Annotated in this window: 44 protein-coding genes (1 of these 44 running past the window's edge); 16 read left to right on the top strand and 28 right to left on the bottom strand. The window is 39.3% G+C overall.

Translation table 11 applies throughout. The features are described 5' to 3' along the window. Window positions 1-258 carry the 3' portion of a hypothetical protein gene (locus ACRD64_RS20530; protein WP_430935566.1) on the top strand. It extends 255 nt beyond the left edge of the window, so only the last 258 of its 513 coding nucleotides appear in the window; the start codon falls outside the window, past its left edge; its stop codon occupies window positions 256-258. Window positions 259-318: 60 nt separating this feature from the next. Here ACRD64_RS20530 and ACRD64_RS20525 read toward each other — a convergent pair whose 3' ends face one another. Continuing rightward, a complete protein-coding gene (locus tag ACRD64_RS20525) occupies window positions 319-1,335 on the bottom strand; it encodes a 2-oxoacid:ferredoxin oxidoreductase subunit beta (protein WP_430935564.1) in 1,017 nt (338 codons plus the stop codon). A gap of 4 nt (window positions 1,336-1,339) precedes the next feature. Then, window positions 1,340-3,190 carry a 2-oxoacid:acceptor oxidoreductase subunit alpha gene (locus ACRD64_RS20520; RefSeq protein ID WP_430935562.1) on the bottom strand — a complete coding sequence of 617 codons (1,851 nt, stop codon included), beginning with the start codon at window positions 3,188-3,190 and terminating at the stop codon, window positions 1,340-1,342. 409 nt (window positions 3,191-3,599) lie between these two features. Between ACRD64_RS20520 and ACRD64_RS20515 the strand changes: the two genes are divergently transcribed. Further along, window positions 3,600-4,118 carry a gamma carbonic anhydrase family protein gene (locus ACRD64_RS20515; protein WP_430935560.1) on the top strand — a complete coding sequence of 173 codons (519 nt, stop codon included), beginning with the start codon at window positions 3,600-3,602 and terminating at the stop codon, window positions 4,116-4,118. Between the two features lie 148 nt (window positions 4,119-4,266). Here ACRD64_RS20515 and murI read toward each other — a convergent pair whose 3' ends face one another. The 7 genes from murI to ACRD64_RS20480 form a co-directional block, all read right to left on the bottom strand. Beyond that, entirely contained in the window at window positions 4,267-5,094 is an 828-nt protein-coding gene (gene murI / locus ACRD64_RS20510) for a glutamate racemase (protein WP_430935558.1), read from the bottom strand. Window positions 5,095-5,239: 145 nt separating this feature from the next. Continuing rightward, a complete protein-coding gene (locus ACRD64_RS20505) occupies window positions 5,240-5,758 on the bottom strand; it encodes an OmpH family outer membrane protein (protein ID WP_430935556.1) in 519 nt (172 codons plus the stop codon). Between the two features lie 48 nt (window positions 5,759-5,806). Continuing rightward, window positions 5,807-6,328, bottom strand: coding sequence for an OmpH family outer membrane protein (locus ACRD64_RS20500; RefSeq protein ID WP_430935554.1), 522 nt, complete (start codon window positions 6,326-6,328; stop codon window positions 5,807-5,809). Between the two features lie 47 nt (window positions 6,329-6,375). Then, window positions 6,376-6,888, bottom strand: coding sequence for an OmpH family outer membrane protein (locus ACRD64_RS20495; protein WP_430935552.1), 513 nt, complete (start codon window positions 6,886-6,888; stop codon window positions 6,376-6,378). A 60-nt stretch (window positions 6,889-6,948) separates the two neighbouring features. Beyond that, window positions 6,949-9,558 carry a BamA/OMP85 family outer membrane protein gene (locus ACRD64_RS20490; RefSeq protein ID WP_430935550.1) on the bottom strand — a complete coding sequence of 870 codons (2,610 nt, stop codon included), beginning with the start codon at window positions 9,556-9,558 and terminating at the stop codon, window positions 6,949-6,951. 22 nt (window positions 9,559-9,580) lie between these two features. Beyond that, window positions 9,581-10,324, bottom strand: coding sequence for an isoprenyl transferase (locus tag ACRD64_RS20485; protein WP_430935548.1), 744 nt, complete (start codon window positions 10,322-10,324; stop codon window positions 9,581-9,583). Window positions 10,325-10,348: 24 nt separating this feature from the next. Continuing rightward, window positions 10,349-11,095, bottom strand: coding sequence for a DUF6089 family protein (locus ACRD64_RS20480; protein ID WP_430935546.1), 747 nt, complete (start codon window positions 11,093-11,095; stop codon window positions 10,349-10,351). 472 nt (window positions 11,096-11,567) lie between these two features. Here ACRD64_RS20480 and ACRD64_RS20475 point away from each other — a divergent pair, with 472 nt between their 5' ends. Together ACRD64_RS20475 and kbl are read left to right on the top strand one after the other, a co-directional pair. Beyond that, complete coding sequence (locus ACRD64_RS20475; protein ID WP_430935544.1) at window positions 11,568-11,990, top strand: hypothetical protein; 423 nt, start codon at window positions 11,568-11,570, stop codon at window positions 11,988-11,990. 225 nt (window positions 11,991-12,215) lie between these two features. Next, window positions 12,216-13,403, top strand: coding sequence for a glycine C-acetyltransferase (gene kbl, locus ACRD64_RS20470; RefSeq protein ID WP_430935542.1), 1,188 nt, complete (start codon window positions 12,216-12,218; stop codon window positions 13,401-13,403). A 561-nt stretch (window positions 13,404-13,964) separates the two neighbouring features. On the opposite strand, the gene dnaJ is transcribed toward kbl, so the two are convergent. From dnaJ to ACRD64_RS20435, 7 genes are all read right to left on the bottom strand, one after another. Then, the gene (gene dnaJ, locus ACRD64_RS20465; RefSeq protein WP_430935540.1) at window positions 13,965-15,119 is read right to left on the bottom strand and encodes a molecular chaperone DnaJ; all 1,155 of its coding nucleotides are present in this window, start codon (window positions 15,117-15,119) and stop codon (window positions 13,965-13,967) included. A gap of 21 nt (window positions 15,120-15,140) precedes the next feature. Continuing rightward, window positions 15,141-15,752, bottom strand: a complete 612-nt coding sequence (locus tag ACRD64_RS20460) for a nucleotide exchange factor GrpE (protein WP_430935538.1) — start codon at window positions 15,750-15,752, stop codon at window positions 15,141-15,143. Between the two features lie 281 nt (window positions 15,753-16,033). Beyond that, a complete protein-coding gene (locus ACRD64_RS20455; protein WP_430935536.1) occupies window positions 16,034-16,570 on the bottom strand; it encodes a peroxiredoxin family protein in 537 nt (178 codons plus the stop codon). Window positions 16,571-16,789: 219 nt separating this feature from the next. Continuing rightward, window positions 16,790-17,320, bottom strand: coding sequence for a TlpA disulfide reductase family protein (locus tag ACRD64_RS20450; RefSeq protein WP_430935534.1), 531 nt, complete (start codon window positions 17,318-17,320; stop codon window positions 16,790-16,792). A 530-nt stretch (window positions 17,321-17,850) separates the two neighbouring features. After that, window positions 17,851-19,155 carry a UDP-N-acetylglucosamine 1-carboxyvinyltransferase gene (gene murA, locus ACRD64_RS20445; protein WP_430935532.1) on the bottom strand — a complete coding sequence of 435 codons (1,305 nt, stop codon included), beginning with the start codon at window positions 19,153-19,155 and terminating at the stop codon, window positions 17,851-17,853. 75 nt (window positions 19,156-19,230) lie between these two features. Further along, on the bottom strand, window positions 19,231-19,848 hold the full coding sequence (locus tag ACRD64_RS20440) for a DUF4290 domain-containing protein (RefSeq protein WP_430935530.1): 618 nt from the start codon (window positions 19,846-19,848) through the stop codon (window positions 19,231-19,233). Between the two features lie 164 nt (window positions 19,849-20,012). Next, window positions 20,013-22,304 (bottom strand): ATP-dependent helicase, encoded by a 2,292-nt coding sequence (locus ACRD64_RS20435; RefSeq protein WP_430935528.1) that lies wholly within the window; start codon window positions 22,302-22,304, stop codon window positions 20,013-20,015. Between the two features lie 421 nt (window positions 22,305-22,725). Between ACRD64_RS20435 and ACRD64_RS20430 the strand changes: the two genes are divergently transcribed. The 3 genes from ACRD64_RS20430 to ACRD64_RS20420 all read left to right on the top strand — a co-directional run bounded on the left by ACRD64_RS20430 (window position 22,726) and on the right by ACRD64_RS20420 (window position 25,927). Then, on the top strand, window positions 22,726-23,451 hold the full coding sequence (locus ACRD64_RS20430) for an energy transducer TonB (protein WP_430935526.1): 726 nt from the start codon (window positions 22,726-22,728) through the stop codon (window positions 23,449-23,451). A gap of 230 nt (window positions 23,452-23,681) precedes the next feature. Next, complete coding sequence (locus ACRD64_RS20425) at window positions 23,682-24,434, top strand: response regulator transcription factor (protein ID WP_430935524.1); 753 nt, start codon at window positions 23,682-23,684, stop codon at window positions 24,432-24,434. Window positions 24,435-24,667: 233 nt separating this feature from the next. Continuing rightward, the gene (locus ACRD64_RS20420) at window positions 24,668-25,927 is read left to right on the top strand and encodes a gliding motility-associated C-terminal domain-containing protein (protein WP_430935522.1); all 1,260 of its coding nucleotides are present in this window, start codon (window positions 24,668-24,670) and stop codon (window positions 25,925-25,927) included. Between the two features lie 191 nt (window positions 25,928-26,118). Here ACRD64_RS20420 and ACRD64_RS20415 read toward each other — a convergent pair whose 3' ends face one another. Next, entirely contained in the window at window positions 26,119-28,275 is a 2,157-nt protein-coding gene (locus ACRD64_RS20415) for an elongation factor G (RefSeq protein WP_430935520.1), read from the bottom strand. Window positions 28,276-28,942: 667 nt separating this feature from the next. On the opposite strand from ACRD64_RS20415, the gene ACRD64_RS20410 reads away from it, so the two are divergent. Both ACRD64_RS20410 and ACRD64_RS20405 read left to right on the top strand, forming a co-directional pair. Next, complete coding sequence (locus tag ACRD64_RS20410) at window positions 28,943-29,311, top strand: DUF190 domain-containing protein (RefSeq protein ID WP_430935518.1); 369 nt, start codon at window positions 28,943-28,945, stop codon at window positions 29,309-29,311. Between the two features lie 406 nt (window positions 29,312-29,717). Continuing rightward, a complete protein-coding gene (locus tag ACRD64_RS20405; protein WP_430935516.1) occupies window positions 29,718-31,310 on the top strand; it encodes an alkaline phosphatase family protein in 1,593 nt (530 codons plus the stop codon). 357 nt (window positions 31,311-31,667) lie between these two features. On the opposite strand, the gene ACRD64_RS20400 is transcribed toward ACRD64_RS20405, so the two are convergent. Next, a complete protein-coding gene (locus ACRD64_RS20400) occupies window positions 31,668-32,378 on the bottom strand; it encodes a hypothetical protein (RefSeq protein ID WP_430935514.1) in 711 nt (236 codons plus the stop codon). 240 nt (window positions 32,379-32,618) lie between these two features. Here ACRD64_RS20400 and ACRD64_RS20395 point away from each other — a divergent pair, with 240 nt between their 5' ends. From ACRD64_RS20395 to ACRD64_RS20380, 4 genes are all read left to right on the top strand, one after another. After that, a complete protein-coding gene (locus ACRD64_RS20395) occupies window positions 32,619-33,104 on the top strand; it encodes an RNA polymerase sigma factor (RefSeq protein WP_430935512.1) in 486 nt (161 codons plus the stop codon). Between the two features lie 2 nt (window positions 33,105-33,106). Beyond that, window positions 33,107-34,147 carry a hypothetical protein gene (locus tag ACRD64_RS20390; protein ID WP_430935510.1) on the top strand — a complete coding sequence of 347 codons (1,041 nt, stop codon included), beginning with the start codon at window positions 33,107-33,109 and terminating at the stop codon, window positions 34,145-34,147. An 83-nt stretch (window positions 34,148-34,230) separates the two neighbouring features. Further along, the gene (locus ACRD64_RS20385; protein WP_430935508.1) at window positions 34,231-35,112 is read left to right on the top strand and encodes a porin family protein; all 882 of its coding nucleotides are present in this window, start codon (window positions 34,231-34,233) and stop codon (window positions 35,110-35,112) included. A gap of 52 nt (window positions 35,113-35,164) precedes the next feature. After that, window positions 35,165-36,718 carry a WG repeat-containing protein gene (locus ACRD64_RS20380; protein ID WP_430935506.1) on the top strand — a complete coding sequence of 518 codons (1,554 nt, stop codon included), beginning with the start codon at window positions 35,165-35,167 and terminating at the stop codon, window positions 36,716-36,718. Window positions 36,719-37,221: 503 nt separating this feature from the next. On the opposite strand, the gene ACRD64_RS20375 is transcribed toward ACRD64_RS20380, so the two are convergent. Further along, window positions 37,222-38,511 (bottom strand): MFS transporter, encoded by a 1,290-nt coding sequence (locus tag ACRD64_RS20375; protein WP_430935504.1) that lies wholly within the window; start codon window positions 38,509-38,511, stop codon window positions 37,222-37,224. Between the two features lie 146 nt (window positions 38,512-38,657). On the opposite strand from ACRD64_RS20375, the gene ACRD64_RS20370 reads away from it, so the two are divergent. After that, entirely contained in the window at window positions 38,658-39,098 is a 441-nt protein-coding gene (locus ACRD64_RS20370; RefSeq protein ID WP_430935502.1) for a hypothetical protein, read from the top strand. A gap of 66 nt (window positions 39,099-39,164) precedes the next feature. Here ACRD64_RS20370 and ACRD64_RS20365 read toward each other — a convergent pair whose 3' ends face one another. After that, a complete protein-coding gene (locus tag ACRD64_RS20365; protein ID WP_430935500.1) occupies window positions 39,165-40,583 on the bottom strand; it encodes a glutamate synthase-related protein in 1,419 nt (472 codons plus the stop codon). A gap of 305 nt (window positions 40,584-40,888) precedes the next feature. On the opposite strand from ACRD64_RS20365, the gene ACRD64_RS20360 reads away from it, so the two are divergent. Together ACRD64_RS20360 and polA are read left to right on the top strand one after the other, a co-directional pair. Further along, window positions 40,889-41,863: a polyprenyl synthetase family protein gene (locus ACRD64_RS20360; RefSeq protein ID WP_430935498.1), complete on the top strand. Its 975-nt coding sequence runs from the start codon at window positions 40,889-40,891 to the stop codon at window positions 41,861-41,863. A gap of 87 nt (window positions 41,864-41,950) precedes the next feature. Continuing rightward, window positions 41,951-44,728 (top strand): DNA polymerase I, encoded by a 2,778-nt coding sequence (polA, locus tag ACRD64_RS20355; protein WP_430935496.1) that lies wholly within the window; start codon window positions 41,951-41,953, stop codon window positions 44,726-44,728. A 1,777-nt stretch (window positions 44,729-46,505) separates the two neighbouring features. On the opposite strand, the gene ACRD64_RS20350 is transcribed toward polA, so the two are convergent. From ACRD64_RS20350 to ACRD64_RS20315, 8 genes are all read right to left on the bottom strand, one after another. Then, window positions 46,506-48,518 (bottom strand): PAS domain S-box protein, encoded by a 2,013-nt coding sequence (locus ACRD64_RS20350; RefSeq protein ID WP_430935494.1) that lies wholly within the window; start codon window positions 48,516-48,518, stop codon window positions 46,506-46,508. A 92-nt stretch (window positions 48,519-48,610) separates the two neighbouring features. Continuing rightward, a complete protein-coding gene (locus ACRD64_RS20345; RefSeq protein WP_430935492.1) occupies window positions 48,611-49,486 on the bottom strand; it encodes an SDR family oxidoreductase in 876 nt (291 codons plus the stop codon). A gap of 11 nt (window positions 49,487-49,497) precedes the next feature. After that, window positions 49,498-50,634: a serine hydrolase domain-containing protein gene (locus ACRD64_RS20340; RefSeq protein ID WP_430935490.1), complete on the bottom strand. Its 1,137-nt coding sequence runs from the start codon at window positions 50,632-50,634 to the stop codon at window positions 49,498-49,500. Between the two features lie 12 nt (window positions 50,635-50,646). After that, window positions 50,647-51,264 carry a DUF3575 domain-containing protein gene (locus tag ACRD64_RS20335; protein ID WP_430935488.1) on the bottom strand — a complete coding sequence of 206 codons (618 nt, stop codon included), beginning with the start codon at window positions 51,262-51,264 and terminating at the stop codon, window positions 50,647-50,649. A gap of 132 nt (window positions 51,265-51,396) precedes the next feature. Continuing rightward, window positions 51,397-53,193 (bottom strand): helix-turn-helix domain-containing protein, encoded by a 1,797-nt coding sequence (locus ACRD64_RS20330; RefSeq protein WP_430935486.1) that lies wholly within the window; start codon window positions 53,191-53,193, stop codon window positions 51,397-51,399. Between the two features lie 319 nt (window positions 53,194-53,512). Beyond that, window positions 53,513-54,880: a TlpA family protein disulfide reductase gene (locus ACRD64_RS20325; protein ID WP_430935484.1), complete on the bottom strand. Its 1,368-nt coding sequence runs from the start codon at window positions 54,878-54,880 to the stop codon at window positions 53,513-53,515. A gap of 12 nt (window positions 54,881-54,892) precedes the next feature. Beyond that, a complete protein-coding gene (locus ACRD64_RS20320; RefSeq protein WP_430935482.1) occupies window positions 54,893-56,221 on the bottom strand; it encodes a TlpA family protein disulfide reductase in 1,329 nt (442 codons plus the stop codon). Window positions 56,222-56,291: 70 nt separating this feature from the next. Beyond that, window positions 56,292-57,446: a redoxin family protein gene (locus ACRD64_RS20315; RefSeq protein ID WP_430935480.1), complete on the bottom strand. Its 1,155-nt coding sequence runs from the start codon at window positions 57,444-57,446 to the stop codon at window positions 56,292-56,294. Between the last annotated feature and the right edge of the window lie 225 nt (window positions 57,447-57,671).

The following is a 57,671-nucleotide window of genomic DNA, read 5'->3' as shown; positions in this document are numbered from 1 at the left end:
GATGGTGTACTTTATAGTAAATTCTTTTATTTTATTGTTGGCGAAACAAAATATGTTGTTGAGGGAACACCTCTTATTGATCCGTCACTAACTTCTAATTATGAAGACGGCCCCATTTATCGAGTTGTAAAGCTTGACAAAAATGGTGGAGTCTCCCATATCGAAGATATTTCTGCCGACGAGTATTTAGCGTTAAAAAACAAAACCATCAAAGGCAATAACAAGGTTAAATTTGAAAACTCAACTACCCTAAGGTAAAATATATAAAAAGGATTGCTTTTTTGAGCAATCCTTTTTCATAGAATATAAGATTTGTATTTATTCTACCTCCCAAACTTCTCCCGAATTAACCAATTCTTCGAATGTATGTACCCTGGTATTTTTCTGAACCTCATCTAATTGCTTTTCAACACATTCATCGTAACTAAGTCCGTCCGCCGAACGGATAACCCCTAAGGCAACCGGTAGTTCCGGATAATCCATATTGGCTAACTTACGATGCATCGAAACATGATGGGTTTCGGCATCATGTACCAAAATATCATCCATGGTATACCCATCTTCACCAAGGGTAACCGCTTTAATGTTCATACCGTCCATCACCAAACCTTTGTCCCTGTTGGTGCCGAAAATCATTTTTTCGCCATGTTTTAAAACAATGGTCCTGTCCAATTTATGTTCTTTGTCTGTGATGGCCTCATGTGTTTTATCGTTGTAGATCACACAATTTTGCAGCACTTCCACTATGGATGTTCCTTTGTGTTTTGCAGCCTCCTCCAATACTTCCACGGAAAGTTTCAATTCTTTATCCACTGTTCTGGCAAAAAACTGGCTTCGTGCACCTAACGCCAATTCCCCGGGTCGAAAAGGATCTTCCACCGTACCAAATGGTGAAGTTTTAGAAATAAACCCTCGCTTTGAAGTCGGCGAATATTGTCCTTTCGTCAATCCGTAAATTTGGTTATTAAAAAGAATCACGTTGATATCAATATTCCTTCGGATAAGATGAATAAAGTGGTTTCCTCCAATCGCCAAGGCATCTCCATCGCCTGTAATCTCCCATACATGCAAATGGGGATTGGCCACCTTAACACCCGAAGCAACCGCTGCGGCCCTTCCATGAATAGTATGAAAACCATAGGTATTCATATAATATGGGAATCGCGAAGAACAACCGATTCCGGAAATGACGGCCACATTGTGCTGTTCCACGTTTAAGTTGGCCATGGCCTTTTGTACCGAATTAAGAATCGCATGGTCACCACATCCCGGACACCATCTTACACTTAAATCACTTTTAAAGTCGGTATATTTTAATTCACATTGTTCACTCATGACATTACTCCTCCAGTAATTTTTTAAACTGCTCCTTTAATTCCAAAACCGTAAATGGTAAGCCCTGCACTTTGTTGTACTGACGATACTGAATATCAGGAAAATTCATACGCAGGCAATTGGCAAACTGACCTAAATTTAATTCACAAACCAATATTTTTTTGTATTGCTTTAACACGTCATGTGCATTTTTGGGCAACGGATTTATATAGTTAAAATGTGCCAAAGCAATTCCTACACCCTCATCCTGAAGTTCCTCCACTGCGGTATACAAGTGCCCAAAGGTACCGCCCCAGCCAACCACAAGTACTTCACTATCCGGATCTCCTAAAATGTCTTGTTCCGGAATATAGTTTTCTATTTTTTTCACTTTGGCCTCCCGATAGTACACCATCTTCTCGTGACTTTCGGCATCATATGAAACACCGCCTGTATTTTCATCTTTTTCCAAACCGCCAATACGATGCATTAGACCAGGTGTACCAACGGGTGCCCAACAACGAACCAATGATTCGGGATCCCGTTTGTATGGCATCCAACCCTCTTTTTCTTCATCGGGAACACGCTTGGCAACAATCTCGGGATAGTCTGCCAAATCAGGAATCCTCCATGGCTGCGTACCATTGGCCAAAAAACCATCCGTTAACAAAATTACGGGTGTCATGTGTTCAATGGCAATTTTAGCCGCATAAAAAGCATATTCGAAACAGTTGATAGGCGAAGAAGCTGCCATCACCACACACGGGCTTTCTCCGTTTCTGCCATATAAGGCCTGCATCAAGTCGCTCTGTTCTGTTTTGGTCGGCAGTCCTGTTGACGGGCCTCCGCGCTGTACATTTACAATCACCAGTGGCAATTCCGAAATAACCGCCAAACCAATGGCTTCGCCTTTTAAGGCCAATCCGGGACCGGAGGTGGATGTTACAGCCAAATCACCTGCAAAACTGGCTCCAATAGCGGTACATATCCCTGCAATCTCATCCTCGGCCTGAAATACTTTTACACCTAAATCTTTACGGGCAGAGAGTTCTTGAAGAATCTCTGTTGCCGGGGTAATAGGATACGATCCTAAAAACAATTCAAGGTTTGCTTTCTGGGCAGCTGCAATCAAGCCCCATGCAACAGCAGTATTACCATTTAAGTTACGGTACTTCCCCTTTTTAATGGATGCCGGGTTAATATGGTACGAAGGCGTTACCGCTTGGATAATCACACCGTAATCATAACCTTCCTTCAGCACTTTTAAGTTGGCCTCCACAACCAATGGGTTTTTGGCAAACTTTTTCTTAATAAACTCACGTGTATGCTCAAGCGATCGGTCAAACAACCAATACACCAGACCAAGCGCATACATGTTTTTACTTCGCAAAATACTTTTATTATCCAATCCCATATCCTTCAGACTCTCTTTGGTAAGGGTTGTGATAGGGGCTTTAATAATATTATAATCGCCAAGTTTATCCTCGGTAATTGGATCATTTGTGGTATAACCCGCCTTCTCCAAATGTTTGTCATCAAAACTGTCCACATCCATAACGATGGTCCCGCCCGGTTTTACCCATTTAGAATTAGCCTTTAGTGCCGCCGGATTCATGGCCACCAGCACATCGGCATAATCGCCCGGTGTGTATACCTCCGTGTGGCCAAAATGAACTTGAAAACCGGAAACCCCACCAATGGTTCCTTGTGGGGCCCTGATCTCAGCCGGATAATCTGGAAATGTAGAAATATCGTTTCCAAAAACCGCCGAAGTATTTGAAAACAAGGTTCCGGTCAATTGCATTCCGTCACCCGAGTCGCCCGAAAACCTCACAACGACCTCGTCCCGCTCGATTACTTTTGAACTTCTGCCCATAATTATTTTAAAACTTTATATCAGGATTCTTTATAGATTCTTTCATCATAATTACATAAAATAAAATCCTGCAATAAGGGTCATTGAGGATTCATGTTCTAGTAATTTCCTTAAAAGAATCTGTTAGCGTTAATTGAACAGTAAAGGTAATCGGTATGGAATAACAAAAGCTTGACAGACGTCAGTATTTAAGCGTGAAAACCAATATTTTATGTTCTTTTTCTCCTCAACAAATACCAATCCAAAACTGTTTGTTTAAAGATAACTAAACTGATAAGACAATACAACGGATTTTCGAATAAATCAAAGTCATGCTCACGAACATATTATTTGCTAGTAAAAAGCGTAAATTTGCACGAAATGTTGGTTTAAGAATCAATAATAAATTTAAACAAATACTACTAAATTAATGGCACTAATAAAAGAAGTAAGGGGATTTACTCCCAAAATTGGAGAAAATGTATATTTAGCCGAAAATGCCACCATTGTTGGCGATGTTGAAATGGGAAACGATTGCAGCGTTTGGTTTAATGCAGTGCTCAGGGGGGATGTAAACTCAATTCGTATCGGCAATAAAGTTAATATTCAGGATGGATCTGTTTTGCACACGCTTTATGAGAAATCGACCATCGAAATTGGCGATAACGTTTCTATTGGACACAATGTTACCATTCATGGCGCAAAAATAGAGAACAATGTTTTGGTAGGTATAGGAGCTACTGTTCTGGACCATGCCGTTATTGGAGAAAACTCTATCATAGCAGCTAATTCATTAGTCTTAACCGGGACTAAAGTTGAGCCGAACAGTGTATATGCCGGAGTTCCCGCTAAAAAGGTAAAAGATATTGAACCGCAGCAAACCAAGGAAATGATTAATAAAATTGCGAATAACTATCTGATGTACTCTAGTTGGTACAAGGAGGAGTAATTAGGCATTGCTTAGTGAAGCAATGGTCTGTGCTGGTCCGGTTAACTTTTCCAAAGTTAAAAACTTTGGAAAAGTTTGATTGTTCATATGCTGATTATGAACATTTTCTGAAATCAAACCCATGATTTACAAGATTTACCAATGACATTTACAGATGAATATGTTTTACCTCGATGTCCTCTTTAAAAAAATAACCTGCTGTCTGCTTGAATTTATCGGCGTTTTCGGTAGTATAAAATGACACCTGACCATTTTTAGAGCACTTAGCCTCCATTTCGGGGTGACGTTTAAGGTAATCGGCCAAACTATCGGCAACAATATCACCTTGCGCCAAAATGGTACATGAACCTGGTAAAAACTGTTTTATTTTATCCAGAAGCAACGGATAATGGGTACAGCCCAAAATCACCGTATCAATATCCGCATCCTGTTTTAACAGGTTATTCACGTTTTTCCGGATAAAGTAATCTGCCCCGGCCGATTCTGCCTCACCGTTCTCCACCAATGGCACCCACATGGGACATGCCTCTTGAAAGACCTCCAGTTTTTTCGATTGTTTTTTTAATTCTATTGAATACGAATCCGATTGGACCGTTCCAACCGTTCCTAATACACCAATTTTATGGGTCAAGGTATATTGGGATACCACTTCAACACTGGGGCGAATAACGCCTAATACACGCCTGGTTGGGTCTATTTTGGGCAAGTCGTTTTGCTGGATAGTCCTAAGCGCTTTGGCCGACGCAGTATTACATGCCAAAATAATGAGGTGCACGCCCATTGAGAACAGTTTTTTGACCGCTTCCAGGGTATATTCATACACCACATCAAACGATCGGGTGCCGTATGGTGTTCGGGCATTGTCGCCCAAATACAGAAAGTCGTATTGCGGCAAACGTTTCCGTAGCTTATCTAATACGGTAAGCCCCCCGTACCCCGAATCAAAAACCGCTATGGGCCCTAACTTATTTTCCATTTATTACTTTCCATTTACTTAATAAAAGATAAGCCACAAATAATCTTGCCTCTTTACTAAAGTTGAAAACTTCGGAAAAGATTAAACCAAAAAAGGATGGCTATTTACATAACCATCCTTCAAATATATATTTTTTATATAGTTTCTAGTTAACCGAAGCCGTTAATTTAGCTTTCACCAACTCTTCCACATCCGTACTTTTTTCTGAATGATAGATAACAACCCTGGAACTAACATCAAAAATGTATATAAAACCATTTTCGGCACCTACTTCGTCAATTGCTTTCTGAATTTTTTGGATGATAGGTTGAAGCATTTGTTGCTCCTGGGTTTGTATGTTCTGTTGCGCCAACATCTTAAAGTTTTGCAATCGTTGTTGCAGTTCCTGGATTTCTTTTTCTTTAGTGGCCACAATTAACTCAGGTAAAGAATCCCTTTTATCCATATAATCGGTATACTTGGATTCCAACTCTTCATTCATCACCTTTAGGTTTTCCTCCAATTTTTGAGCTTCTTCTTGTAATTTTTTATCGGCGGCCAGCTTTTCAGGTAGTTCAGATACCAGCTTTTGAATATTAACGTGTCCGAATTTTAACTCTTGAGCAAATGTGCTTGAGCTAAACACAATCACCCCAACAACTAGTAGTAATTTAATCGATTTCATATGTTTATTTTTTTTATTCTTAGATTATTATTTTAATGGTAATTGATATTATTGAATTCCGAGTTTTGCTTTTACCAAGTTGGATACATCAATGCTTTTTTCCGACTTATATACCGCCAGGCCTCCTACTTCTTCAAAAATATATAGGAAACCATTTTCGGCACCTACTTCTTGAATGGCGTTACTCACTTTGTCGAAAATTGGCTTTTTAAGCTCCTGTTCTTTCTGTTGCAAGGTTTGCTGAGAAGTTTGAAAAAAGTTTTGAACCTTGAGATTGCTTTCTTGCAACTCGGTTTCGATGATATTTCTTTCATCGGGCGACATGTTACCTGCCTGCATTTTAGTGAGATAATCTGTCTGAAGCTTTTTTAAATCTTCCTGCATGGTTGTTAGCTGTGCCTCCAGAGTTTCGTATTGCCCCTTCAGTTGCTCGTCAATTGTTTTCAATTCGGGCATTGCGGATAATATCGCCTGCGTATTAACATGACCGAATTTAAGATTGGATTGTGCCGACACCATCGTAGAACCTATCAAGGCCAATCCAACAAAAAGTTGTTTAATTAGTTTCATAAATCAAGTATTAACATTACACATACCTTCTAGGTATATGCGACTATCTATTTTTTATATCCCAGTTTTTCTAAAACATCGTCGCTAATATCGTATTTTGCGTCGGAAAATAAAACTACACCGCCCGATGCTTTATCAAATATGGCCGCATATCCTTCGTCCTCCACCATTTCGCGTATGGCGTTGTATATGTCGTCCTGAATAGGCTTAATCAGCGCCTCCCTTTTTTTGCCTAATTCACCTTGCGGCCCAAAATATTTTGCTTGTAACTGTCGCGCTTCTTTTTCTTTGGCCACAATCTCCTCTTCTTTCTTTATTTTCATCTCGTTAGATAAAAACACGCTCTCGGTCTGGTAATTCTGATACATGGTTTCCACCTCGGCATATACGGCTTCAATTTCTTTTTGCCAACCTTGTGAGGTTTGATTCAATTGGTCGTTTGCTGCCTCAAACGCAGGTATATTCTTTAAGATATACTCCGTATCGACAAAAGCATACTTTTGAGCTTGTATAGTTAAGCCAAACGCCATTATCATCGCAATAAAAACTATTTTTTTCATGTCTTTAATTTTGGTTAAACACTACACTTGGTTTCATGTATCTCAAAAATCAAACCACAATTAAAATTGTTGCCCAATCACAAAGTGGAACTGGCTTCCATTGGCACCTTCAACCTGAGCTTCATCAAATCCATATCCCCAATCAATTCCCATCAATCCAAAAATTGGCAGGTAGATACGGACACCGATTCCGGCAGAACGTTTTAAATCGAATGGGCTATAATCCTGAAAATCGCTCCATGCATTACCTGCTTCTAAAAATGCCAACGCATAAACCTGGGCCGATGGCTGCAATGTTAACGGATATCGCATTTCAAAGGTGAGCTTATTATAGATGTTACCATCGTAACTCCCATATCTGTTTCTTGGCGTTAACGATGAGTTTTCATATCCTCTAAGTCCAACCGTTTGACTACCATACATACTATAACCTGACATTCCGTCTCCTCCCAGCATAAATTTCTCGTACGGGGAACGAACGTTTTCGTTATAATATCCCAGGAATCCCATCTCATATTTACCCATGAGTACGAGTTTCTCGGCTTTATCAAGCGGCGTAAATATCGATCCTTGTGTGGTCCATTTATGGTATTCGATATAATCGTATAATTGTTCCTGTGCTTCTGCTCTTTCGTCGGTATCTCCGTTAATCGTTAGGTCATAAAGGTTCGCATAGTTTTTGTCCATCCAGGCTGAATAAGGTGGTGTAAATTCCACCCCGAAAGAAAAGTTAGAGCCCCTACGTGTATACAACGGGTTATCGATGGAGTTGCGCGACAACATAAACTTGAAGTGTAAGTTCTGCGACACCCCGTTTTGCATAATAAAATATTGCCAATCCATGAGGTCGTAGTGTTGGTAGCTCACTTCGGCATATAACGAGAACCAGTCATCCGGCCATGTTAAACGCTTTCCGAAACCAACGGACACACCGAAAATTTTCATATGCTGATCGATCTCCGAAGCATCGTATTGGGAATAGCCGTAATTACTTCCATAACCTCCATAATAGCTACTGTTAAAATAGCTGTTATAATTATTGTAATAACTATCGGAAACACTTGATTGAATAGAACGGTATGCCGATACGGTTAACGAATTCGGCCTTTTGCCACCCAGCCACGGCTCGGTAAACGAGAAGCTGTACGACTGATAATACTTACCGTTGGTTTGTGCTCTCAACGACAACGTTTGTCCGTCACCCGTAGGCAACGGCCGCCATGCCTCTTTATTAAATATATTACGTACCGAGAAGTTTGAGAATTTAAGCCCCAATGAACCCACAAACATGCCGGCACCCCAACCGCCGGAGAGCTCAATCTGGTCATTGGCTTTTTCTTCCAGGTTATATACCAGGTCAACGGTCCCGTCCTCGGGGTTTGGCTGCACATCGGGTTGAATATTTTCGGGGTTAAAGTGCCCCAGCTGGGACAGCTCTCGTACCGTACGAATCAATTCCGATTTGCTAAACAGCTGTCCCGGTTTAGTACGAACTTCACGGCGAACCACATGTTCATGCGTTTTAGTGTTTCCATTGATGACAATATTATTAATAGAAGCTTGCTTACCCTCGTACACACGCATCTCCAAGTCAATGGTATCTCCATAAACATTTACTTCTACCGGCTGGATATTAGAGAACAAGTAACCGTTGTTCATATAAAGGTTATGCACCGCGTCATCATCCTGAAACAAACGCTCGTCCAATAGCTTTTGGTTAAAAACATCCCCTTTCTCCAGTCGCAACATGGCACTCAGATACTCACCGGGGTATATGCTATTCCCAATCCAGGAGATATCACCCAAGAAATATTTAGACCCTTCTTCAATATTTATCTTAATATCTACGGTATTGTCGTCGTTCCTGGATATGGAGTCGTAATCGATGATCATATCCCGGTATCCAAACTCATTATATTTATCAATTACGGCGACAAGATCCTCCTGATAGGTTTCGTCGATAAATTTTTTGGTACGGAAGAAATTTTTGATTTTACCTTTGGCATTGGTCTTCTTCATGGTACGGTTTAACTTACTGTCGCTAAACACTGTATTACCTGTAAAATCCAGTGCCCTAACTTTTACTTTCTCCTTTTTATCAACGGTAATGTCCAGGTAAACATGGTTCATTTTGGTAGTATCGTCCTTTTGCACTACACGAACCTCTGTATTATAGAATCCCTTGCCCACAAAATAATCCGTTATATATTTCTCGGAACGTGTAATCAGATAAGGCGTAACCTGACTTCCTTTCATCATGGCCACTTTTTCAGCTACGGTCTCTATCTCCGATTTCTTCAACCCATAGTAGTTGATATCCGACAAGCGAGGACGTTCCTGCAGTTGAATTTCGAGCCATATTTTCCCGGATTCAATTTTAGATGCCTTTATCTTCACATCGGAAAATAGTCCGTGCTCCCAATATTTCTTGATGGCCTCCGAAATTTTCTCGCCGGGAACATTGAGTTTTTGACCGACTTTTAGTCCGGAAAGGTTTACCAGGATCTTAGGATCGTAGTTTTGGATACCTGTTACAGTAATTTCAGCTATTTCGTATTTACGGGGAGAACCGGAATAGCTAATGAGAGGTACACTCTCTTGATTCTGAGCAAACGATAATGTGGGGAGTATGGTGAGAATGATAAAGAAAAGTGTAAAATGTTTCAGCATTATATATTGAATCTAAATTTTTCTATTTTGTTAATTGTTCGCTTGTTTTACCGAACCTTCTTTCCCTGCCTTGGTAATCGTTCAAAGCTTCGTAAAAATCTTCCTTTTGGAAGTCGGGCCAGAGCGTGTCGCAAAAATAAAGTTCGGCATAAGCCAATTGCCAGAGCAAAAAGTTACTTATGCGTAATTCACCGCTCGTCCTAATCATCAACTCGGGATCGGGTATATTCGCTGTGGTTAAATTATTTGAGATTATTTCGGCATTAATGTCATCAGGTTCTAATTCATTATCTTTTACTTTACGGGCTATCTTGCGGATTGCATCCGTGATTTCCCATCTTGAACTATAGCTTAACGCCAAATTTAAGGTAAGACCAGTATTTTGTGAGGTTTTTTCCATGCACTCCATCAACTTGCGGTGCACGTCTTTTGGCAGGGTATCAACACTACCAATAACTCCCAATCTAACATTGTTTTCCATCAAGGTTTTCGTTTCGGAGCTAATTGTCGAAACCAATAACGACATCAAAGCATCGACTTCCAGCTTGGGACGGTTCCAGTTTTCGGTAGAGAAGGCATATAATGTAACATACCCTATTCCCAACTCCGCTGCCGCTTCCGTTACAGCACGAACAGCTTTAACTCCATTCTTATGCCCAAAAACTCTCGAATTCCCGCGCTTTTTTGCCCATCGCCCGTTTCCATCCATGATGATGGCCACATGTTTGGGCAATAATTCTTTTATCAGTTTATCCTTTACTGACATATTTTATCTGTCTTTGCCTTTTTTTTAATAACCACTATTACATTGTGCCTTTCTTGTAAATAAACTAAACGTCATATGCACACTGGCCACAGAGTACATATCTGTATTATGGATTTTACTTTCGCTGTTAAACCCGTATGCATCCTCTGCATTTACAGGAAGGTTTGAACCTACCACATCCAAATCGTCAACAAAAGTCTTCCTGAAACTCCACTCCGCTCCCACCCTTATCCACTTGTTTATTTTATACTTGGCTCCAATACCGAATGGCAAAGATAATATAAAAACCGTTTGTTGAGAATTATTTCCAATTTCTGTCGAAAATCTTTTATAAACACTTGTGCCCAAGCCCAATGAAATATATGGCGTAAAATTCGTCGTGCTTACGAAAGGATGATCGTACGATTTAAAATTAAACTCCATTTGTAGCGTTCCATCCGCTACTTTCCTACTAAACGAATAGGGCACATCACCTTCCGGGAACAACACGTTGTTGTCCGGGTAACTTCCTTTTAAACTTGCCACTCCAAGGGTTCCTTTCAAGGCGTACCTGTCGTCAAGCACATATCGTGCCACACCTCCAAATGATAAACCCGGCTGATAAAATTGGTTTTGAGGATTAAGGTCGCCCAAATAATAAGATGTTCCTACATAGCCTCCAAGCTCAACTTTGTCCTGAGCAGCACCAAAACTAATGGTAACAAACAGTCCTACAAAAACATAAATGGCCTTTAACCTAAGTTTAACTTTATATCTAGTTCTTGAATACATGCTAACAACACGCTTTTTTGTTTTTCTATAATCCCCAGAATCGCAAATGTAATATATAAATACTAAAAACTCCGCAGTAAAATAAATTCAATCCAGACATTTGCAACCTATTATTATAACCTCTAATTTTCTTTTTTATTGTAGCGAGAAGATCGGTTAAACCGACAAGTACTTGAAACCATCATTAATTCATTTTTTCAATAATCGTCTGAAAGTGCCTAACACAAAGACAAATCAGAAACAAAGAGCTAAATATACACAAGAATCGTAACCCTGCACAGGCTGGCATACCTCTCTTAAAACTACCAAAAGATCACAACATTACACCCTTTATTCTTCATACCAACCAGTTTAGTCCTCTCAGAATATCCGATTAAAAATAGGCCGTTTATGTATTGTGCCCGAGGGCTTTATTTCGTAACTTGTATATTCTTGTAAACTCCAGATATTAATTAATTAAAAATCTTTAATTATGAAAGCTAAAATTTTAGTAGTTGGACTATTGATTTCCTTTTTTGCAATTACTTCAACACAGGCGCAATCTGTTAGGGAAGTGATAGGAGGATTCTGGGAAAGAGTAATGTATGAGTGTGACGGAGATAATCTTTATGGTACGTTTACAGGTAGTCAGGTGACACATTTCAACAAGGATGGACATGTAGATTGGGTTAAGGCGTCCGTAAAAGCTGTGGTTGTTTCTGCCTCGACCGGTGAGATATTTAAAGTATCTCAATATAGCCGACATGTAATAAACGAACCAGGCGAAACTAGTTATTTTACATTCCATCAGAACTTTGTAGGAAACATGGGTACACATTATCAAATTGCCGTAACCTTTGAGATTGATCCGGCAGGAACCTGGAAACCCATTAGAGAAAAAGCTCATTGCTTCTAATAAAGGATAAAATTTTAAACACGCTCTGAGGTGAGCAATACAATAAACATATCTCCTCATTCATCTTCAGTTGGACTTTATTGAATTTGCGGGAGGAGATTTTTTATGCCAATTTTCCTTGCATTATAATTTACATTTAACCAAAATGTAAAACAATACATTGCGTATGTCATTTTTTTAGTTGGTTTAGCTTTATAATTTTGGATAAAATTTAATTGTAAAAATATGTACGGAGACTTCAAAAACCACTTGATTACCGAGCTTGAACAGATAAAAGAGTCGGGATTATATAAAAACGAGAGGATTATAACCACGGCACAAGGGGCTGACATTAAGGTTAGCACCGGCAAAAACGTATTGAATTTTTGTGCCAACAATTACCTGGGCCTTTCTTCGCATCCGCGGGTGGTTAAAGCTGCTCAGGAAATTATGGATACCCACGGTTACGGCATGTCTTCGGTTCGTTTTATTTGCGGAACCCAAGATATCCATAAAACACTGGAGCAAAAAATCGCCAGTTTTCTTGGGACCGAGGACACTATATTATATGCCGCATGTTTCGATGCCAACGGCGGCGTTTTTGAACCTCTGCTGAACGCGGAAGATGCTATTATCTCAGACGAATTAAACCATGCTTCCATCATTGATGGTGTTCGTTTATGCAAGGCTGCACGATACCGTTACAAGCATGCCGACATGTCCGACTTAGAAGAACAATTGAAGAAAGCACAAGCACAGCGCTATAGAATAATTGTTACCGATGGGGTTTTTTCTATGGACGGTGACATTGCCAAATTAAATGAAATTTGCGACCTAGCGGAAAAATACAATAGTATGGTAATGGTGGACGATAGCCATGCCTCCGGATTTATCGGAAAAACCGGTCGTGGAACGCACGAATACCATCACGTAATGGAAAGGGTGGATATTATTACCAGCACACTCGGCAAAGCGTTAGGTGGCGCACTGGGCGGGTTTACCTCCGGCAAAAAAGAAATTATCGACATGCTTCGTCAGCGCTCCCGTCCTTATTTATTCTCCAACTCTTTGGCTCCAGCCATCGTTGGTGCAGCAAGCGAGGTGTTTGATATGTTGACGGAATCGACAGTGTACAGGGATAAGGTTGTTGAGAACGCCGCATATTTCAAGGAGAAAATTCAAGCCGCAGGATTCGATATCAAACCAACCGATTCTGCCATAATTGCCCTAATGCTTTATGACGCCAAACTTTCGCAGGAGTTTGCCAACAAGTTACTGGATGAAGGTATTTATGTGATTGGATTCTATTACCCGGTTGTGCCAAAAGGGCAAGCCCGAATCAGAATTCAGATTTCAGCAGCTCACGAAAAAGAGCATCTCGACCGGGCTATTAATGCTTTTGTGAAAATAGGAAAAGAGCTAAAGGTGATTTAGCAAGTGGCGACTTACTTGTGGTTATTCTGATAATTGATCATTTACCCCTGTACCCACATCTTCCCGAAGGAATTAAACTTCTGGTATCATGATGTCTCTTTGCTCCATCGATGTGGGACATAACAATATCGGATCTTTAAACCGGATATGTATTTGAGATACGTAATGCGCATTTAAAACACCATAAAACAAGTAATTGCTGAAAAGATGCATAGCAACGCTCTGTTGTGTTGAAGCAACTCAGTGAAACGCCATGTTTTGAAGCAGTTTAACCCGGATTATGCATTAGCACTTCGTCGTGAACATTGAAAGTGCAATAAAACAAGGCTTTACTGAAACGAGGCATCACTTGTCCCGATTACTTTCGGGAGCATCGTTATGGTGAGTTGAAGTGAAGCAGCGGAGTGTCTTGTTTTGAAACAATTTCAATGTGCAATAGGATTTCCAATGCAGATTGCGGGTTTAACTTCACAGAAAGATATAGCTTAGCTTGTTTTTAGGTGGGATCTAAAAAGTTTAGAAAAAAAGCCCCGATTTTTGCAAAAATCGGGGCTTTTTTTTTTAGAACATATCCTTCATTCTACTGAAAAAACTCTTTTCATGGGAAGATGGTTTTGGGGTAAAACTCTCTGATTCTGCCATTTTCTCCATTGCTTTTTTCTCTTCGCGAGAAATATCCTTGGGTATCCATACATTGATCTTCACCAACAAGTCACCTCTTCCGTAGGCGTTTACTTCCGGCAGTCCCTTACCTCTCAAACGTAATACTTTTCCTGGTTGGGTTCCCGCTTCGATTTTCACTTTTACACGACCTTCCAAAGTTGGGATTTCAACCGGAGCACCTAACGTAGCTTCAGGAATACTCACAAATAAATTATACAACAAGTCTCTTCCGTCACGAACCAGCTCGCTATGCTCTTCTTCGTGAATAAGGACCAACAAGTCACCGTTAATACCTCCACGGCGGGCGGCATTGCCTTTTCCAGAAACGGACAACTGCATGCCTTCTTCAACACCGGCAGGAATATTGATAGAGATTACTTCCTCATCCTTTTCAATTCCCTCGCCTGCACAATACTTACATTTGTTGGTAATTATTTTTCCTTCCCCACCACAGGTAGGACAAGTAGATGCGGTCTGCATCTGACCTAATATGGTATTGGAAATCCGGGTAACCTGACCTGAACCGTTACATGTTGAACAAGTGCTGTGAGAAGCTCCTCCATCTGCTCCCGAACCTTTACAGTGACTACATGGAACGTATTTTTTTACTTTAATTTTCTTTTCAACACCATTGAGAATCTCATCCAGAGTAAGGGTAACTTTTACGCGAAGGTTTGAGCCTTTATTTACGCGCTGACGGCCACCGCCGCCAAACCCGCCAAATCCGCTGAAACCACCGAATCCGCCACCTCCGAATATATCTCCGAAGTGTGAGAAGATATCGTCCATGGACATACCTCCGCCACCAAAACCTCCGCCGGCCGCTCCGCCAACGCCTGCATGGCCAAACTGGTCGTAGCGCGATTTCTTTTGGGCGTCGCTCAGCACCTCATAAGCCTCGGCAGCTTCTTTAAATTTTTCTTCAGCCGCCTTATCACCGGGGTTTTTATCGGGGTGAAATTGAATCGCCTTTTTTCGGTAGGCTTTTTTAATTTCCTCCGGCGAGGCATTTTTCGATACCTCCAGTATTTCGTAATAATCTCTTTTCGACATAACTTATATATCAGGTGCTATTTATTCTCCGACAACAACTTTTGAAAAACGCATTACTTTATCATTCAGCATATACCCTTTTTCAACACAATCAATCACTTTTCCCTTCATTTCATCAGTTGGGGCCTGTATTTTTGTAATAGCCTCATGCAAATCCGTGTCAAAATCTTTTTCCTTTGCTTCAATTTCAACCACTCCATTCTGCTTCAGAAACTCTTGAAACTTGTTATAAATCAAATCAATCCCTTCCTTCACGGCCTTCAGGTCCTTCGCCTCGTCGATATGTGAAATTGCCCTGTCAAAATCGTCAACCACCGGCAAAATACCATTCAACACAGATTCCCCGGCACTTTTCATTAATTCCATCCGCTCTTTCAAAGTACGTTTCCTGTAATTATCATACTCTGCTGTCAAACGCAAATACCTATCGTTTAATTCAGAAACCTTCAATGATAGCTCTTCGATTTTTGCTTCTTCTTCACTTTGAGACGGAACATCTTCAGTGCTTTCCTCCTTCACTTCATCCCCAACAGTCTCCCCTGCTTTATCCTTCTTATTTTCGGTAGCATTAACGGTTACCTGTTCTTCAACCACTTCCTCCTTTTTTTGTTTTTTTGATTCTTTACTTGCCATTATATTATTTTATTTTTATTTCATTACGTACGCTTTGCCTTCACAATTATTTTGCCATCGGCATGGTTTTGGACAAATTGACAGCGTTTTTGAGGATTATCCCCAAAATGTCATATTGCAAAACTAACAATGGCAGTACATACACTCGATGCACTGCCATATATTTGTTGAAATACCGTTTATTGTTCTGCCGATTATTATTTATACTGAGCCATGATTTTCACTTCAATTTTTTAGGCTGCTGAATATACTCCAATATCCAATAATAATCTACAATAGTTTCACTTGACATACTTTTTAAGAGCTGCCTCTAAATAAGGCCCCCTCAATCTTTTGGCAACGATTATGCCATCACCATCAATTAAAAAGTTGTCGGGGATGCCCCTAACACCATAAATCTGGGCTGCTTTAGAACTCCACCCCAATAGGTCACTCACATGGCTCGACCAGGTCAGCTTATCATCCTCTATCGCTTTAATCCACCTCTGTTTCGACTTATCAAGCGAAACACTATAAATTGTAAATCCTTTCCCATTGTCAAACCTCTTGTCTTTAAACTCGTTATAAGCTTCTACCACATGAGGGTTTTCCCTACGGCATGGCCCACACCACGAAGCCCAGAAATCAATTAACACCATCTTGCCTTTTAAAGAAGATAAAGCTATCACTTCCCCATTGGGGGACAAGAGCTTAATCTCAGGTGCCTTATTGCCGATTTCCAGACCTGTTTTAACATTATCACTGGCACTTAAATTAAGCGTCAACAAAAACAATATCCCCAGTACGATACCAAACTTTCCTAAATTTATTTTCTCCATATCTCACCTTAATTAATCCTAAATAAAAATATACATCAAACAACGGTTTGTCTCAAATGTTTAATTCATTGGTCCTAAACCCCGCCAAATCCTAACAAGAATCCTGCCTAAATTTTTTAAAGGAAATGAATTAGGACACAAAAATATCCTAATCCAAATCCAATAACAAACTTAGTTATTTGTAGATATTTTTAATCGAAAAATGTAAAAAGAAGAAAATTAATTTCTGTGAAGGTACTCCAGTGACGCTGCCACTTTGTTAATACTTGAGCCACGTGCCACCAAACGACCGTCTCCATCAATAAGATAATTGACTGGCTCCTTTGCCTGAAAGCTTTTTGCGATGGACGATTCTGCTCCTTGATAGTCGCAGATGTGCAGGGCATTGACAAGTCCATCCTCTTTAATAGCTTTTGCTAAAGGCGATTTAAATCTGTCAAGAGAGATTGATACAACAACAAAACCCTCTCCATTGTGAAATTTGCTGTTCGCAAACTTCTTTTGAAGCATCATCTTTTGATGATTCTCTACGCGAGATTCTCCATCGAACGAGGCCCAGAAATCAATTAAAACCATTTTTCCTTGCAATGATTCTAAATCAAAATCGGATCCGTTCAGTAAAGTAGTTCTTAACTCAGGTACTCTATCTCCTATCCCCATACCGACCGAAGGTTCCGGTATTCCATTGATAAACGATAAGAATCCTGGCCCTGCTAAAACAACCAATAGTAATAGTTTTAGCTTTCTCATACATACATATTTTGGTTTATACTCACGCTGCAAAGTTTAAAAAAATTGCAGTGCAGTTAATCTTAAATTAGATTAACGTACCCGTTTTCATGACAAATGTTAGTAAAACGATCGTCAAAAGTATATTCAAAAACATTAAAAACCAAAACAATTTATTTGCAATTAATATTTTATTCATTATCTTTATGGGTTTACCCTACAAAAGTTAATGCAATACCACAAAATCATATTTATATACTGCACTGTATATCATTCACTTACATATATAAGTCTGGGCTAATAGCATCCCTGAAATCACATCGTGTTAAACATTGTTAAGGTATGTAACCTTTTCAACACTCCCCTTTTAAAAGATTTTAATCACTCAATTTTGTAACCAAATGTCTTGAAAAATTTTCATGATAAAAAGAACCCTATCCACCTTACATCATCCTTTTTAAGGCTTAAATATTTTGGGAAAGTTTGAGAAGCACAAAAAAAGGGTTTCACACAACGATGAAACCCTTGAATACCATGTATAAATATTGCTCTTAAATTCTTTTAATCTTAGCGCCTAACTTTTGAAGCCTTTCATCAATATTCTGATATCCCCTGTCTATTTGATTGATATTTTGGATAACACTCTTACCCTTAGCCGATAAAGCAGCTATTAACAATGCCACTCCTGCCCTGATATCAGGTGAAGTTAAAGTGGTACCCCTCAACGATGTTTCTTTGTTTAGTCCGATGACTGTGGCTCTGTGTGGATCGCATAAAATAATACGTGCGCCCATATCAATCAGTTTGTCCACAAAAAACAATCGACTCTCAAACATTTTTTGGTGTATCAGTACGCTTCCTTTGGCTTGGGTAGCTATTACCAGAAAAACGCTCAGCAAATCAGGTGTCAGTCCCGGCCAAGGAGCATCGGCAATAGTCATAATGGAGCCATCGATAAAAGTTTCTATTTCATACTCCTTTTGTTCTGGAATATAAATATCATCTCCTCTGCGCTCCAACTTAATTCCCATTCTCCGGAACGCATCCGGAATAATTCCTAATTCGTCGTATGCCGTATCTTTGATCGTGATCTCAGAACCAGTCATGGCGGCCATTCCAATGAAACTACCGATTTCAATCATATCAGGTAAAATGCGGTGTTTACATCCGCCCAGGCTTTCTACTCCCTCAATATATAAAAGGTTAGACCCTATCCCTGTTATTTGGGCGCCCATGCTCACCAACATCTTACATAACTGCTGTAAATAAGGTTCACATGCGGCATTATATATGGTTGTTTTACCTTGGGCAAGCACAGCGGCCAAAACAATATTGGCAGTACCCGTTACTGATGCTTCATCCAACAACATATACGCACCTTTTAATGCATCGGCCTCAACACTATAAAATATTTCGTTGGGGTTATAATGAAAACTGGCACCTAACTTTTCAAATCCAATAAAGTGGGTATCCAATCTGCGACGCCCAATCTTATCGCCTCCGGGCTTTGGGAAATAAGCTTTTCCGTAACGTGCCAAAAGTGGCCCCATAATCATAATGGATCCACGCAAGGATGACGCTTTTTTTCTGAATTCCCGGCTTTGAAGATAATCCAGATCAATATTTTCAGCCTTAAAGGAACAGGTATGCCTACTTACCCGATTGATTATTACACCTATATCGCCCAGTAAGTTGATCAGATTATTTACGTCAACAATATCGGGGATATTGCTGATAACAATTTCTTCTCTTGACAGTAAGGTCGCACATATAACCTGTAGTGCTTCATTCTTAGCCCCTTGTGGGGTAATTTCGCCGGAAAGCTTGTGCCCTCCTTCAATTTCGAAACAGTGCATTAATTTAGGATTATAAAATTAGCCTTTAGAATCGACTTCATACTTTTAATACGTCAAGTCCTGCATGTAACTCAACTAAGATTTGCTTCTGCGGTCGTCGTGACGCTTAAAAGTACGCTTCTTCTTGTTGCGGTTTGGACTCACTTGATTATCCCTTTGTTCCGGAATTTTAATGTCGTCACCAATGTCAAGTTTTCCTCCCGACATCTTTCTCATATCATTAAATATACGCTCATCACCGGGGAAATCTTTGTTCCACGTAATCAGCGATTTCTTCATGTTATTGGCGATCAGCATAATCAAATGCTTTTTATGCTCGCCATCTTCCATCTCGGCAGCTTTATCAATCATATGTTCAATGGTACGTCCATAGTGACGGTATTTGATACGCTGATTGTTGTAAGCTAGTTTTTTGGGTCTCTCATTTAATGTTTCCCTTTCAGGAAGTTCAAATGGCGTTTCGATTTCCAATTTAAAATCGGACATAATAGCCAAATGATCCCACAGCTTATGTTTGAAATCGTTTACATCGCGTAAATGCGGAAACATATTTCCCATATTTCCAATAATGGAATGTGCGCACTTGGTTCTTTCTTCTATGTCCTGGATGGAAACACAATGGTCCACCATTTTTTGAATATGACGCCCATACTCAGGCAAAAGCAACTTTTTCCTATTCGAATTATAATCCATAATCAATAAAAATCTCTTCTCTAAAATGAATCTTTTGAGATATTATTAAAACCCTTGCTATTTAAAAAGCTAACTTTTTGATTAAAACAGTTCGGATTTTGGGGGCTTTAATTGTAAATTGTGCAGTAAACATGTATATATCATGCAGTACTATGGCCACAAATCTAACCCAAAATTTTTAGTTTGGCAAATTTTAAAAGTAATTGTTTAACGCCCGCATTTTCAAAGTCTACGGTAGCTTTTGCATTTGGCATCTGCCCATCAACACTAACAATCTTACCTTTACCAAAACGAATATGTTCTACGGCTACCCCTGGTTTAAGGTTACCCGAGCTTGATCCTTTAAACGCCACAGACTTTGTGGAAGACTGTTGATTGCCCACTTTTTTAAAATTATAACCCGGATTCCTAACTTGTTGGGAACCTCCCAGCGAAGGCCGTTCAGTCTGTTTGGGCGCAAACTTTCCAGGTCGCCCGGGAATTTTTGCCTGTCCACCGGAGAACTCGACAAACTCTTCATTTATTTCTGCGATAAAACGGCTGGGCCTGCAAAATGCCGACTCACCGTACTTATAACGTGTACGTGCAAAAGAAATTGTGGCGCTATCTTTGGCCCGGGTTACAGCCACATAAAACAACCTGCGTTCCTCTTCCACTCCTTGTTCACTATCCAGCGTCATAGTGGATGGGAAAAGCCCTTCTTCAACGCCAACCACATATACATTTTTAAATTCCAACCCTTTACTGGAGTGAATAGTCATCAAGGTAACTTTATTTATATCGTCATCCGATTCATTGTCCTGATCCGTCAACAAGGAAACCTCTTCCAGAAAATTGACAAGCCCTGTTTCTCCGCCCTCTTCCAGACGGTTGTTTGTAAATTCCTGGATACCATTTAAGAGTTCCTGGATATTTTCCTGACGTGCAACAGCTTCCGGAGTCCGGTCGTGGTACAAGTCCTTCATCATACCACTCTGTGTGGCGATCTCCATTACCAGCTCGTATGCGGATTGTTGGTTGATACCGGCCGAGAAACCGCTGATCAACCCAACAAACGAGTTCAGTTTGCGTTGGGTGCCGGCATTAAACAATTTTGCCGTATTCTCCAAAGACACCAAAACCTCCCACATACTCTTACCGCTTGCAGAAGCTGCTGTTTCTATTTTATCAAGTGTAGTTTTACCTATTCCCCGGGCAGGGTAATTAATTATACGCTTTAAAGCTTCCTGATCGGCAGGGTTTACCGTTACACGACAGTAAGCCAATAAATCTTTGATCTCCTTTCGCTGATAAAAACTTAGTCCGCCATATATTTTATAGGGCATATTTCCTTTTCGCAAGGCCTCTTCAAAGATACGGGATTGCGCATTGGTACGATACAGGATCGCAAAATCGCGATATTCACAATTTTGCTTAAGCTTTTTATCCTTGATGTCGTTGATTACAATATATCCTTCTTCAATATCGGAATAGGCGTTATGAATCTTTATCTTACTTCCGTGGTCTTTCTCGGAGAAAACATCTTTTTTTATCTGCCTTGTATTTTTCTCTATGATGCTATTTGCAGCGTTTACTATATTTTGTGTCGAGCGATAATTTTGTTCTAGTTTAAAAAGCTTATAATCGGGATAATCATTCCTAAAATTTAGAATGTTCTCGATTTTAGCACCCCTAAAACTATAAATGCTCTGAGCATCATCGCCAACTACACATATATTGCCATGCTTTTCGGCCAATTTTTTAATGATAATATACTGCGAGTAATTCGTATCCTGATACTCATCTACCATTATATATTGAAACCTATCTTGGTATTTTTGCAACGTTTCGGGGTAATCACGAAATAAAATATTGGTATTCAGCAACAAATCATCGAAGTCCATCACCCCAGATTTGTAACATTGGCGCATGTACCTGGCATAAATTTCGTATATCATACTTTTTCGGGATGCCTGGTCTTCCATCATACGATGCTGGTCGCGGGCATAGGCAGCAGGTGTTACCAAATCATTTTTAGCTGCCGATATTCTCCCGAGTACCGAACCCACCTTATACTCTTTATCGTTCAGTTTCATCTCTTTGATGATAGACTTGAGCAAACTCTTGGAATCGGCGGTGTCATAAATGGTAAATGATGAAGGATAGCCCAATTTATTGGCTTCACTTCGAAGTATCCGTGCAAAAACAGAATGAAATGTACCCATCCATAAATTCCTTGCAATATCTCCGCCCACAATGGTAGCAATACGTTCCTTCATCTCCTTTGCTGCCTTGTTGGTAAAGGTCAACGCCAAAATTCGGTACGGGGGTACCCCTTGCGTAAGCAAGTGAGCAATCCTGAATGTTAACACTCGGGTTTTGCCGGAACCGGCTCCTGCGATCACCAATGACTGTCCCTGAGTTGTAACTACCGCTTCCTGCTGCGCCGGATTTAATTGTTCAAGATATTTTTGCACTAATATTTCGTTTTTTAAAATATATGCAAAGATATAGAAAATGGCATGTGAAATAGATACGATTAAAACAAATATTCATCAACGCACGAGTATGTTGGTAATTTTTACTGGCCTCCAATACTTTGCTGGTTTAGCATCATCATTAATTCACTTTTTTTAAATCTGCAATTATTTATTATTGGTCATTTCACCTTATACAATGTTAATTTATATTAATTTTATTATTTTTTTCAATACCATCCGTTTGATATACTGCACTTTAATAGAACCATACTCAACATTGAGTATGGACAAACCATAAAGTTTAAAGTAATTTTGTATTGTCTTTAATTTAAATCCTCAGTAATACATCCTCCAGGATAGCTAAACGAAGCAAACTGGATTTTAAAAATTGAATTATAAACTTTTAAAATTAGATGTTATGAAAAGGATTATATTAGCAACTTGCGCGATGCTTATTGCATGTTTGTCATTTGCCCAAATGACGCGACTTTCGGAAAATATAGTAGAATCACCAAAATTCAACGGTACTTCCAGTTGGTATTACGACGATGAATCAGACTGTTCGTCCATATGTCAATATTTGAAGTATGACCTGGAAGGAAACGCAAATTACAGTGAAGGTGTTGTAAACGTTTTATTTACCATAAACGCGGATGGTACTTTAAGTAACTTCACCATTAAAAACTCGGTTTCAAGTGCTACGGACAATGCCGTGCTTAAAAGCATCGAATCAACTTCGGGCATGTGGAGGCCCGGAATGGTTAACGGAACTCCCGCACAAATGCAGAGAGAAATTTTTATTAGCTTTTACGACCCTGCCCATGGCACATTAAAAGAACAGGGAAACGCTAATCTTCAAATCGCCGTAAAAAAATACCATGCGGCTGTTAATCTAAAGAATAGCCTGACTTTATCTGAGGCAAGAGCCTTAAAAAAAGCCAACAACAAATTAAAGTCGGCCATAAAACTATTAGAGACTGCTGAACGATTCTTACCATCAGAACCTTCTGTAGTATTCTGGCAAGCCGCAACCTACGAACAGGTTGGAAATGAAATGCTGAAGACCGAAAAGCTAAATGAGTTTGAAAGTTTGCTTGACCCGGCTTATCAGGCACAAATAGAATTGGTTGACATTTCGCTGTGATCTTATTATCTTTATGGTAAGTCAAGTAAGATCTCATTGTCTTGTCAGTTCCGGATTTGTCTGTCTTTAATCCACAAAATCTTTTAATAACATATTTAGGGTTAGTCCTGCTTAATTCATCGGCTTTTTTAAAGTTTATGTTTTAAGCAGGCTTATACTTTAATTGTCTTCATTAAATAGGAAAAGTTGTTTTTGCGAAAGCATAAAGCAAATAATTAAGATTCTAAATTATGAAAGTATTTACAGACAAACCTTATCAGGAAATTATTAGTGAAATTGACCAGCTCTTTGTTGAGAACATACTAAATTCGGCTCCTCCATTAAACCGAAACGATATTCTTAACAAAGATTTTAACTGTGCCGACAATCAATTCTGTTATATATCTCAATTTCCGGGTTTTAAGCTCACTTTTATTTCAAAAAATTTCCAACGTATATTAGAATTTGACCCAGTGGACATCTCATTAAAGTCCTTGTTTAAATTGATTCACCCAAATGATCTTTCTAACGTATCATCTTCCTACAGAAATGCCTGTGAGTTTATAATTAATAATTATGCTGCCCTGGATACCGGAGCTAATATATTATCCCTTAAGTTCGGACTAAAACATCGAAACAACGAATATCTGGAAGTATTAAACACGAATTACCTGTACGAAAAAAGAGATTGGAACAAAAGCTTTAAACTACTAAGCTACTGCACACTAATTCCTAACCGGCAAAAATGGACTTCTAACACAGATGCTTCAGCAATAAACCTTGAAACTGTTAAAAACAGAAGGCAAACCCCATTCACACTCCGTGAATTGGAGGTTTTAAACTTATTAACCATAGGAAAAAGCAGTCACGAAATTGGTACAATACTTCATATCAGCAAACACACCGTAGATACACACCGCCGGAAAATGCTATCGAAAACAAAGCTGTGCAATACTCCCGAACTTGTGGCGTATGGCTTAACCCACGGACTAATTACAAGTTAGGAACATGACGAAGTGAAATCGAAAAATTCATTTGCGAGCGAACTTATTCCCCTTGGCAATTTATTTTCTTGAAAACCGTTTAATTAAATATCTTTGAAATCTTATAGCCATAAGCTTCTAAAGTGTTGTGCATATTCATTTCGATTGTAACTACGCTTTAGAGATTTATAAGCCATACATACGGTATTATCTATTTGATACAATATTAATTAAACTAACAGGGTTAAATTCCGATGAACAAGTTTTATAAATATGCAATTCTTCTGTTGTTTGCCACAACTACACATATCTCCGCTCAAATTATTTCTACAGGTCACAGTTCCAGTCTGGAAGCCGAATATTCAGTAAGTGACAGTTTGTTTTTTTATACTGATATTTCATCTGCAGCCTTAAGTGCTACACCACCTGTTGGAGGTACCAATATTACTTATACCTGGGAAAAATACGAAAATGGAAGCTGGAACAGTGCAGTCACCGGAAACGATCCCACATTTATCGATATTGCGGACGGTGGAGCATACCGGGTTACTGTCAACGACAATGGCACTCCGGTAGGACAATATGTATGCTGGACTTTTCAGCCCGAAATTATGGAAATAACAGTAGATACTATCTATAGCAATTGTAACAACATTCAATTAAATGCAGAAACCGCTACGAAAACTCTCAATTATATGAATCCTTCAACAGGAGATGCCTATTCTGTAAACTATCAATTGGACTATACCTGGACATCAGATCCTGCGAGTGATCCACAGGAAACATCAGGAGCACAACCGGTTCTGGATGCTCCCGCAGAGCTTATTACTTATACAGTATCCGCTTCAGCTTTTAACGGTGCACATACTTTAGAGGCAGCTTATGACTTTACCGATCCCATAGCGGTCGTGGCCGATTTTAGCTATAATGTATTGGATCGTGAAAACGAAAACGAATTACCCGGTGACAACGAGTTTACAAATTTAACGGATGACTTTACAGGCTCAGCTGAAATTATCGTTTTGATCAATGATTCTTCGAAAGGCTTTAATAAAAGCTATTCCGTTGATTTCGAACTTCAAACATCAGAAGGTGAAGAAAAACCTAGCGAAGATGGCTTAATAGAAATAGTATTCGATAAGTTAGGTGAATATTCTATGATCGTAACAGTTAAAAACGACATAAGCGGCTGTACCGACTTTACAACACTGGGAAACATTAAAATAGAAGAAATCGAGTTACAAGCACCTAACGTATTTACTCCTGATGGCGATGGAATCAACGATGAGTTTAGGGTCGTTTACAGGTCGGTAAAACAATTTAAAATGGTCATTTTCAATCGTTGGGGCCGAAAGGTATTTCATACGACAAACCCCGGGAAAGGATGGGATGGAAAAATTGCAGGTAAAGATGCAGCCGAGGGGGTTTACTTTTATGTGATTACTGCTACGGGGTATAACGAAGGGGAATCCAGAAAATTGGAAGATGCCTTGCATTTGTTCCGGGGGAATTAAGTTCCGTCAGCAGTCGGAAGTAGTTTGTCAGCCAGCTTTCAACAGCCCGCATTCACTAGTTACAGTGAAGACCTCAGTTTTTCGCATAATAAAACATCCGATGCCAAACCACACCGGATGTTCATTCTCAACAATTAAATTAAACCAAACCTATTCAGTGTCCGCTCTTCAGAGCAACCACAAGAATATCATTATGCTTCTGCAAGTTCTTTTTCGTAGTCAGCCAACAGCTGGGCCTGTACATCATGCGGAACAATGTCGTACTTGGCAAATTTCAGCGTAAACATAGCTCTTCCACCGGTAATTGAACTCAGTGAAGTGGAATATTTATCCATTTCTTTCAAAGGTACTTTGGCTTTGATCACCTCAAAACCTTTTTCGCTGCTCATACCTTCAATAAGTGCGCGGCGCCCCTGCAGGTCACTCATCACGTCACCCATTCTGTCCGATGGCACTTTTACCTCAACATCGTAAATCGGTTCCAGTATTTTTGGCCCTGCATTTTTAAATGCCTCACTAAAGGCATTTCGTCCGGCCAACTTAAACGATATTTCATTTGAATCCACGGCATGCATCTTGCCATCGTACACACAAACCCTGATATCGCGGGCATAAGAACCTGTCAATGGGCCTTCCTCCATTTTTTCCATGATCCCCTTAAGGATTGCGGGCAAGAAACGGGCATCAATGGCACCACCAACAATACAGTTATAAAACATCAGTTTACCACCCCACGGCAATTTAACTTCTTCAGTTCCCCTCACATTCATTTTAAACTCCTGACCGTTGAATTTATAGCTTGTAGGCACCGGCATCCCTTCTTCGTACGGCTCAATCACCATATGCACCTCACCAAACTGTCCCGAACCACCGGACTGTTTTTTATGTCGGTAATCGGCGCGGGCTGCTTTAGTAATAGTTTCGCGGTACGGGATTTTGGGACGAATGAATTCGATCGCAATCTTATCATTGTTTTCGATTCGCCATTTCATCGTATTCAAATGGAATTCGCCCTGACCATTAACTATAATTTGCTTCAATTCTTTAGAGTATTCCACCACCAGTGTTGGATCTTCTTCGTGCATACGCAGCAAAGCCTCACCTAACTTTTCGTCATCATGCTCATTAACAGGCGCCAATGCAGTTCTGAATTTATGATCGGGATAATGAATAGGTTCAAAAACATAATCACATCCCTTAACATTTAAGGTATCGTTGGTTTTGGTCTCTTTTAATTTCACGGTAGCGCCAATATCCCCGGCCACCAATTCAGCAATTTTGGTTCGTGTATTTCCCGCCACACAATAAAGCTGGGAAATGCGTTCTTTGGAACCCTTTGTCATATTGATCAGGTCTATCCCCTCGCTGATCTTACCCGACATTACTTTAAAAAACAACACTTCTCCCAAGTGAGGTTCAATACTCGTTTTAAAAACAAAAATAGAAGCCGGTCCATCAGATGTACAGGTAACTTCCCGGCCATCTTTTGTTACCGGTTTTGGCATCTCCGAAACAAAAGGAACAATATTTCCGAGGAATTCCATTAAACGCCGAACGCCCATATCCTTACGGGCTGCCACACAAAACACCGGATACAAATCCCGGGCAATTAAACCCTTGTGCATACCTGCCCTCATTTGATCTTCATCTAAACTACCCTTGTCGAAGAATAATTCCATTAAATCCTCATCATTCTCGGCAGCAGCCTCCACAAGCGTGTTATGAAGCTCATCAGCTTTTTCTTTTTCTTCCGCAGGAATTTCCAGCACTTCCGGTTTACCACCGTCCGGGCCCCACTTATACATTTTCATTTTAAGCACGTCGACAAGGGCATTAAACCCATCACCCGCGTTAACAGGGTATTGAACGACAACCACTTTGTTTCCAAAACTATCTTTTGCTTGTTCTATGGTTTGTTCAAAGTTCGCCTTTTCGTGATCGAGCTGGTTGGCTATAAAAATAACCGGCTTATTATATTGTTCGGTATATCTAAAAAGATTTTGTGTTCCTACCTCAACGCCTTGCGTAGTATTTAACAGCATTAAAGCAGTATCTGTAACATTAAGGGAAGTGATCGCTCCGGTGATAAAATCATCTGACCCCGGGGTATCGATAAAGTTTATCTTTTTCTCGAGCCATTCGGTATACATCACCGAGGAAAACACGGAGTATCCGTATTCATGTTCTACTTTGTGATAATCTGATACCGTGCTCCGGTTTTCAATATCGCCTCTGCGGCTGATAACACCACCCTCAAATAACATAGCCTCGGCGAGGGTGGTTTTACCCGAGCCTGAACTTCCAAGGAGCGCGATGTTCTTAATTTGATTTGCTTGATATACCTTCATAAAACATTAGAATTGCGGTCAAATCAAAAAATCAAATTTTATAGAAGGAATTTAAATCACAGCCCCCAAATTGAGCTGTTTAAATCACCGTAACTGCATAAATATTTGAAGTTGAGTTCTGACCATGTTAATAAATAAGGGATTGTAGAATGCGCTTATCCTCTTTTTAATCGTACAGAGTAACAAAAGCTAAACGCCTTCAAAGGATATAATCTCAAAATTAATAATATTTAAATAACAATCAAGTAATCCACAATTAAAGTTAGTCCGAATATCCTTCTTTTATCCATTCGCCCATCTTATTCATGAGAATACATAAATAATGACGAAGGCCGTTGGTTGTTGACGGCGCAGCCATGACAAGCCTGGCTTCGTTGTTGGTTAACTCGTGACTATAAATGTCACGATCTTTGACCTGGCTTTTATTATCATTTCAACACCCATTACAGTCAATTCTAGAACCAGGCATAAAACTCGATGCAGATCTAAATTACTTGAAAATTAAATTTTTATAAAACGGCAACTCACGGGACAAAAAATTTATTGATTTTTTTCGGGTTAAAATTCTGAATAAAACATTTTATCATTTTATGTTGAAAGTGTGCTTTATTAGTTGTAATTTGATTGAACTAAACTTGAAGGAATCAGCACAACAAAAAAAGGAGATATGATATTAGACGGGAAAGCTAAAAAGCTTAAAATAATTATACGGGAGACGGAAAAGGTATATCAACGTTCGCTGTATGAAGCCATCGTGTTTGCCGCCAAAAAATATACCCTGGCCGGATCGACGGTTAGCAGAGGCGTTATGGGGTACGGTGCCAATGGATTAAGCAATGCCTCCAAAACCTTTGAACTTTCCGAAGATCCACCCATTATTATCGAAATAATTGATCGGCAAGAACGAATAGAAGATTTTTCAAAAGTAGTATCCGGCCTGATTGACAAGGCCAATGGGGCTGGAATTATCTATATTGAAGATGTCGATATTGTTTCTTATCGCAAGCACGAAGAAGTCAAGTCAACCGTAAAATAATATCACATGACCTCTGGGTTTTTCGAACCTGGCATTAATTTTAGAATCCAGGGTTTAAAAATGGTCATTTTTGCTATCGGTCACCATCCGTCATAAGCCGGATACGGTTTCTGCGATTAATTTTTGCTGTCCATTTATCTGGAGCTATCACCAGGCTGCTTGGGGTTGGCCTTTCATACTCAACAAACAAAGGTTATAAGGTAAGTTGCACGTTCATTGCTTTAATACGAAGACGAAAACCCCCTGTACTGCTATACCTTATACTTTGTATGGGCGTGCGAAAAGCCGTATAAGAGCATTCATGTTTTTGTAATTCGACAAGTAATATAGGTTATATAGGTTAATTTATTTGAGATATTGCGTATTGCTGACTATTTTTGCGCTGTTTTTTAAATTATCAGCTCAAATGAAGTTATCTCTTTTCCTCATTATTTTTATTTCTGCTTTCAGCTTAATTTCAGCCCAACCCCCGCAGGCTAAGCAAGTTCCCAGGTTGGTTATTTTTTTAAATATAGATGAGCTGCGTACCGAACACCTGATCTCCTTCAGGGATAAATTTAGTAGGCTTGGCTTCAATCAATTGGTGAATAAAGGTACTTTTTACCATAAGGGCAACTATAATTCAACCTCATCCTTCAGTGGCACAAAACAAGTGAATATGCATTCGGGCTGCTATCCCAATACGCACGGAATAATCGGAGATTCGTGGTACGCCATTCATACAGAAAACAAGGAGAAATCAAGTCGTTTTATAGCTACAGATGAAACTGCCCAACCTGATTCGGGTTATATCGAATTTTCAAATCTATATTCTACCACAATTTCGGATGAGTTGAATATTTTTTATGGTGGGAAATCAAAAATTGCTGCCATTTCATTTTCTCCCAAAAAAATGGCCTACCAAGGATTTATCGATAAAAAACTAACTTTTTGGTTTAACCGTACTACAGGCGGAATGACCTCAGCGGATTCGGAGGAGTTACCTTGGGTTGAGAAATACAACAGCATGAAGTTTGCGGACGCGTACACCGAAAGACAGTGGGGACCACTTAGAGACTTAAAGAAATACCAGGAGTACATTTCGAAAGAGTCGGTTAAACCGAGGCATTTTATGTATGATATGAGAAGCAAATCCAACTCTAACCTACCCTACGAAAAAATGATTGGATCGCCATATGGCAATGTTTTGTTGCGTGACTTCATGGCTTCACTTATAATTAATGAAGAAATGGGCAAGGACGATTATCCGGATTTGCTGAGCATAAACCTGTCATGTAAACCTTTTTCAGAAGAACCGCATGAAATGTTTGATGCCGAAGTTGAAGATATATTGCTAAGGCTGGACATTCAAATAGAATCCATCATTCAATTGGTAAAAGATAATGTTGGAATGGAACGCACCCTGATAGTTTTAAACTCGACGCCAACCATGGGGTGGCTGCCGGAAACTCTTGAACAAAACAACCTGAACACAGGGATTTTTAACGGTAGAAAAACCGGAGCTCTCCTTAATTTATATTTGATGGCTATTTACGGTCAGGGAAAGTGGATAAAAGGGTACAACGACAAGCAGTTTTATTTCAACCATAAATTATTGGAGAAGGCAAAAATAAACCTGGAAGAGATTCGGGAAAAATCTGCCAAGTTTCTGTTAGAGGTTTCGGGGATAGACAAAACGATTACTGCCCACCACTTAAGGGTTAACGAATATACTACGGGTATCTTTAGCAAGTTTCAGCAAAACTATTTTTATGGCAGATCGGGCGATTTATTTATCTCTTTAAAACCGGGTTGGATCGAAGCAGTAAATGGGGGCCGAACCATCAAATATGAACAGAACTGCTATTCCCCGTTAATATTTTTTGGATGGAAAGCAAAAGCGGAGCAAATATTCGACAGTGTAGATATGATTAACGTAGCCCCTACCATTTGCAAAATTCTGCAAATAACAGAGCCTAATGGTTGCATCGGGGAACCGTTTAAAGAAATAGTGGATTAATCTATCCTTGGATAGATATTTTCCTGACAGACCGCTTTTAGCTTAGTTAAGTTCCTGTATTGTTAAGGTATTGAATTCTAGCTTTTCCACTGCAAAGGGATGTTTGAAAAACCGCGAATTAACATTTTCGTCTCTTACCCGGATTACATTAGAACTTCGATATGATCGTTGCAAGGGCATTTATGGCGATGGACAAAAGAAGTAACAAAGTTTACATTAAAAATACTGAACAAGCCAATGATGTAATCAATATAAATAAAACAGGGCTTTACCGAAACAAGGCTTAAAGTGAATCTACGAAGTGCCTTGTTTTGAAGCAATATGCAAAAACCAACTGTTTGCACCATGTAATCCGGGTTAAAAGTCCCACTGAATACCCACCATAAGTCGAGGCATAAATTTGGGTTGATCCACTGCATTGTCGGCATCTTTGTACTTGTATTTTGTATCCGACCCCTGCTTGTTTCTGGCATTTACATTATCGTTATCGCGATAGTAGGCGGTATCATGCCCCTGCATCTTAGCGGCCAGATAATAATCCAAACCCGCAGTTGCAATCAGCTTCAAATTATCTGAGATGGCATATCTGCTTTCGAGTCCTCCTCCAATACCAAACTGTTTTGTGGTGATATCAAAGTCTTCGTTGCCGCCCACGTATTTAAAATTACCGTTGAAAAAAGAATAACGTGGCCCAACAAACCAATACGAGTTTGAATTACCCAACAAAGTCATCCCCTTCAATAAATCCAGTCGAAGATCAATGTTCCTCCCTTTTTTTTCGGGAGTTCCATTGGTGGCATCGTTAATAAAAACACGGCGCGCCTTGGAAGAATTTCCCGGGTTTAACCAGGTGTAACCTAAGCCTATCCTGATATCAAAAGGAAATTCTGTGGACAAATCCTCAAAAATGATATTGGTTCCCAGGCCGAAACCTCTGTTTAATCCGGTCAGAAATTGTAAGTCGGCCTTATCCTTAAACTTACCTTGTGCAGTTACAGTGTGCTCCGCACATAAAAAAGATACTGCCCATAGCACCAACCATATTGTGTTGCGTGATTGAGTATTCATAATAATGTTGTGTTGTTGATATGCAATAAACGCCAATGGTATGGAATTATTGCATGTTAAAAAAAGACCCTCCCTTCTGTTATATTTAAATAAAAAGTTTCATTTATTTTATTACACCTGTAACTTTACGATAATTTGGGCGTCACACCCATACATCGATAACGATTTTCTGGTATTGACAGACAAAACACAATCAAAAAGAGAATCCGCATCGGCATAATAACCTGCTGCTTAATCTGGATGACAGTAAAAGAATATAACAAGGGTGTAGAACAGTATTCCGACAATATCTATCGATTTGTCCTGAAAAACATCAAGGACACCGAAAAAGCGAAGGACATTGTTCAGGATACATTTGAAAAGGTATGGAAAAACCATAAGGATATCTCGTACGCAAAAGTTAAGAGTTACCTTTTTTCCACAGCTTATCACACACTGATAGACGCTATACGAAGAGAAAAATATAAGGCTGAATGGGACAAGGCCGACGATAACAAGTATTATACCAACCAAAGTTATTCCGACCTGAACGAGGTGTTACACCAAGTGCTGGACATGCTACCCCCCGATCAGAAAAATGTTATACTGTTGCGTGATTATGAAGGGTATTCGTACAAAGAAATTGCTGATATAACACAACTGAGCGAAGCACAAGTGAAGGTTTACATTTATAGGGGTAGACAGTTTTTAAAAAATTACATCGGTAAAATCGAGGTATTAGTGTGACTATGATTACAAAGGAAAATTATGAAATATGGATGATGGATTATTTGGACGGAAACCTTTCGGATTCCCACAAAGCCTTGCTGCTTCAATTTTTAGAAAAAAATCCCCAAATAAAAGAAGAACTGCAAGGTTTAGATAAAATCATTTTAAGTCCTGATGAAGAGGTACACGCCCCAAAAGCCAACCTGTTAAAGGCACCGGAAGCCTATGCAGACATGGCCTATCCCGATTACATAGGGGCAAAAGAAATAGAAGTCGGATTAGACGAAGATGAAAAAACCTGGAAAGCATCCTACCTGCAAGAGTACGATAACAGGTTATTTTTACTTTACCCCAAAACTATTTTAAAAGCAGATCAAACGATTCAATACCAACCTAAAGGAAACATAAAGCGGGCCGTGTTGATTCCAACCTTAAAGCTGAACACATTGCGCAAAGTAAGTGCCGCTGCCATCATTACTTTTTTGCTTTCGTTTGGAGCCATGCCATTCCTCAAAAAATCGTCTGATGACATCCAAACCGTTGCAGTAAATGATCCACCATCGTTAATTACCATGCCCAAAACCAACACCCAAACAACAACACCAAAAAAGAACGTTAAAACTAAAAAAGAAGAAACCGAACCATATCATGTTGTCGAATATTCGACAGAAGCCGTAACAAATACAGCAGATCAATCCGTACCTGAAAAAGTAGAATATGAATCGCTACCTAAAAGAGAGGTTTATCCATTGAAAACAGAAAAAGTAAATGCCTACGAATTAGGTTTAAATGCCATGATGCCTATTGTTATTGCCAACAATTTATTGGAAAGAGAACAGAATTATTTGGCCATGCAATCGGAAGTTAAGGAAGAAAGCCAACGCTTAAGCCGCAGTGCCAAAGCAATTGCAAGTGGAGTTAAGGTCATTAACTTTTTATCGGGTAACGAAACAAAAATGAAGAAAGTCTTAAACCAGGATGGCGTTATGGTAGCCTATGAGGTAGAGTCTGATAACATCTCTATTAGGCAAAGAATTAAAAACAAACCTGTAACTAATTAAGCGCCTAAGCGTCCTAAAAATGAAACGTCCGGAAGTTTCGATTATTGGATGCAATGTGCGAGTTACATTTAAAAACGAGAATCATGTTTAAATTATATACATTATTAATTATTTGTACCATTCTTATTCCTACCGGAATTTTCAGCCAGGAAAAAGAAAAGAAAAAGCAGAAATCGACCGACATTATCCTTATAGATGATAAGGACTACAGAGCGGTTTTTGGTTTTCCCAATGCCAGAGTTGAAGTTAACGAACACAACGATACCGTGGCTAAAATTACTATTGGCCGCAGAAGGTGGGAGTTTATTGAAAATTATGACGACACCAAAGTGAGAATGGTTAAGGTAAATAGAGAAACCTTTAAAGGGCATTGGGCTGGCATTCAATTGGGTTTTTGCAACTACGAAGAAACCGACCAGGCCAATTTTATGGACTTGAACTCAGGAAAGTCGATGACCGTAGGCATTAACTTTTTACAGTACAACATTGGCTTGCAAAAAACCAAGACCAACTTTGGATTAGTAACCGGCATGGGTTGGTCGGTATACAATTATCGTTTTGACAACAACTTTCGGATTATGCAAAACGATGAAGGCATTACCATAGGAGAACCAATAACAGACAGAAAGGTAAAAAAAAGCAAGATAGTTACTTCTTATATCAATATTCCACTTTTATTGGAACTGCAAACTTCCGAAGAATCCAATGTTCATGCTTTTGTTTCGGCGGGAGTTTATGGAGGTTTTAGGTTAGGTTCGCACACAAAAACGGTATATTTTGGCGACGATAAAAAGAAATCGAGACAGGATATGAACATCAACCCGCTTCAATATGGAGTCATGTTTCAAGTAGGCGTCAATTTTATTAAGTTATATGGTACTTACAACTTTTCATCTTTATATGAATCGGACAAAGGGCCCGAGGTAACACCATTTACCGTTGGTTTAACGCTGGCGAACTTTTAAACAGATATCAACCCTTGTGACAGCTGATCAAATAAAACTCAATTTAATTTTCATGAGATATTTAATTACCATACTACTGTTTACTTTTTTCGCCTTAATAGGTCAGGCGCAGGATAAGCCGTTTTTGAACGCTTACGACAAATACTGGGAAATAGACGATGGTTTTTACCGTGTAATGGAAGATGGCAAGATTGGTCTGGTCAATCAAAACGGCGATATCATTATTCCTTGCGAAAACGATCAGGTTTGGAACTTGCAAGATAACGGAAACATTAAAGTACTAAAAAATGGTAAGCTTGGAATTTATAATACCAACGGCGATATTATTGTTCCTACCATTTACGAAATGATATGGGGTTTTGAAGACGGTAAAGCCCGTGTTCTTCGAAATGGCAAAATTGGTTATGTAAACCAACATGGTAATGAATTTATACCTTGCGAATACGATCAGATCAGAACTTTTGAAGACGGCAAAGCAAAGGTGCTGAAAAATGGAAGAACAGGATTTGTAAACCTTTCGGGGCACGAGTTTATCCCTGCCATATACCATAAAATTTGGGAATTTGAAGATGGCATTGCCAAAGTACTGAGGAACGGTAAAATGGGATATATAAATCTCCAGGGGCTTGAGATCATTCCTTGCGAATATCAATCTATTGGAACCTTTATTGATGGTGTGGCCCAAGCGGTGCAGAACGGCCAAATATCTTACATAGATAAAAACGGCAACCCTACATCCAAATTGAAGGAAGATACAATTGTTGAAAACGACGCTAGAGTGGTTTATGCGGATCAAAAAGTGACCGGAAAAGATAGCTGCAAAACAAAAGTTGTTGACCGGGATACAACGGTAATAAAGTTTTTTGGATCTAAAGTCGAAATTGTGGATGAAGACGGCACCAAAGAGTTCTCCTTCGACAAAGACAAAAGCTTCGAACAAAACCGAAACGACCATAAGAAACACAGAAAGTTTAGGGCCCATTATTGGGGAGTGGATATCGGACTAAATAACTACATGAGTCGCGATGGGAATTTTTCGTTACCCGATGGATACAATTATCTATCATTAAATACCGGTAAATCCATTGAGGTTTCGGTCAATGCTTTCCAACAAAATATTTCATTGAGCCGAAGTGGAAACGTAGGTTTTGTTACCGGATTAGGTTTGACCTACAACAATTATCGCTTCGACAATCCAAATATCCCCGTCTCCCTTGCTAATGGGAATTTAAGCTCAGTGGCTATCTCTGATCCCATAGAAAAGAATAAATTAACAACACTGTACTTGACGGCTCCTGTTCTATTCGAACTTCAGTTCAGCCGCAAAAGGCCGGATGCTTTTTATATTTCCACGGGAGTAATTGGCGGATACCGATTAAAATCGCACACCAAGGTAGTTTCGAAAATTGATGGCGACAGAACCAAAGACAAAAACAATGATAGCTTCGCTTTGAATGATTTTAGGTATGGAGCACAGTTGCGTGTGGGTTTCAAAGCCATTAACTTATATGCCACGTACTACTTATCGGAAATGTTCGAGAACGACAAAGGGCCCGAACTTTACCCTATCTCCTTTGGCATATCGTTATACCCGGGATGGTGGTGATACCTTTCAAAAGTATATTAAACATTGGTTACTAACCATTAAAAACTTCGCATAGGGAATGTCCGATCAAATGACAATAATCTCCGGCATGTTAGGACATTCTATTATTTATCCGAGATCTGGCATTAGGAATTAAAAATTTCATTAATATCAATAGGCAGAAGCTGTCCCGATTGCTATCAGGATAGAAAATCTTACCTTGCTGTGTTTAAGATTTTGTAATTAGAGGTACGTAGCGAGCATTTAAAATACCATATAACAAGAAGTTGCTGAAATGAGGCATAGCACCGCTCTGGTGAATTAAAGAAAATTTGAGAAACGCCTTGTTTTCAAGTAGTTAAATTGCACGACAGGATATCTGATGCATATTGCGTGTATAAGTAATGCCTAGATTTTGATCACCGAATTGGCAATCAGGTGAAGTCTAATGTCAATTTTGGGTTCATTATTATCAACAATTTCAATTCTTGTCACTATTGACAAAAACCAGGACTATTCATCCATTACTGAGGATTATCAGCCTTAAAGGAGAAAATGGCTATCAAGGCCAGGCCTATCAATCCCGACAGGGCAATTACCGAATAGGAACCCATCATTTTAAACGACAAACTAAACAACAAAGGCCCCAATGCGCTGGAAAACACGATCATTTGCATACTGACACCAGAAATGGCACCCAAATTTTTTCTGCCATAAAACCGAGGCCAAGCCACGGATGACAGCACTGCAAACATTCCCCCCATTATACCCGAGCCGGCCACCAACATATAATATCCCCAGGGAAAATTCAAGAACGCCAATCCCAGAGAAACTATAATCCCTCCTAGAATCATCACATACAATAGCTTTTTAAGTTTAACAAAATCGCTGACCGCATTAAAAATAAAAGAAGTAGTTACCGAAATAATTGACATGGGCACAAATATGGAAATGGCATCTGCCTTGGATAGTCCAACACTATCAAAAACCGAGATGATATGGAATGTTAGCCCAGTCACGAAATAACCGTTAAACGCCAACATCAGACTATACATCCAAAATGCCCTTGTTTTTAGAGCCTCATATTTTGTAAACTGTTTTCTATCGTCATCGCTCTTTACTTTATCGTTCTTTTTAAGCAGGTTGCCATCCGGTTTTAAGCCCATTACTTCAGGCTTATCCCGGTACAACAAATAAATGAGAATGCCCATGAATAGCAAGATCAGGGCTAAAATCTGCCATGCTTTCTGCCATCCATTTCCTTCAATTAAATAATTGATCATCAAGGGTGAAACAGAAAAACCCAACGATACCGCTATGGAGCTAAAGGCATTAATGCTTCCCCTGTATTTGTCGAACCACAACATTATCATGTTTCGCGAGGCCAAGGTAAGCACTCCCTGCCCTGTAAAACGAATAAAAAAGAAACAGATAATCATTACCACGAAAGGAACAATCCAGGTGTTGATTCCCAGTAATTTTAGCACAAACTCAGATATCACCTGTGATTGAGAACTTATTGCCAGGGACAAAGCCAAGCCGAAGGCCGCAAATGTAGCCACCTTGCGGGCGCCATAAATATCGAACCATTTACCAGCCATACCCAACAAAAACGAACTCCCAACGGTACCAATGGCATAGGCCAAGCTAAAGGCATTTCTATTTAACCCTAAGGCATCTTTCACTGGATCGGTAAAGGTACTTACCCCCATTGTCTGCCCGGGAACACTGGCCCAAATCCCCAGGGTACCAATCACAGCAATAACAAACCCGTAAAAGAAAAGCGGTTTTGTAGAAGCTTCTGCTTTTTGCATAATATCATTAAATTGTAAACCACAAAAGTACGGAATGCAGTAATACCGAAAGGTTAAACAAAATTAAATGTGTTTTTTAACTGAAGCAACGCAACCCATTTAATTTTCGCTGTCATTTATTTAGAGACATAACTAAACATCTAATTATGAAAAAGTACATCTTTATAATACTCGCTGCAATTCTTACGCTCTCTTTCTCGTGCAAAGAAGATTGCCCTTGCGATTGCGGCCTACCTCAATATCCTTGCGGCGACAAGGTTATAATACTTCCCTATTCAAGTTCGAACACAAGATCTGACAACTTTACAATTACCGGGGCACAAATAATTGGCGATTCTTTACGTGTGGATATTGCATCTTCTGGCTGTGCCGGTTCCACCTGGAAAGTTTGCCTATTCGATTCGGGGGCTGTCATGGAATCCTATCCCGAACAAAGATTATTATGGCTGACACTGGAAAACCGTGAAGCATGCGATGCGGTTCCCACCAGAAGTTTTGCTTTTGATATCGCACCTTTACAAATCCAGAGCGATAAAATATACTTGAATCTGCAAGGCTGGAATGAAAAGTTATTGTATGATTATTGAGAATAAAACAGAACGGCAATCTATTTACGAATAAAGAACCGTTCTTAATACTTCCATTAATTACCGTTAAACATGTTCAATATCGGTATGGTCCGATATCTCGCTATTGGTTGTGCACAAATCTTTTATTGTCAGCTGGTGTACATCGTCGTACCCCGTTAAACGGGCAAAGTCTTTTAGTTCCTCGGTGGATACTTTTAGATAATTCTCTATTCGCTTGGCCGATTTTTCAATGCTTAGTCTTTTTCGTAATTCAGGATCTTGTGTGGCTATACCTACCGGGCATTTACCTGTGTTACAAACTCTATATTGCTGACAACCACCAGCAATCATGGCCGCAGAAGCGACAGCTACCGCATCGGCACCTAAGGCCAGCGCTTTGGCAAAATCGGAGGAAACTCTTAATCCGCCGGTTATGATCAGTGAAATCCCTGTTATTCCTTTATCGTCCAGAAACCTGCGTGCCCTGAACAATGCAAACAGGGTAGGTACCGAAGTTGAATCCTTGACAAAACGTGGAGCAGAACCGGTAGCTCCTCCCCGCCCGTCGATGGTAATAAAATCTGGCGCGGCAAAACAAATCACCTCCAGATCATCTTCAATGTTTCCCGCGGCTATTTTTATGCCTATTGGTTTCCCGCCTGTTTTTTTGCGCAACCAATTCACTTTTGATTTTAAATCTTCCTTAGATCTTATATCAGCAAATGCAGCAGGGCTGTGTATTTCCTTACCCTCCTCCTTGCCTCGTATTTCTGCAATTTCTTTGGTTACTTTGCTTGCCGGCAAGTGTCCACCCATACCCGGTTTAACACTTTGACCAATTTTAATTTCTACGGCATCTACTTTCTTAAACGTTTGGTCCGATACACTGTATTCATTGGGAACGTATTCGAAAATATATTTGTAAGCCGAAGAATATTCGTCGGGCAAAATTCCCCCCTCGCCGGAACAAATAACCGTTTTTGCCGCGGCGCTTCCTTTGGCCAGGGCAGTTTTAATTTCTTTTGACAAAGCACCGAACGACATATGGCTGACATAAACGGGTGTTTCAATTACCAAAGGATGTTGGGCATTGGGGCCAATGGTGGTTTGGGTATTCACTTCGTCATTCTTATCTAAAGGGATTTTTGATAATTGCGCTCCTTTTATTAAAACATCGTCCCAGGCAATAATAGGTTTCTTCGTTTTCATGGGTTCCGAAATAGATTCGCCCGTTTCAGCCATGGTATGTATCTCGCTTAAATACACCTCGTTGGGATCAGAAGCTTTTTCCCATTGGGCTAAATACGCCTCTTCCAATTCTTCTTTCTTGTTACTTTGGGTATCTGCAACAGCGCTTTCCTCGTCGTCGTCTTGTTTATCGAAAATATCTTTGGTAGCTCCACAAACAGGACACGACCAATCGTCCGGTAAATCGTCCCACAATACACCCTCTTTTTCTTCGTCGTAAATATGGCCGCAGGCCAAACACTTATATATCGCCATGGTAATGTGTTTTAATTAATTAATACAGCTATCCCTGCATAGTATTAAAAAGTTATCTTCCTTGAATTTAGCTTGTCCAAGTTAGGCAAAAGATACAAAAAAACATTACCAATTCGACCAAACCCAAATATTATTTAAACAATTACCTTCTCGGATGACGAGTAAGTATAGCCACAAATTTTGTTTTCCAAAATTCGTTTGTTGCCTGCCATCTTTAGCAATTTTTCAAATTCCTAAAGACAGATTCTCGGTTAATTCATTAAATTTGGGGGTTTTAATAAATTAAGTTACCGCAATACCATTATATGGCATCATCGAGCAGTATTAAACGCCCCATAAAAAATGAGATGGAGCGATTTGAGCCTTTCTTCAGTGAACAGCTTAAATCAAAAATTCCGTTGTTGGGCATTATCACCAATTATATTTTACGCAGGAAGGGAAAACAGATGCGCCCTATGCTGGTGTTTCTATCGGCTAAATTAACAGGGACTATTTCTGAAGCTTCGTATGTTGCGGCTACCTTAATTGAATTGTTACACACCGCCACCCTCATACACGATGATGTGGTAGACGAAACCTACCAACGCCGTGGCTTTTTCTCCATCAATGCGCTTTGGAAATCGAAGATCGCCGTGCTTGTGGGAGATTATTTTCTGTCGAAAGGATTGATGCTGGCTTTGGATACCAATCAGATTGGCACGTTAAAAGTGGTTTCTACTGCTGTTAAAGAAATGGCTGAGGGCGAATTGCTTCAAATTGAGAAGAGCAGAAAGCTGGACATCACAGAAGAAGTATATTACGAGATCATTACCAAAAAAACAGCAACACTTATTGCCGCCTGCACCACGGCAGGGGCTTTTTCTGTGGATGCTGAAGAAGAAAAAAGGGAGCTGATGAAGCAATTTGGTACTTACCTGGGAATAGCCTTCCAGATAAAGGATGACCTTTTCGATTACGAAAAAACCGACCTGATCGGGAAACCTACCGGAAACGATATCCGGGAAAAAAAGATGACCCTTCCTTTGATTTATGTACTCAACAACTGCGAAGCCAAAGAACGAAAAAGAGTATTATCAATTATTCGCCGGCATCATAAAAACGACAAAAAAGTGGCCGAGGTCATTGAGTTTGTCCGTAATAACGGGGGAATTGAATATACACACGACAAAATGATTGAATATAAAAACAAGGCTCTTGAAATTCTCGACAAATTTGATGACTCTGAGGCTAAACAATCATTAAAAGAACTCGTTATTTTTACAACCGAGCGAAAGAAATAATATTTTTTAGATGAGAGATTTTTTGTCAGACGAAAGACGGTAGATATTGTATTTTTCGCTGTATTTAAATCCTAATACTTTAATAAGATGGAAGATAACAAAAAGCTATTCCTACTGGATGCTTATGCATTAATATATAGAGCTTATTACGCGTTTATCAGAGCTCCGCGCATCAACTCAAAAAAGCTGAACACTTCGGCCATTTATGGTTTTACCAATTCGCTGCTCGAAGTGCTGCAAAAGGAGAAGCCATCGCATCTGGCAGTAGCCTTTGACCCTGCGGGGCCAACTTTCAGGCACGAAATGTTTGAACCCTACAAGGCGCAACGGGAAGCTACACCCGAAGATATAAAACTGGCCGTTCCATATATCAAAAGACTTTTGGAGGCGCTAAACATTCCGATTCTGGAGGTGAATGGCTATGAGGCGGATGATGTTATCGGGACTATCTCGCGCAAAGCGGACAAGGCAGGTTTTGAGGTATTTATGATGACACCCGATAAAGATTATGCGCAATTGGTAACGGACAATGTGAAGATGTTTAAGCCCCGTAGCAAAGGGGGTGGAATGGACATATTGGGTATACCTGAAGTACAAGAGAAATTTGCCATTGAAAAACCTACACAAGTTATAGATATTTTGGCTTTGATGGGCGATGCTTCCGATAACATCCCTGGCTGTCCCGGAATTGGTGAAAAAGGAGCCAAAGACATCATTGGCAAATACAAAAGTATTCCCGGCATTTACGAGCATATCGAAGAATTTAAGGGAAAGAGGAAAGAGAACCTCGTCAACTTTAAAGAACAGGTAGAACTGTCATACACCCTGGCCACCATTAAGGTAGATGTACCTATTGATTTAGATGAAGAGGCTTTAAAAGTTTCAGAAGCCAACAAACAAGAACTGATGGACTTACTCGAGGAATTGGAGTTTAAGAGCATGTTGGCTCGCTTTGGCTTAGAACCTGTACAAGTGGCCACTGCATCCCCCACTCAAGGTGATCTGTTTGGCCAGCCTCAGGTTGAAGAAACCCCGGTTTTTGCTTCTTCCCTAAAGACAATTAATGACCTAGAGCACAGCTATTATGTAGTGGATAACGATCAAGCCTATGCTTCACTGGCCGCTGAACTAAGTGTGCAAAAAGAATATTGTTTCGATACGGAAACGACCAGTCTTGACACCAGTATCGCAGAGTTGGTGGGAATTTCATTCTCCTGGAAAAAAGGCGAGGCTTATTATGTCCCCTTCCCGCAAGAACAGGAAAAAGCCATGGCACTGGCACAGCGTTTTAAGCTGGTGTTGGAAGATGAGAATATTGTTAAAATAGGTCAGAATCTAAAATATGATATACTCGTATTAAAAAACTATGGCATAAAGGTTAAAGGCAAGATATTCGACACCATGGTGGCCCACCATCTGGCATTGCCTGGACTGAAGAACAGCATGGATTTTATGGCTGAAACCTACCTGGGCTATTCTCCCGTAAAACTGGAATCATTGATCGGTAAAAAAGGTAAAGATCAGTTGAATTTCCGACAGGTTGAATTAAAACAGGCCAAGGAATATGCTGCCGAAGATGCCGATATCACATTGCAATTGAAAGAATTTCTGCAGCCTAAAATAAAAGAAGCCGGACTGGAAGAACTTTTCTACAAAACCGAGATGCCCTTGCTTTTGGTTCTGGCAGAAATGGAAGCCACCGGTGTAAAATTGGATGTGGACGAGTTAAAGGATTTTTCGGGAAGGTTAACCGTAAGGATTGATGCCCTCGAAAAAGATATTATAGGGATGGCCGGCATGGAATTTAACGTGGCCAGCCCAAAGCAAGTGGGCGAAGTGCTTTTTGAGCATATGAAAATTGACGCCAAGGCGAAAAAAACCAAATCGGGACAGTACAGCACCAGCGAAGAAACACTGACGAAGCTCAAAGGCAAACATGATATCATAGATAAGATTCTTGAGTTTAGAGGATTAAAGAAACTATTGAACACCTATGTGGAAGCCTTGCCGTTATTGGTGAATCCTAAAACCGGTAAAATACATACTACCTACAACCAAGCAGTGGTTGTTACCGGTCGGCTGAACTCCGTAAACCCAAACCTCCAGAATATCCCTATCCGGGACGAAGATGGACGTGAGATACGAAAAGCATTTATAGCCAGCGATGACGGACACGTATTTTTATCGGCAGATTACTCTCAGGTGGAACTTCGTTTGATGGCACATTTAAGTCAGGATACCCAATTGGTAACCGCTTTTAACAATGGCGAAGATATTCATGCCGCCACGGCGGCCAAAATATTTAAAGTTGCATTAGAAGAGGTTACTTCCGATATGAGACGAAAAGCTAAAACAGCCAACTTCGGGATTATCTACGGCATATCGGCATTTGGGCTGGCAGAGCGTTTGACCATTTCGCGTAGTGAGGCCAAAGAGATTATTGATGGCTACTTTGAGAACTTCCCCGAAGTGAAAGCGTATATGGACAAGAGTATTGAGATAGCCCGTGATAAAGGTTATGTTGAAACCGTTTTCGGCAGAAAGAGGAACTTACCCGATATCAATTCGCGCAATGGAGTGGTACGTGGCATGGCCGAACGTAACGCCATTAATGCGCCTATCCAGGGTACTGCTGCCGACATCATAAAAATGGCCATGGTTAACATACAGGCCGAATTGGACAAGAGAAACCTTAAATCGAGGATGATACTGCAGGTACATGATGAATTGAACTTTGACGTTGTAAAAAGTGAGCTGGTGGAGGTAAAAGATATTGTGAAAAAAGGAATGGAAAATGCGTGTAAGCTTTCTGTGCCGCTATCGGTTGATATGGGAGTGGGAGCCAATTGGCACGAGGCGCATTAGTCAGTGGTCAATAAACCAGACATGAGATTTTGAGATAAGAGACTAAATAGCACTTAGCGAGATATTCCGCTTAAGTGCAGTCTCTGTTTATTTATGTCATAATCATGCATCTAACTTTACAATTTGATAGAAATAAACAGTGGGCAGTCCTTAAACAGTGGCTATAAGAAAAGGCAACAATTCTCTTTTAAAAACCCTCTAACTCTCCCGAATACGAGTTCGGGACAGGCTCTAAAGGGAGAACCAGAACTCCCCATAGACAGCTAATTCCCCTTTACGGGTTAGAGGTAATCACTAAGGAGAATTTATAGAATAGAGCGTTTTCGTAGATGCACTAAGTAGGACTAGTCATTGGTTAGTTATAATGTCTATTAACTAAAATTTAGAGGTACAAGTCATCATTTTTTGTATATTGAGAAGTATATATAAATATGTATTATGGCTTATAGCGAATACGCAAAAACGTATAAAACCACCTCCCCACCACTGCGTGGCAGTGCTCTCCTTGGCAAGGTGGAGAGCTGACTACCTAAACATGCATTTATTTACTAGTTTAAATTTCCTTAGCCAGAGGGCTATGGACGACAGACCGGCATCACATATTTATAGAGTTTATTAAGCATAGTACAGTGAACTGACTTTTATTACCATGAGAATTCAGCTTAAACCCGGATTATGTATTGGAGGTTCGTCATGAGCATTGCAAGTAAAATAAAACAAGGCATTACTGAAACGAGGCATAGCATCGTTCTGGTGAGTTGAAGTGATGCAACGAAGTGTCTTGTTTTGAAGTAATTTCAATGTGTAATAGAAATTCTAATGCATATTGCGGGTTAAACACATATTCATCTTTAGTTTATTTTTTTTGAATTGTTTTACTAATGCTCAACATAACTGGAATAGCAAAAGCTGGAAAAAAAATAGCATTGGGTTTGCTTGCACTTTCTCCGGTGAGCGAACAAAACCAGTTGAAGAGTTTACACAAATACCTTTAAAGGGCAATTATAAAAAGATGAGAACCTTACTTTATTTGACACCCCTGCATATCAGTTTATCTCGGTTTTTACCATTGAAAACCTGGCGCAAGAACGAGATGTTTTTTTAACAATAAAGGAGACGCATCGTATTTCATAAATTAAAGAATCTGAAGAACTTGTTCTAATATGTTCAAGTTGCACCTATTTTACAGAAATCCCACTTAATATCCTTTTTGATAAGATTTTAGAATACAAACATTTTATTGGGGCCGAAAATTGGTTTGAATATTACTATTCTAACAGAAAGATATACAAACCATAAATTACAACTGACTTATATTCACATAAGGGCACAATTGTATATGACGTTTTTGAAGTGGACGGAACTCCCATATTATGAACAGACCGCACTGAATATAAGATTACTGAAATAAAAGATTTTATTGACTTTTCTTAAATTATGGTGTAATTTTTATTGCTGATATTGCCTTGATATGAAACCGATGAAAAATCACCCTTTAAGAAAATTTTATCTTATTGTATTTCCAATATTGATCGTTTTGGCCATCGTATTAACCAAAACAAAATATTCGGATATCAGATCTTAGGAGAAGCAAAGAAAGAAATTTATGGATTTTCACTGGAGCAAACAAAATCCGTATTTAACAAAGCCAGCGATATTAATTCAAGTGGTCCCTGGCGTGTAGTCTTCGATTCTACATCTAACATTATAGGGGTGCTGCTTCATTCTAATTATTATTCTCCGGAAGTTAAGGGATACCATGGTAGAGTCCCGGTTATCATTGCGGTTGACACAGACCATCAATAGGCAATCTAACAAAGAAGGTTGTCCCTTTACCTGATTCAGATTCCAGCAATATGCTACCTCCCAGCATTTCTACGAATGACCTTGAAATAGCCAGCCCCAGTCCGGAGCCTTCATATTTTTTTGAAGTGGTGGTATCGGCTTGCACAAACCTGTCGAAGATAGATTGCTGACTATCTTTCCTGATACCAATTCCCGTGTCGGCAACCGCAAATTCTATTTCTTTGCCAAATTGTCGGCATTGCAATGTGATGCTTCCTGTTTCAGTAAATTTGACGGCGTTACGAAGGAGGTTGGTTAAAATAGAATTTAGTTTGTCTATATCGGTTGTAATCTCAGAAACACAGTCTTCTCCACGTTTCATTAATAAATCGATCCCCTTATTTTGTGCCTGAGGCTGAAAAAACTGATAAAGCTCGTTAACAAATTCGTTTAAGTCCAGCTTTTGTAAAGAAACCTGAATCAACCCCGACTCAATTTTGGAAATATCGATGATATCGTTAATCGTATTAAGCATCCGTTCACCGCTCTTATGGATCACTTCCACAAATTTTTTATGATCGTCTCCTGCCAAATCAGGATCTTTCAACAAATCGGCAAAACCCATTATACCGTTTACCGGTGTTCTGATCTCGTGACTCATATTGGCCAGGAAAGCAGACTTTAAACGATCACTTTCCTCAGCCCTTTCTTTCTCTTTCAACAGTTCGGCTTCCGCCTTTTTTCTGGCTGTAATATCCAGAAAACTTTCCAATATATACTTTTTCCCCTCTATTACAACCGTTTGTGCATTTTTTAAGATTGGTGTTTTTCCCCCGTCTTTGCATTTCACCAACGTATCCATCCCGGAAAATTCCACCTGGCCTTGCTCCCAAATGGGGCAATCTTTCGATTGGGCCCCTTTAGGACAAACGATATCGCAATATTCGCCTTGCAATTCATCAATGGAAAAACCGGTAATTTCGCTGGTTCTATCGTTTACCCTATATATTTTATAATCTTCCCCAATCAGCAGAAACCCACTGGGCATGCTCTGAATCAACGTATTCATTAATTGTTCCGAGTCTGACAGTTTTTTGTTTTTCTCTACATAAGCAGAAATATCGCGGAGGATAACCAGGAAAGCCGGCCTACCTTCAAACTCAATAGGAGTGACGTTAATCTCAATTGGAATCCGCACCCCACTCTTTGAGATTCCAACGGACTCGTAAACAGTGTCGACTTTATCCCCTTTTAGTCTTTTATAATGTATATCTTTTATACCTTCCAATTCTTGCGCGGGCACAAACCGGGTAAATTCCTTTCCTATAAATTCACGCTCACTATAACCAGATGCCCTAATTAAGGCAGGATTCACGTATTTAACAATGCCCTCCTGAAGTATAAGAAGCGGGTCGCTCAGAGAATTAATAAGTGATTTATATTTAAATTCGCTCTTTTTAACCAAATCCTTTTCATGCTTAAAAGCTTTATAAGCTATGATATTAGACAAAGCGACACTAATAGAATGAGCTATTTCTCTATAGGTTTCTGTTTCCAACGGTATAGATAAATTCGTATTGGGAACCGCCGAGCACAACAAACCACGAATAACATTATCTATCTGCAATGGGGCAATAAATGATGTCCAACTTTTTTTACACGCAAAGCTGAGCTTGCAATCCATGATTGGATTTTCAAAAGTGACCAGTTTGTTTCTTTCCAAAGCAACCTGATAATGTTTTGGCAAAGATCCTTGTAAGATTTCTTTCTTTAACGCCTCAAATCCGGATACCTTGCCCGCATTTTCGATTTGAATAACCTTTTGTTCCGAATCAAATAAAACAATCCACGAAAAAAGATATCCTTTTGAATGTATCAATATTTTGCATACCTGTTGTACTAAAACTGTTGCATCTTTTTCAACCATTAAAAGTTGATTGATTTCCCTTACTGTATCCAGTGTTTTACGCAAATATTGAACATTTGAATCGTCACTTTCACTCATAGATAAAATTAATTAATTGAGTTAAGATTAACTTGTTCAGTTTTTTTAAAGGTACTAATTCATTTAATCAAAGGTTATTATTTTTTATACAATTATCGTTTTGTATGAGGAAGGGATGAAATCTGGCTTTTAAAGAAATCGTTGAGTTTATGCTTCCCGTAACTAATCCCTACCATGTCATTTTCCATGGCAGTAAGAAAAAACTCGATACTGCCATAGGTTTTACTTGTAGTAAAAATACGCATTACTTGAATAACAAAGCGTCTAATCCAGTCGGGTAAGTGCTTTATATTTATGGGCTTGTTATAGGCTTGCAAGGCTATTTGAGCTATTTGCCGATGGCTTAAAACCTCTGGCCCGCCTACTTCTATTTCCTGCTTATCGGTTTCCACTGCATCAAGGCACACCTTAGCCAGATCTTCACCGTGAATAGGGTTCATTTGTTTTTTCCCATCTCCGAACAAATAAACTTTTCCTTTTGCAGCCATATCCAAGAAATCCTTCATATCAGAAAAAAAACCGGTAGGTCGAATAATCGAGTATTCCAATCCGGATGCTTTTAGTTCATCCACAAATCTTTCCTTGGCTTCGCAGATTTTGAGTTGTCGCATGTTTTGGCCATTCAACACGGATATATAGATAAACTTCCGAACACCGGCTTTCTTGGCTTCTTTTAATAAATTGGCATTCGCCTGGTAATCCACATCCATATAGGTCAGGCCGTCTTTTTGCCGCGTTATCCCTAACGAGGATATGACGGTATCCACACCGACAAGTGCGCTGCTGATAGTTGTAGGTTTATTAAAGTCGACCCTAAGTTTTAACAGATTGGGGGAGTTTACTTCAGACAACTTATTGGTGTTACGGGCCACTGCAATAGTAGGCAATCCTCTTTGAATTGACTCTTTTACCATGTATTTGCCCAAATACCCGGTTGAACCTGCAATAACCACTTTATTTATATTCATCTCGGTATTATTTATTTGAGTTGCAACAATATCTTTACCATTAACAGTACGGACTCCTTAACCTGATTGGTTTGGTTAAGTGTTCCCGATAAGTAGACATCCAACTGAGGACAGTAATACATAAAGGAGGCTGTACTTCCGGAATGGCCTATTAAAGTAAGCTTTGGCAGCATTGGAAACATCTCCCTTAGCTCAAATTTTCTCAACCCTAAACCATAATACATACTTTTTGATTCCGGTATCCAATTTTGCATAAATTCCAAAGATACATTTGAAATCAATTTTTCAGTAAATAAAGCGGTTTGAAATTTATTGATGTCTTCTGTTGTGCTAACAAGTCCTCCTCCGGCCCAGTCGGCACTTAAACTTTTCAATGCACTAACTTCAATCCTACCTACATACATTTCTGCTATTTTGCTTGTGGGCTTAAGGGGTTTAGACCTTAGGTTCATGTACGTATGATGCATTTGTAAGGGCTTAAAAAAACGTTCCTCAAAAACGTCGCACAAGGCTCTACCACTCAATTTTTCGATGATTAACCCCAACAAAATATACTCAGTGTCTGTATATCGATAATCAGTACCTGGTTTAAAGTTAGGTGCCATTTTATGTTTTGAGAATACAATTAACTCATTGGGCTCCCAAAGTTTTTCGGGCTCAACTAAAAGCATTTCCATCATATTGGGTGAACCATCTTTAGTTTTCCCCTCAAAATAATCGGGCAATCCGGATGTATGTTGCAGCAAATGCCTGACGGTTATTTCATTAGAATAATCAGTGTCGTTTAGCATATGCAAACCCTCCATCACTTCACACGAAAGATACTGCCCTATGGTATCATCTATTTTTAGCTTACCTTCTTCTGTTAGTTGCAGAATAACGGTGGCAGTAAATGTTTTTCCGATACTGGCCAGGTAAAATGGGTTTTCAGATGAAACCTGACTACCATCTTTATAATCACCTCCGTAAAAGCTCCAGCTAATTTTTTTGCCTGGAGAATAGACGGATAAACAGGCATTATGCACATCATCTTTTTTCAGTTCTTTTTGAAAGTACTTTTTCGTCTTTTTATAGCCTTTGTGATTCTGCTCGGCACTCGCATTAACTGAAATAAATATGGCTATCGTTAAAGTATAAAGGCAGTTCATAACTTGTATTGATTAAAAAGTATAACCTATAGAAAGTTCTCCCATAAAAGGATTGATAAAATCGTATTTCTCTTCAAATACATCAATGGCAGCTTCAACTTGCGGGGTTGAATTATGAACATTACGATCTTTCCAGGACACACCGTAACCAAAGGCTGCAGTAGCTGTCAATCCACACTCCCAAACCCATCGTTTACCGGCATTTAATCCAAAAGTAAAATCCGGCAATTCAAAATCAAAATTGGTGTTGTCAATTTTTCCTTCGCCATTGTACCAGCGATATCTTCCGTACGCACCCGCAAACCAACCTTTCATACCCGCTGTGATATGATACCGGTAATTCAGCACCACCGCCTTGCCATTGGCATCAATATTAGCATCGGAATAGGTTTTAGGAATGCCTTCGTAATCGAAACGAACCATAATCCCATGATTGGGTTTTAACAGGTATTCGTAATTAGCAGAGACAATACCAAAAGCAACCCCAAATGGGCATGCATTAAAGGCATGTCTGGTTTCTTTTCTCGCCTCAAGCGTAGTTTCTTCGCTATATTGAGCGTTTAGTAGATTGATGGCACATACACACATCAATAGTCCTAGTAACAGTGTTTTTTTAAAATTGAATTGCATTGTTTATAATTTTAAAAATTAATTGACAATACAAAGATGCGGCCTAAAAAAGACCTATGCGTCCGAAATTGTAAATATGGACTAAAAGGTGAAAATCAGCACGTCAGTGGTGAAAATCCGTACTTTGGATAACTAAGCAGTTCTGGCCGATTTTAGCCAGGTTCCGGGCGTTACGCCTTCCGCTTTTTTAAAAAAGGCATTAAAAACGGTTTTAGAATTAAATCCGCTTTCATAGGCCAACCCGAGAATGGTTAGGTGAGCAAATTTTTGATCTACCGCAATTTGTTTGAAGTGTTGTAAGCGATATTGATTAATAAACTCATTAAAATTTAACTGGTAACTTTCGTTAATGAGGTATGATAATTTATTGGGATGAAGATTAATTTCCTCAGCCAGGCTGGTTAAAGATAAGCGTGCATTCAAAAAAGGTTGCTTTTCTTTAATAAAAACCTCTAGTTTTTCTTTTTTAAGCTCCAGCTCAGATTCATTCAGCTTACTCCCTTTGTTATCCTTAATCAAGGGTATTTGGGGCATTTCGTTTATTTTTAAGTGGGCCTGATAAAGTGCATCAAAATCCTTTCTTTCTTTCAGTTTATACAAAAAAGGCTCGTACCTGTAATTGATGATTTGTCCGCGTTTTTGCGCCACATATTGCCAAAGTAATTCCATTGCCTCATCTTCATGATTGGAATTAGCCAGAATAAATATCTCGTAAGGAACCAGTTGGTTTTTATCTGCGGCGACATTCCTCCATGACTCCAGGATGGATTTATCCATTTCGTAGTTTTCATCATTTACAGCATCAAACAGCAGTTCCTGCAGCTGGGTATCTTTCCTGTTGCCAAGACATGCCTTAAAATCATGTTTTCGGTTCAACCAAATTAAACACATAGCCTTTAGTTCAACAGCCAGTTTGAACTCGGGTGTAGTACGCAAACACTTGTCGATATGTACCAGTGCCTCTTCAAAGTTTCCTTGAAGATAGTTAACGTTACCTAAGGTATAATGATGATTAGGCGAAAGCGGATCAACCTCAAGTGCCCTCTTGATATATATTTCAGCTATTGAAAAATAGCCATTTGCAATGCAAAGTTCTGCCATGGCCTCCAACGCATCCGAATATTTAGGGTATTCCATCAAACATTGTGACAGTTGCCTGTAACTTGATTCAAAATCCCAATCGCCCCAAAAACTCTTTCCGATATAGGACATCGAATATTCCGGAAGCTTCGTATCTAATTCCTTCGCCTTTAAAAAATTCGCTCCCGCCATTTCAAATCCTTCCCGGGCATCCATAAATCCCCAGGCAGCCAATAGGCCATAGCACTGCACGTTACCATAGTACGACCTGGCATATGTTGGATCAATCTTGATAGACCCATTATAATATTCAACGGCCTTTTTTATGCTATCCGGGGTCCATTTTAACTGAAAGTATCTTCCTTTTAAGAACAATTCGTAGGCATCCACCTTTATGGTACTTTGATCTACCAGGTGATCCTGAATATCAAAGTGTCCCACATTCCCTCTAACCTGATCGGCAATTAAAAGGCTAACCTCATCCTGTAATTGAAAAATATCTGTCAGCTGTCGGTCAAAATTATCCGACCATAAATGAACGCCGTCGGCAGCATTAATTAACTGGGCAGTTATCCGCACCTGGTTATTGGACTTTCGAACACTTCCTTCAAGAATGGTTGCTACTCCCAATTCCTTGCCAATAGTGCGTATATCGATATTCTTACCTTTAAAGGCAAAGGAAGAAGTTCGGGCAATGACTTTTAAACCTTCAACCCGGGTTAAGGCATTGATGATTTCTTCAGAAATACCATCACTAAAATACTCGTTATCAACGTCCGGGCTCATATTCACAAAAGGAAGCACAGCGATTGATTTATTGGCCTTATTTAATGAATATTGGTTTTGCATTGGAATTTATACCGTCAATTAATTGATGTTGCTATAATAAACAATTCTGACTACATACAAAAACGCTTGTTGAGTAGCTTTGTTCAAGCAAATAATCCCGGCCATTAAGCTGACCGGGATTCTCGAACAAATTCACAAACCAATAATAATCATTGCAGGAAAACGCCAAATACTGTGTTACTCCCATTTTCGAAACAGTCATTTACGATTAGTAAAGTCCTTTGTTTCAAACTAATTGAAAGCCTCCGCTAACACGGAGCAGGCTTTGTCATGGAAGTTTTCATATCAAAGACATAAGAACTTGATTTTTTTGCAGTTACTAAATACCTAACGCATTAAAAAGGGTAATCAGTTCAGGATTGGACGGACGAGGCGCGCTTTTAGATACAATATTTCCTTCCGGATCAATTAGAATAAAGCGCGGTATACCTGAAACAGCATAAGCATCGGTAAATTCTTTGTTATTGGCTATCAACTGAACCCCACCGAGCTCTTTGTCGGCCACCATCTTCTTCCACTTCTCTTTGTCCTTTTCCACATCCACCGAGATACTGACAAACTCAATTTTTTTACCGTGATATTTGTGCTCAACCTTTTTCAGGTGAGGTATCTCAGCACGACAAGGACCACACCAGGTTGCCCATACATCGATGTATACATATTTGCCCTTAAAATCATCAAGCGACGAAGTCCCACCTGCGCAATTTTCGTAATCCACAAACTTTGGCGATGGTTTGCCCTTATCCAATTTACCAACCTTATTATATAGTTCGGTAACTTCAGTTATAGACTTTTCATCATTACAGCACTTTTTAAACTCCTCATATAAGGCATCTTTATCTTCGGCATCTGCCAACCTTTGAAGCATGGTAATATGACCTAATTTATTCTTTACATACTGACTGTTTAAAGTGTTGAGTACTTTGAAAAAACCAAGAACTTCCGAGGACAAACCTTCCTCTTTATATAGTTGGTTACCTTTAATAGATAAATAATTTCTGGTAAACATGTAATAATCTGATGAATATCTATATAGCTTTTCATCATCGAGGTTAACTTTATCCAATTCTGCCAATAACATTTCTGATGGTTTATAGCTATTATCTTTCGACATATATGGATAATAACTAACATACATGGCCAGGTCGGAATAATATTTCATTTCAACCGACTTTTTCTCCAGTTCTTTTAGTGAATCAGGAATACCTGTAACTTTTTCAAACTCCTTGATTAAAGCCGCGGTGTTTTCTTTGGCTACCTTCATAAATGCAGTCTCTTCCAAGGTAAATGTCTCCTGCATTTTGGCTCTTTCATCATTACTCAATTTTGTTTTAGTTATTAAATATTGGTTAAATGAAACCAAGTCGCCCCCTAAAGTTAACGTATTGTCAAAATCTTTGGCATCTACCGATATTTCAATAACACTGCCTGCAAGCGCATATAAGCCCGCATAATTTCTTTCGTAAATAAAGCTGAACTCACCCGCTTTAATAGTATCCACAAAAGCACCCTGTTCATTTACTTTAAGTTCAGTAGTCTCCCTATCTACATCTCTTATCCATAATTTGCCAGCATCATTATTCTGGATGGTTCCTTTTACAATAGCATAGTCAATTTCCTCCTTGGGAGAGCATGATACCATCATTAGGACAGATAGTATACTAAGTAAAAAATTTAGTTTTTTCATTTTCTTTATCTGTTAAATATTTTGTTTGATCAATTCTTCAAAACGCTCATTGGATGGAGCAGGAGCAAAGGCATCGATAAAGTTTCCTTGTTTGTCGATAATCATAAAACGCGGAACTCCAAACAGTTCATACTTCGCAAAATTCGTTCGGTTACAAATATACTGCTTCGATTTTTTTTCGTGTTTCGCCAAATACTTCTTCCAGGGTTTATCACTTGAATCTATACTGATGGAGATAAACTCAACCGCTTCGTTCCCATATCTTTTCGCTAATTTTTCGAAATAAGGGGATTCAGCAATACATGGCCCGCACCAGGTTGCCCACACATCAATTACCACCAATTTTCCTTTTAAGCTGGCTAATGGTGTAGCCTTACCATCTTCAGTATTAAAAGCTAATTCAGGCGCAGGCATACCTGGCATAAGGGCATCATATTTGCTAAATGCCTTGCTAATAATTTCTTTGTATTCCGGCAATAGTACTTCTTCCTCTACTTTTTTCTTTTCTTCCAATACTTCTTCAATAGGACCTTTTGACGAAAGTGTCATATTTAGTTTAAAGGTACTAATAAAGTCTTTGATAGCCTGATCTACATTTTCTTCACCCAATTCCTCAACACAAACATCACAAATACTTCTGTAGGTATCTACGTTTAGATAATCTGCATCTCCGCCAAGCTTCAGGTATTTTTTTACGGTTGGTTTAAAATAAGCATTTGCACTATCTGAAAAACTTTTAATTTGATCCTGAGGTATTTTCAAATAATACGTAGCATAATTAGAATAGGAGAAATATGAATTTGCAGCGTCAAACTGAATACGCCCGTATTCCATTTTTTTGAATTGTTCGCTCACGCCCGACAAGGTATCTAATTTTTGTAAAGCCTCTGAAATTTTCACTTCCAGCAACTCCTTTACTTTTGGAAAATCGGTATCGGGTTCAAAAAACTCCCTGCCAATATAAGATCCTCCCTTAGGAAACGGTTTTGCTCTTAAATACATACAGGCAAGCGCACCATCACCTTTAAAACTTCCGGCATTGGGATCATTCATATCACAAAACACTTCTAATTCATCACCAGGTGTTAGGTAAAGGGTATTTCTTCCTAATCTAAAGTAGGCAGGTGCATCCAATTCAAAAGTAATGTCAAACTTATTCTGTTCATCCGAGGTTATAGTCTCACCTTCTCTTAAAATATATCCTTCAGGGGTTTGCTTGCCCATAGATAATTCTGTACCAAAATTTTTGAGTTCCCCATAAAGGTGAACTGTTTTTGGTAATGGTTTTTGGCAGGATATAAACCCTATTGTTACACAAAATGTTATTAAAATACTCTTCATTATCTTATTTTTTATGGTTTTATTCTTCATTTATCATATCGCGAAATCCTCAACCAAACCTATCAACTTTCTACTTTCCCATCAGTTTTTCCACTTCCTCATAAAAACCTTCTAATTCACCTACCGAGCGCATTAGTATTTTTCCGTTTCTGTCGAGCAATATTTTGGTGGGGTAACCTTGTACGTTGTACTTGGCAACGTAATCCTGGTCGTCTTCGCCCACCATTATATTTGGCCAGTCAACGCCTTTTTTATCCATCATTTTTTTCACAACCTCGGCATTTCTGTCTTTCGCTAACCCAACAATCTGAAGTCTGTCTTTATATTCGTCCCTAAACTTTTTCATTTCGGGCATGCCGGCCACACAGGGGCCACACCAGGTTCCCCAAAAATCCACAATTACAAATTTACCTCGTAATGATTCTAAGTTGAAATTGGAATTATCCAATAAGTTGATCCCTTTAATTTCAGGAGCCATCATTCCTACACCCGTTTCTTTAAAACCCTTCACTCTGGCAGAAACCTTTTTATAATAAGTTAGGTCGATGTACTTGTTATCGACTTTGTCCATTAACTCGGCTACTTTTTCAATTTCAATCTGAGAACGGATAATCATATCTTCCATTAACCAAAGACCTGCCACTGTGGAAGCATTACTTTCCAGAAAATCTTTCTTTTTTTGAAGAACCTCATCAAATAGTTTCTCTGCTTTTTTGTTATTGACTTCCTTCTGCGCTTCAGTTAGCGTTGAATCTACAGCATTGCTTACGCTATAATTAGCCATTTCATTCATTAATGGATAAATCCACTTATTCATATCGGTCAATACTTCGTTTTCTTTATCCCCGTAAGGATACGCATCACAAAAATCGCTTGCCTGTCCTTTTATTTTTATATTCGCTCCGGGATAGGCAATATACTGGAGCAATGCCGACTTTGCAGGAATAATACCCCTTCCAACTTTCTTTGTTAAGGCATCCGACCTAAAGGAAACCGTCACCACTTGTGTTTCTTTTATTTCTGCCTCATAATTGAATTTACCATTCTCAAAAGGGATTTTTTCAAACCGATATCCTCTTTCTGCATTAGCATCTTCAACATAAATATATCCGGTATCTACATCTAAACCTTTTATTTCGCCAGATATTTTGTAGGATTGCGCTTTGATATTGCAAAGCGATAACAGCGTAAAACTTAATGCAATTGCTAGTGTTTTAATCTTCATTTTTTTAGTTTTAATTGAAGCTTAGGTACGATTGCATCGTAGCTTAACTTCATGGTATAAAATAGTATTTTATCCTATATAGTCTTTGCAAGAAAACTCTTTAAAATATGAAATACTCTACTATTTACCCCTAACCTCCCGAATCAAGTTCCATAGCCGTTAACTTAAGGGAACCTATTGGTACAAAAACACATACACAGACGGACTTCCCCAATGAGGAAGTTT

Source organism: Saccharicrinis sp. 156 (assembly GCF_050589685.1).
In the GTDB taxonomy this organism is placed as follows: Bacteria; Bacteroidota; Bacteroidia; order Bacteroidales; family Marinilabiliaceae; genus Saccharicrinis.
Note: the sequence above shows the minus strand (reverse complement) of the source record. Positions and strands in the feature narration are given on the sequence as shown.

Bases quoted from the DNA above. Each gene is read 5' to 3' on its own strand.
- ACRD64_RS20410 (WP_430935518.1), top strand. From the start codon at position 28,943: ATGATATTAGACGGGAAAGCTAAAAAGCTTAAAATAATTATACGGGAG.
- ACRD64_RS20380 (WP_430935506.1), top strand. From the start codon at position 35,165: ATGAGATATTTAATTACCATACTACTGTTTACTTTTTTCGCCTTAATA.
- murA (WP_430935532.1), bottom strand. From the start codon at position 19,155: ATGCACTGTTTCGAAATTGAAGGAGGGCACAAGCTTTCCGGCGAAATT.
- ACRD64_RS20335 (WP_430935488.1), bottom strand. From the start codon at position 51,264: ATGCAATTCAATTTTAAAAAAACACTGTTACTAGGACTATTGATGTGT.
- polA (WP_430935496.1), top strand. From the start codon at position 41,951: ATGGAAGATAACAAAAAGCTATTCCTACTGGATGCTTATGCATTAATA.
- ACRD64_RS20505 (WP_430935556.1), bottom strand. From the start codon at position 5,758: ATGAAATCGATTAAATTACTACTAGTTGTTGGGGTGATTGTGTTTAGC.
- ACRD64_RS20400 (WP_430935514.1), bottom strand. From the start codon at position 32,378: ATGAATACTCAATCACGCAACACAATATGGTTGGTGCTATGGGCAGTA.
- ACRD64_RS20460 (WP_430935538.1), bottom strand. From the start codon at position 15,752: ATGGCAAGTAAAGAATCAAAAAAACAAAAAAAGGAGGAAGTGGTTGAA.
- ACRD64_RS20425 (WP_430935524.1), top strand. From the start codon at position 23,682: ATGAAAGTATTTACAGACAAACCTTATCAGGAAATTATTAGTGAAATT.
- ACRD64_RS20440 (WP_430935530.1), bottom strand. From the start codon at position 19,848: ATGGATTATAATTCGAATAGGAAAAAGTTGCTTTTGCCTGAGTATGGG.
- ACRD64_RS20490 (WP_430935550.1), bottom strand. From the start codon at position 9,558: ATGCTGAAACATTTTACACTTTTCTTTATCATTCTCACCATACTCCCC.
- ACRD64_RS20365 (WP_430935500.1), bottom strand. From the start codon at position 40,583: ATGGCGATATATAAGTGTTTGGCCTGCGGCCATATTTACGACGAAGAA.
- ACRD64_RS20330 (WP_430935486.1), bottom strand. From the start codon at position 53,193: ATGCAAAACCAATATTCATTAAATAAGGCCAATAAATCAATCGCTGTG.
- ACRD64_RS20325 (WP_430935484.1), bottom strand. From the start codon at position 54,880: ATGAAAAAACTAAATTTTTTACTTAGTATACTATCTGTCCTAATGATG.
- ACRD64_RS20360 (WP_430935498.1), top strand. From the start codon at position 40,889: ATGGCATCATCGAGCAGTATTAAACGCCCCATAAAAAATGAGATGGAG.
- ACRD64_RS20420 (WP_430935522.1), top strand. From the start codon at position 24,668: ATGAACAAGTTTTATAAATATGCAATTCTTCTGTTGTTTGCCACAACT.
- ACRD64_RS20405 (WP_430935516.1), top strand. From the start codon at position 29,718: ATGAAGTTATCTCTTTTCCTCATTATTTTTATTTCTGCTTTCAGCTTA.
- dnaJ (WP_430935540.1), bottom strand. From the start codon at position 15,119: ATGTCGAAAAGAGATTATTACGAAATACTGGAGGTATCGAAAAATGCC.
- ACRD64_RS20455 (WP_430935536.1), bottom strand. From the start codon at position 16,570: ATGGAGAAAATAAATTTAGGAAAGTTTGGTATCGTACTGGGGATATTG.
- ACRD64_RS20525 (WP_430935564.1), bottom strand. From the start codon at position 1,335: ATGAGTGAACAATGTGAATTAAAATATACCGACTTTAAAAGTGATTTA.
- ACRD64_RS20315 (WP_430935480.1), bottom strand. From the start codon at position 57,446: ATGAAGATTAAAACACTAGCAATTGCATTAAGTTTTACGCTGTTATCG.
- ACRD64_RS20340 (WP_430935490.1), bottom strand. From the start codon at position 50,634: ATGAACTGCCTTTATACTTTAACGATAGCCATATTTATTTCAGTTAAT.
- ACRD64_RS20450 (WP_430935534.1), bottom strand. From the start codon at position 17,320: ATGAGAAAGCTAAAACTATTACTATTGGTTGTTTTAGCAGGGCCAGGA.
- murI (WP_430935558.1), bottom strand. From the start codon at position 5,094: ATGGAAAATAAGTTAGGGCCCATAGCGGTTTTTGATTCGGGGTACGGG.
- ACRD64_RS20485 (WP_430935548.1), bottom strand. From the start codon at position 10,324: ATGTCAGTAAAGGATAAACTGATAAAAGAATTATTGCCCAAACATGTG.
- ACRD64_RS20345 (WP_430935492.1), bottom strand. From the start codon at position 49,486: ATGAATATAAATAAAGTGGTTATTGCAGGTTCAACCGGGTATTTGGGC.
- ACRD64_RS20495 (WP_430935552.1), bottom strand. From the start codon at position 6,888: ATGAAAAAAATAGTTTTTATTGCGATGATAATGGCGTTTGGCTTAACT.
- ACRD64_RS20395 (WP_430935512.1), top strand. From the start codon at position 32,619: ATGACAGTAAAAGAATATAACAAGGGTGTAGAACAGTATTCCGACAAT.
- ACRD64_RS20375 (WP_430935504.1), bottom strand. From the start codon at position 38,511: ATGCAAAAAGCAGAAGCTTCTACAAAACCGCTTTTCTTTTACGGGTTT.
- kbl (WP_430935542.1), top strand. From the start codon at position 12,216: ATGTACGGAGACTTCAAAAACCACTTGATTACCGAGCTTGAACAGATA.
- ACRD64_RS20370 (WP_430935502.1), top strand. From the start codon at position 38,658: ATGAAAAAGTACATCTTTATAATACTCGCTGCAATTCTTACGCTCTCT.
- ACRD64_RS20500 (WP_430935554.1), bottom strand. From the start codon at position 6,328: ATGAAACTAATTAAACAACTTTTTGTTGGATTGGCCTTGATAGGTTCT.
- ACRD64_RS20480 (WP_430935546.1), bottom strand. From the start codon at position 11,095: ATGTATTCAAGAACTAGATATAAAGTTAAACTTAGGTTAAAGGCCATT.
- ACRD64_RS20520 (WP_430935562.1), bottom strand. From the start codon at position 3,190: ATGGGCAGAAGTTCAAAAGTAATCGAGCGGGACGAGGTCGTTGTGAGG.
- ACRD64_RS20320 (WP_430935482.1), bottom strand. From the start codon at position 56,221: ATGAAGAGTATTTTAATAACATTTTGTGTAACAATAGGGTTTATATCC.
- ACRD64_RS20385 (WP_430935508.1), top strand. From the start codon at position 34,231: ATGTTTAAATTATATACATTATTAATTATTTGTACCATTCTTATTCCT.
- ACRD64_RS20390 (WP_430935510.1), top strand. From the start codon at position 33,107: ATGATTACAAAGGAAAATTATGAAATATGGATGATGGATTATTTGGAC.
- ACRD64_RS20515 (WP_430935560.1), top strand. From the start codon at position 3,600: ATGGCACTAATAAAAGAAGTAAGGGGATTTACTCCCAAAATTGGAGAA.
- ACRD64_RS20430 (WP_430935526.1), top strand. From the start codon at position 22,726: ATGAAAAGGATTATATTAGCAACTTGCGCGATGCTTATTGCATGTTTG.
- ACRD64_RS20350 (WP_430935494.1), bottom strand. From the start codon at position 48,518: ATGAGTGAAAGTGACGATTCAAATGTTCAATATTTGCGTAAAACACTG.
- ACRD64_RS20475 (WP_430935544.1), top strand. From the start codon at position 11,568: ATGAAAGCTAAAATTTTAGTAGTTGGACTATTGATTTCCTTTTTTGCA.
- ACRD64_RS20415 (WP_430935520.1), bottom strand. From the start codon at position 28,275: ATGAAGGTATATCAAGCAAATCAAATTAAGAACATCGCGCTCCTTGGA.